The organism is Frigoribacterium sp. PhB24 (assembly GCF_003755185.1).
GTDB lineage: Bacteria > Actinomycetota > Actinomycetes > Actinomycetales > Microbacteriaceae > Frigoribacterium.
Genome location: NZ_RKIC01000009.1, coordinates 402,387 through 460,057, shown reverse-complemented (window position 1 = coordinate 460,057; position 57,671 = coordinate 402,387). Strand labels below are relative to the sequence as shown.

Genomic DNA, 57,671 nt, shown 5'->3' with positions numbered 1-57,671 from the left:
CGACGGGGCTGACCGGGAAGTAGCCGCCCTTGTAGGCCGTCTTGTTGGCGAGGTTGCCGCCCTCTTCGACGCGGCCGGTGTTCCAGGCGCCCTCTTCGGAGTCGACGCTGTAGAAGCTGGCGTTCTGCTTCACCTCGTAGCGGACGTCGTCGAAGATGTAGAACTCCGCCTCGGGCGCGAAGAACGCCGTGTCGGCGATGCCGGTCGACGCGAGGTACTTCTCGGCCTTCTTGGCGACCTGGCGCGGGTCACGGCTGTACAGCTCGCCGTTGCGCGGGTTGAAGATGTCGAAGACGAGGACGAGCGTGCGCTCGACGCGGAACGGGTCGACGTACCCGGTCGTGACGTCGGGGATGAGCTGCATGTCCGACTCGTGGATGGAGGCGAAGCCCCGGATGGAGGACCCGTCGAAGAGCTGTCCGACGGAGAAGAACTCCTCGTCGACCGTGGAGGCGGGGATGTTGAAGTGCTGCTGGACACCGGGAAGATCGGTGAAGCGGATGTCAAGGAACTTGACGTCGGTGTCCTTGATGAACTTCAGCACCTCGGAAGAATCGGTGAACATCTAGATGTCTCTCCAATGGGCTTGGAACGGATCGGATGCGGGACGCAGCCTTCGACGAGGCTACGGAGGGGCCGTTTCGCTGCGGTGTCCCTCGTGTTTCCGGCATGTTACGGCTCGGCCCCTCGGTAGGCTCTGAGCATGCCCGATCGCACCGCGCCTCCTTCACGCCCCGCCTCGGTGGGCGGTCCCGACGACGGTGCGCAACGCTGGCCGGGGGAGAGGCTCGGGTTGCCCGAGAAGGGGCCCCGGTCCGTGGCTCGACTCGGACGGCGCGTCGCAGGGCTCGCCCTCGACTGGGCGATCGCCTACGCCGTGGCCGCGCTCTTCTTCGGCGGAGAAGGTCTCGCCATCACCGGGGTGTTCCTGCTGATGCAGATGCTGTTCCTCGTGCTGTTCGGCGGATCGCTCGGGCACCTCGCCTTGGGCATGCGCCTCGTGCCGATGGCCGGTGGCCGCATCGGCGTCGGACGGCCCGTCCTGCGGTCGGTGCTGCTCGTGCTCGTCATCCCGGCCGTCGTCTGGGACCTCGACCAGCGGGGCCTGCACGACCGCGTCGCTGCAACGCTCCTCGTCCGCGTCTGAGACGCCCCACCGATCCGACGGACGGACGACGGCGCCCCTCCTGCCAGGAGGGGCGCCGTCGTCAGGACACGTCGAGGCGGATGTCGCCAGGGTCAGCGCGGGCGACCCGACCGGACCTTGAAGGGGTCGACGCCCTTGGGGATGGGCAGGCCGTTCTGACCGAGGGACTGGAGGCGGTTGCTGACGGCGAGCACCTCGTTGCGGTTGATCGACGACTTGAGCTTGTTCATGCGGGCCGCGAGCTTGTGAAGGGGCACGGCGTCGGTGTCGGGACCGACGTTGAGGACGTGGACCGGGACGTTCGGCAGGATGCGGGTCACCTTCCGACGCTCTTCGTCGACGAGTCGACGGGTCTGACCTGCGCCGCCCTCGGCGATCAACACCACACCCGGCTTGCCGACCGCGCGGTACACCGCGGCCTGGCTGCGGCCCTGGACGGCGACGGGCATCTCGGCGGCGCGCCACGCACGCCGCAGTCCGCTCTTCATGACGGCGCCGACGGCACCGGGCTGTCCCTCGATCTGTGAGTACGCCGCGCGCTCGGCCTTGCGGCCCAGAACGATCAGCAGCAGCAGGAACCCGAGCATGACGCCGACGACGATGTACAGCACCAGGGCGAGCACGTTACCGCCCGTGAGCAGCAGCGCCGCCGCCACGCCGAGCAGGACGGGCACGAAGAACGCCAGCAGCATCATCGGCAGCGCCGTCTTGTCGATGCGGCGGGTCATCTGGAAGACCTGCCACATCTGCTTGAAACGGCCGGGTTCCTTCGGCGGTTTCGGGGACGTGTTCTCGGGGGACGTGCGACGAGCCATGTGCACCAGGATACGGGGTAAGCGGTCCGGACGAGTCCTCCCCAGGTACTCGAGTCCGTCGACGATCGACAGAGGTCGCCGACGCGACGACGTCGCCGACCACGGGACGGCACCATCGCCCCATGACGAGCGAGACGATCGGCCCCTACCGCGTGCTCTCCCGACGCCTCGACGGTGACGTGGAGCGCGTCCTCGCCGAGGCGCCCGGTGGCTCGCGCGTCGTGCTCAGGAGGCGCGGCTCGGGGTCGGCCCGACGACGCTCCGTCGCCGAGGCGGTCGCCTTCGCCCACGCGGACCACCCGCACGTCGCTGCCCTCGTCGACGTGCTCACGGGTGATTCGGGCGAGCTCGTGCTGGCCTTCGAGGACGTCGGCGGCGAGCCGCTCGCCTCGTGGCTCGCAGCCAGGGGACGTCCCGAGCCGGGCGAGGTCATCACCCTCGTCGTGCCGGTGGTGGGCGCGATCCAGCATCTGGCTCGCCGCGGGGTGGCGATCAGCGCCCTCGAGGTCGATGACGTCGAGATCGACGAACGCGGGGCGCCCGTCTTGGTCGGCCTGCCTTCGGCAGCGACGATGCCTGACGCCGAGTACGCGTCGGTGCCCGTGGCAGCGGCATTCGCCGGGGCGATGATCGGCCGGGCGATCGGGCCCGGCTCACCGGGCTCGAGGCCGCCCCTGGACTCGTCGAGCTTCGAGTCCCTGGTGGAGTCGCTCTTCGACCTCGGTGAGGCCGTCCCGCTGTCGAGTGTCGACGCGACCGGCGAGGACGTCGACGCCCTCCTCCGGGGCGCCCGCCGAGGAGCGGCGCAGGCGGGCCAGGCGGACGAGCCGGTCGTGACGGGCTGGCTCGCGCTCCTGCCCGAATGGGAGGTGCTCGATCGGGTGCTCGCGCGCGTGCCCGACCTGCGGCCGCGACGGGTGCTCGCCGGACTCGGAGCCGTCAGGGGGCGCTACCGACTGCTCGCGGCCGGGGCCGTCGTGGTCGTCGGCGCGACCGTCGCCCTCGGACCGACCTCGGGGATTCGCGATGATGGGCCGGCCGAGACGGGGATGCCGACAGCCATGTCGACGATGGGCGGGCTCTCGGCACAGGACAGGCCGGCAGACGATGCATCGGGCGCCGCGACGTCGCCACCTGGGAGGCCGGGCGGAACGGCCACGGCGGCGACAGCCGACGAGATCGAGGTGGCCGTCACCGGCGATGACGCCCGGACGGCAGCGGTGGTGCTCCTCGCGTCGAGGCTGGAATGTCTGCGGGATGCCACTCCGAGCTGTCTCGGCGCCGTCGACCAACCGGGTTCGCCGATCGCGCTCCGGGACGCCGCCGTGCTCGACGACCCCTCCCTCGCCGGATCGGCAGCGGTCGAGCTCGAGTTGGCGGGTGAGGCGTCCCGAACCGGCGGGACGGTCGTGCTCGAGGCGACGGGGCCCCACGGCGAACCGGCCTTGGTCCTCGTGATGAGGACCGAGGCCGGTTGGCGGCTTCGCGAGGTGTTCGTCGAGTCGTGAGCCCGTGCAGGACTCACCCGACGGTCGTCAGATGCCGAGCTTGGACGTGAAGTCCCCGCCCTCGAGACGATCCTTCACCGCGACCAGGAAGCGTGCGGCGTCGGCACCGTCGACGATGCGGTGGTCGTACGACAGGGCCAGGTAGACCATCGACCTGATCGCGATGGACTCCGAACCGTCGGCCTTGATGACCACCGGACGCTTGACGACGATGCCGGTGCCGAGGATGGCGACCTGCGGAAGGAAGACCACCGGCGTGTCGAACAGGGCGCCGCGCGAGCCCGTGTTCGTGACGGTGAACGTGCCACCGGCCAATTCGTCGGGCTTCAGCTTGTTGTCCCGCGTGCGCTGCGCGAGGTCGGCGATCTCGCCGGCGATGCCCGCGAGATCGAGGTCGGAGGCGTTCTTGATGACCGGGGTCAGCAGGCCACGCTCGGTGTCGACCGCCATGGCCACGTGCTCGTGGTCGGGGTAGACGATCGAATCGCCGTCGACCGTGGCGTTGAGCTTCGGGTGCGCCTTGAGTGCCTCGGCGGCTGCCAGGGTGAAGAAGGGGAGGAACGACAACTTGTTGCCGGTCTTCTCCAGGAAGGCACCCTTGTGGGCATCACGGAACGCAGCGACCTTGGTGACGTCGACCTCGACCACGCTGGTGAGCTGGGCCATGGCCTGCATCGACTGGACGGCACGTTCGGCGACGACCTTGCGAAGGCGCGACATCGGGACGGTGGTGCCGCGCAACGGCGACACCTCGATCGGTGCGGGACCGGACGAAGCCGGTGCCGTGGTCGATGCGGACGCGGCGGCCTCGGCCGCGGCGAGGACGTCCTCCTTGCGGATGCGGCCGCCGACTCCGCTGCCCGACAGGGTGGAGATGTCGACACCCTTCTCGTTCGCCAACTTGCGGACGAGAGGGGTGACGTACCCGACCGGGGCACCGCTGCTGGGTGCCGGCGCGGCGGGGGCGGACGACTCGGCCGACCCCGTCGCGGGCGAGGACGTGGGAGCCGACGGAGCAGGTTGCTCGCTGCTGGGCTGGGTGGCCTCGGGCTGCGTCGCGGCGGGCTGCTGACCGGCAGCGTCCTGCTCCGCGGCGGGCGCCGGGTCCACCGCGGGGGCGGGTTCGGGCGCGCTGGCCGACGAGTCCTCGCCGGGGGCGGGGGCGGCGGACGAGGCCACCTCGGGCTCGGCGGCCTCGGGCTCGGCGGGTGCCTCAGGAGCCTGCTCGGGCTCAGCCGCGGCTTCGGGCTCGGCGGCGGGTGCCTCGGAGGCACTGCCGTCCCCGATTCGGACCAGGGCGGTGCCGACCTCGACGGTCTCGTCCTCGGGGACGAGGATCTCCTCGATCACGCCGGCGACGGGGGAAGGGATCTCGGTGTCGACCTTGTCGGTCGAGACCTCGAGCAGCGGCTCGTCGACCTCGACGCGGTCACCGACGTTCTTCAACCAGCGGGTGACCGTACCCTCGGTGACACTCTCACCGAGTGCCGGGAGGTTGACGGATTCGCTCATCTGTGGGGCTCCTTTGACGACATTGTGTGTCTGTGGTTGCTGTGGTGGTGATGCGGGCCCCTGCTGGGCAGGAGCGATGGTGCTCGGGATCTACATCGCGTGGAGGGGCTTGCCGGCGAGGGCCAGCATGGCTTCTCCGAGTGCTTCGTTCTGGGTGGGGTGCGCGTGGATCAGGGGAGCGACGTCTTCGGGATAGGCCTCCCAGTTGACGGCGAGCTGTGCCTCGCCGATCAGCTCGCCGACGCGGGCGCCGATCATGTGCACGCCGACGACGGGACCGTCGACCACCCGGACGACCTTGACCGAGCCGCTCGTCCCGATGATGTGGCTCTTGCCGTTGCCGGCGAGGTTGTAGTCGTAGCTGGTGACCTTGTCGGCGCCGTACTGGTCCGCTGCCTTGACCTCGGTCAGGCCGACCGATGCGACCTCGGGGTCGGAGTAGGTGACCTTCGGGATGTTCACGTCGGAGATCACCTGGGGCTTCAGGCCCGCGATCTCCTCGGCGACGAAGATGCCGTGCTGGAAGCTGCGGTGCGCGAGCTGCAGGCCGGGGACGATGTCGCCCAGGGCGTAGACGCCGGGGACGTTCGTCGCGAGGCGCTCGTTCGTCAGCACGAAGCCGCGGTCCATCGTGACCCCGACTTCTTCGTAGCCGAGACCTGCGGTCGACGGGCCCCGGCCGACGGCGACGAGCATGAGATCGGCTTCGAAGGTCTTGCCGTCCTCGAGGGTGACGACGACGCCGTCGTCGTTCTGCTCGACACCCTGGAAGCGGACGCCGAGCGAGAACGCGATTCCTCGCTTGCGGAAAGCCCTCTCGAACTGCTTCGAGATCGACTCTTCTTCGTTGGGGACGAGGTGGGGGAGCGCTTCCACGATGGTCACGTCCACGCCGAAGCTCTTCCAGACGCTGGCGAACTCGACGCCGATGACTCCGCCGCCGAGGATGACGACCTTGTCGGGCACGTGATCGAGGGCGAGGGCGTGCTCGCTGGTGATGACCTTGCCGCCGATCTCGAGCCCAGGGAGGCTGCGTGAGTACGACCCCGTGGCGAGGACGACGTTCTTCGCCTTGAGCGTGGTGTCGCCGACTTGGACGGTCGAGGGCGAGGTGAGCTTCCCCTCGCCTTCGACGGTCGTGATGCCTCGGGCCTTCACGAGCCCTTGGAGACCCTTGTACTTGCTGGCGACGATGCCTTCGCGGTAAGAGGTCACGGCGGCGATGTCGATGCCATGGAAGTCGGTGTTGACGCCGTACTTCGCGGATTCGCGCGACACGTCGGCCACTTCGGCCGAGTGCAGCAGCGCCTTGGTGGGGATGCAGCCTCGGTGGAGGCACGTGCCCCCGACCTTGTCCTTCTCGACGAGTGCGACGCTCAGTCCCAGCTCGCTCGCTCGTAGCGCCGCGGCGTATCCGCCGCTCCCGCCACCGAGCACGACCAGGTCAAAATTCTGTTCCGACACCCAGCAACTCCCTCGTGCGTCCGCGGTGCCCCGACGCCGAGGCGGGGTCGTCGCGGTGGCGACGGCGCCCGACCCCGAACCGACCGCATCGTCCGGCGGCGTCGTGGTGACGCACGCCGGGGGATGCTCTCGGGGGACCGATCTCAGCGGGTTTCTCCCGCCCCCTCGACCCTACTACGCAGCGGAAAACTTGTCGGCCAGCTCGATCAGGGTGCGGACCGTGACGCCCGTCGAACCCTTGGCCGTGTAGCCGAAGCCGCCGCCCTTGTTGTTCGAGGGGCCGGCGATGTCGAGGTGTGCCCAGGGGATGGGGGTCGACGTGCCCTCGCGCGTCCCCACGAACTCGTTGAGGAACACCCCGGCGAGCAGCATGCCGGCGGCCGTGTTGCCTGGTGTGGCGTTCACCAGGTCGGCCACGTCGGAGTTGAGCCGGGCGCGGAGTTCGGCAGCCAGGGGCATGCGCCAGAACGTCTCACCCGTCGTGTCGGCCAGAGACACGATCTCGGTCGCGAGGTCGTCGTTGCCCATGACTCCGACGTAGCGCGTGCCGAGGGCGACGACCTGAGCGCCCGTGAGCGTCGCGACGTCGACGATGGCGTCGGGCTGTTCGTCGCTCGCCGCGACGAGACCGTCGGCCATGACCAGCCGGCCCTCGGCGTCTGTGTTGGTCACCTCGACGGTCGTGCCGCCCTTGATCGTGAGTACGTCGTCGGGACGGATGGCGGTGCCGCTCGGCATGTTCTCGGCGATGCACAGCCAGGCGGTCAGCCGGACCGGCAACCGCAGCTTCGCGACGGCCACCGTCACGGCGAGGACCGTGGCGGCTCCCGTCATGTCGTCCTTCATGCCGAGCATGCTCGCGGCGGGCTTGAGCGAGAGTCCGCCGGTGTCGTAGGTGATGCCCTTGCCGACCAGGGCCAGGTGCTTGGTGGCCCCGGCGGGGGCGTACTCGACCTTGACCAGTCGCGGAGCGCGGCTGGAGCCCTGGCCGACGCCGAGGATGCCCCCGTACCCGCCGTCGCGGAGGCCGTCCTCGTCGAGGACGGTCACCGAGAGGGCATCGTCCGAGGCGTGTGTCACGGCGAAGTCGGCGAGTGCCTGCGGGTACATCTGTTGCGGGGGAGTCGTGGCCAGGTCGCGGACGGTGTGCACCGCTTCGGCGACGACGGCCGCGCGTACGAGGACGGAGTCGGACGGGCCCGTCGACGTCGCGAGGGCGATGTCCCGAGCGTGACGACGGGTGTCGGACGCCGACGCGTGGCGGAACGAGTCGAACTCGTAGGACGCGATCGCGGCGCCTTCGAGGGCGGCCAGGGCCTGGTCGTCGTCCGCGACGGGCAGCGCCAGGACGACCCGGTCGACGGCCGTGAGCTGGCGGACGGCCGAGCCCGCCGCGTAACGGAGGCTCTCGGTCGTGATCGAGTCACCCAGGCCGACCAATGCCACGAGGGCGGCGGCGACGCCGTGGCCGGGGACCTTGACCAGCTCGTCACGGGCACCGGTCACGCCCAGGGCGGCGAAGGACTCGGCGAGTCCGTCGACCTCGAGGGTCGGCTCGGGGCCGTCGGCCCCCTTCACGACACCGACGACGAGCACGTCGGCCTCGGCGGCGGTCGGATCGGACGAGAGGACGGAGAGGGTGGCGACGGTCATCGGCCCATCGTATCGACCGTGCTGTTCGCTCTCGGCACGTGGTCACCGGCCCTCTCGTCGACGCCCGATGCCTAGCATGGACGATATGCACGACCCCGCAGCTCTCTACGACATCGCCCCCGACGCCGACGGCGTGCCCGAAGGCCTGCCGCTCGTCGCCGGTTTGACCGGGTTCGCCGACGCGGGTTCGGCGGTGAGTCAGCTGGCGGAGTACGTCCTCGACACGCTCGGCCACACCCTCGTGGCGTCCTTCGACGCCGACGAGCTCCTCGACTACCGGGCTCGTCGTCCCACCTTCACATTCGACCAGGACCACATCTCCGAGATCGAACCCTCGACCCTCTCCCTGTATCTCGTCCGAGACGACCTCGGTCAACAGTTCCTGCTCCTCGCGGGCTTCGAACCCGACTTCCAGTGGCAGCGTTTCACCGCGGCCGTCGTGCAACTCGTCGAGCGCTACCGCGTGTCGACCACGACCTGGGTGCATTCGATCCCCATGCCCGTGCCGCACACGCGCCCGATCGGGGTCACGGTCAGCGGCAACCGCTCAGACCTGGTCGAGGCGATGTCCGTGTGGAAGCCCGTCACGCAGGCCCCGGCGAACGCGCTGCACCTCGTCGAGCACCGTCTCGGCGAGACGGGGCACCCCACCACGGGGTTCGTCCTGTTGGTGCCGCACTACCTGGCCGACACGGAGTTCCCCGACGCCGCCGTCGCGGCCCTCTCGAGCATCAGCGCCGCGACCGGGCTGATCTTCCCGACCGACCGCCTTCGCGAAGAAGGTCGCGACTTCATGGTGAAGGTCGACGAGCAGGTCGCCGGCAACCACGAGCTCTCACGCCTCGTCGCCACGCTCGAAGAGCGCCACGACACCTACATGCAGGGCAATCCCCTTCCGTCCCCGCTGACCGATCAGGACGGCCAGGTGCCCTCGGCCGACGCCTTGGCCGCCGAGTTGGAGAAGTTCCTGGCCACGCGGCGGGTCGACGGCGAGGGTGACGTCCCCTCCTGACCGAGTCCGCGCCTCCCGGGCCCGTTCCGGTCCTGGACGGCGGGAGGTGCGGGCCGGTAGCCGGCCCTCGATCGGCTAGTGTCGCGTGGTGAACTCCGCACGCGCCTGGATCGTCTGGGGAGCCGCCGTCTTCGCGTACGTCGTCGCCGTCCTGCAGCGCTCGTCGCTCGGAGTCTCGGGTGTCGAGGCGCAGCACCTCTTCGGCGTCTCGGCGTCGACCCTGTCGACGCTCGCCGTCGTCCAGCTCGTCGTCTACGCCGGCCTACAGATCCCGGTCGGCGTGTTGCTCGACCGGGTGGGACCCAAGAGGCTGATCGTCGCCGGAGCCGTCCTGCTGGCCGCAGGTCAACTCGTCGTGGCTTTCTCTCCACCGACCATCGGCGTCGCCGTCGTGGGTCGCGTGCTCGTCGGCGCCGGCGACGCGATGACCTTCATCTCGGTGATCCGGCTGCTGCCGTCGTGGTTCCGTGGTCCGATCCTGCCGCAGGTGTCGCAGTGGACCGGCAACGTCGGACAACTCGGCCAGGTGCTGTCGGCCGTGCCGCTCTCCATCGTCCTCCACGGGGCGGGGTGGGGTCCCGCCTTCTTGAGCGCAGCCTCCCTGTCGGTCGTCGCCGCCGTCGTGGTGGTGTCGGTCGTGAAAGAATCACCGACCGGTCGCGTGCGATCCGGGGGAGGCGTCAGTTGGGCCGACGCGGGTCGACAGCTCGGACAGAGCGTGCGTCGTCCGGGGACGCGGTTGGGGTTCTGGTCGCACTTCGTGACCCAATCGTCGGGCACCGTGTTCAGTCTGCTGTGGGGCGTCCCCTTGCTCGTGGGCGGTCTCGGCTTCTCGACCGGCGAGGCCTCGGGCATGCTCTCGCTGCTGGTCCTGTCGGGAGTCGTCGCAGGGCCGGTGCTCGGGCTGCTGGTCGCTCGGTACCCGATGCGACGGTCCAACCTCGTGCTCGGCATCGTCACGGTGCTTGCCGTGGTCTGGACGATGTTGCTGGCGTGGCCCGGGACTCCGCCGCACTGGCTGGCCTACGTGCTCGTCGTCGTCCTCGGGGTGGGCGGACCGGGTTCGCTGATCGGCTTCGACTTCGCGCGGACCTTCAATCCGCTGCGCAGCCTCGGTGTGGCCAACGGCGTGGTCAACGTCGGTGGCTTCCTGGCGAGCTTCGTCATGATGTTCCTGATCGGTGTCGTCCTCGACCGGCTCGACGCGGTCCGCATCGCCTCGGGACAGCCGAGCGACCTCTTCGCGTTCGAGTCGTTCCGCATCGCGCTCCTCGTCCAGTACGTGGTGGTCGGCGGTGGTGTGGTGGCCTTGCTCGTCGAGCGCCGGCGGACACGCCGGGGTCTGCGCCTCGAAGAGGGAATAGAGGTGGCTCCCCTCTGGGTTGCCCTGAACAGGAGATGGCAGGCCGCACGCCGTCGCACCCGGCGGGGGCCGATCGCCTGAAGCGGCCCGCGTCGTCCGGCTCCCTGTGGACGTGCAATAATGGGATACGGACCCGTTCATGTCCATCGATCGAGTTCACGAGTCGGCACAGCCGTCGCGCAATCGATCGAGGACTTGACATGGGTCCTCGTACTGCCCGAATTCGGCCGACGCCCAGTGCCGGTCGACGTCCCCACCGGCGCACGTGAACGCGACGATCGCGTCAGGTCCGGAACGTACCGAGAACTGAAAGGTGTTCGCATGGCTACACGCAGCAAAGCGACCACGGCCCCTGACGAGGCCGTGACCGACGACACGGCCGTCGAGGCCGAGACCACGGCCCCCGCCGCCAAGAAGGCACCGGCCAAGAGAGCTCCCGCCAAGAAGGCGACGACCAAGGCTCCGGCCAAGACGGCAGCCGCCAAGAAGGCCGCCGCGGCCGAACCGGCTGACGACGAGGTCGACAGCGAGGCCGCCGTCGACCCGGCCGCCGCCGCCGACGACGCCGACGGCGAGGGCACGAAGGCCGCCCCCGAGGTCCTCCCGACGGGCGCGCTCGTCATCTCGCAGGACGACGACGACGAGATGCCCGTCTACTCGACGACCATCACGGGGGCGACGGCCGACCCGGTCAAGGACTACCTGAAGCAGATCGGCAAGGTCGCCCTGCTGAACGCGGCCGAAGAGGTCGAGCTCGCCATGCGCATCGAAGCGGGTCTCTTCGCCGACGACAAGCTCGCCAACAGCACCGGTCTGAGCCGTGAACTCGAGCGCGAGCTGCGCTGGGTGTCCCGCGACGGTCAACGGGCCAAGAGCCACCTGCTCGGTGCCAACCTCCGACTCGTCGTCAGCCTCGCCAAGCGTTACACCGGCCGTGGCATGCAGTTCCTCGACCTGATCCAAGAGGGCAACCTGGGGCTGATCAGGGCCGTCGAGAAATTCGACTACACCAAGGGCTTCAAATTCTCGACCTACGCCACGTGGTGGATCCGTCAGGCCATCACGCGTGCCATGGCCGACCAGGCCCGGACCATCCGCATCCCGGTGCACATGGTCGAGGTCATCAACAAGCTCGCCCGCGTCCAGCGCCAGATGCTGCAGGACCTCGGTCGCGAGCCCACGCCCGAAGAGCTCTCGCGTGAACTCGACATGACGCCCGAGAAGGTCGTCGAGGTCCAGAAGTACGGTCGCGAGCCCATCTCGCTGCACACGCCCCTGGGTGAAGACGGTGACAGCGAGTTCGGTGACCTCATCGAGGACACCGAGGCGGTCGTGCCGGCCGACGCCGTCGGCTTCACGATGCTGCAGAAGCAGCTCGAGTCGCTGCTCGACAGCCTCTCCGAGCGCGAGGCCGGCGTCATCCGCATGCGCTTCGGGCTCGGTGACGGCATGCCGAAGACCCTCGACCAGATCGGCGACACGTTCGGCGTGACGCGCGAGCGCATCCGCCAGATCGAGTCCAAGACGATGGCCAAGCTCCGCCACCCGTCGCGATCGCAGTCGCTCCGCGACTACCTCGAGTAAGCCCGTGCGCTACCTGGTCCCCGTGCTGGCCGGCCGCCTCGTCCGGGCGGTCGCCCGGCTCCGGGGTGGTGGGTCCGCGTACCCGGGGCAGACAGTCCTGAAGCTCGCTCCCGATTTCCTCACGCACGTCTCGTCCCAGTTCGAGCGCGGTGTCGTGTTCGTGCTGGGGTCGAACGGCAAGTCGACGACCACGATGATGCTCACCGAGACGCTTCGCGCCCACGGACTCAAGGTGTTCACGAACCCGACGGGCGCCAATCTGCCCCAGGGCATCGCGTCGGCCTTCCTCCGCGAGGTGACTCCATTCGGCCGCGTCCGCGACGACATCGGGGTGATCGAGGTCGACGAGGCGTTCGCCGTCGAGTTGACGAAGTCCCTGCACCCCTCGACCGTCCTCATGCTGAACGTGCAGGTCGACCAGCTGTACCGGTTCTTCGAGACCGAGCGGGTCGGCACGATGATGACCGACACGGCTGCCGAGGCCACTGTCGCGGTCGTGACGAACCGCGACGACCAGCACCTCGGCCCGTACCAAGCCGTCGGCCGCCAGACCGTGAGCCGCTTCGGCGCCTCGCCCGAGGTCGTCTCGGCGTCACCCAACGGTCTTCAGAACGCTCACGACTTCAGCCGTGAGGCCGACGCCTCGTTGACCGCCGAGACCGAGGTGACCGCCCTCACGGGCACGGGTGCCACCATCACGGTCTCGGGCACGCCGATCGACGTCCGGCTTCCGGCGCGCGGTCTGCACTACGCGGTCGACGCCGCGGCAGCGCTCCAGACAGCCTCTGTGGTCCTGGGGCACCCGGTCGATCCTGCGGCCGTGCGTCGAGCTTTCGAGAGCATGAAGCCGGCCTACGGTCGCGGAGAGCGCATGTCCCTGGGTGCCGACGAAGCCGAGTTCATCATGTTCAAGAACGCGGCGAGCCTCCAGCTGAACCTCGATGCGCTCCCGCAGGGCGTCGAGCAGGTCATGTTGGCCATCGACGAGGGCACGCCCGACATCTCGTGGATCTACGACATCGACTTCTCGCACCTGGACCACGTCGACGTCCTGGCGGGCGCGAAGGCCTGGCAGTTGGCCTTGCGACTCGAGCACGAGGGCATCCCCGTTCACGTGATCGAAGAGGACATCTCGAAAGCGATTCGCCTCATGCGGGCGCTCCCGTCCCCGAGCGACAACACGAAGCATTTCGTGACGAACTACGAGCAGATGATGCTGGCCCGCCGCATCCTCGGCCACCCCGACCTGGAGAAGACCGCGTGAGCGACGACGTCCTCCGAATCGTTCATCTCTACCCGGAAGAGCTCGGCGTGAGCGGCGATCGGGGCAACGTGACGTCGCTGGCCGTCCGTGCGCACCGGGCCGGGGTCGAGAGCACCGTCCTCGAATACCGCGTAGGTGATGAGACGCCGACCGTCGCGGACGTGGTCGTGGTGGGGCACGGTCCCCTGTCCGGCGTCCGGGCCGTCGCCGCAGACGCTCGTCGCCTCGCGCCGGCTCTCGAGTCGTTCGCCGCCTCGGGTGTCCCGGTCGTGGCGGTGGGAGGCGGCCTCGAGCTCCTGAGCCGCGGTGTCGAGGACGTCGACGGCGAGTCCGTCGAGGGAGTCGGTTTCTTCGACGCCCTCGTCCGCCGCGGAGCTCCTCGCCGGACGAACTACCTGCAGGTGACGACCGATTACCAGGGTGACGAGATCACCCTGTTCGGCTTCGAGGACCATGCCGCACACCTCGAACTCGGCGCGGGTGCCGAACCGTTCGGGGCCGTGGTCTACGGAGGCGGTAACGGCGACGGCCGAGAGGGAGTACGGCGCGGGGTCTCGTTCGGCACACAACTCAAGGGTCCGGTCCTGCCGCTCAATCCCGCTCTGACCGACCGGGTGCTCCGGGTCGCGCTGAGCCGGCGGATGATCTCGTACTCGCCGGGCGAAGGGCATGTGAAGCTCGACGAGTACGCGGCCGCCTCACAGAAGGTGATAGCCGACAACCTCGAGCGTTCGTTCAAGGCCATGTGACGACTTCGAAGCCGGTCACACGACGAAGGCCCCGCATCGATCGGATGCGGGGCCTTCGTCGTGTCGTCGCCCTGGGCTGTGGTCCGGGGCGACCCGGTGCCTCAGTGGGCGAGGAGCTTGGAGCTCTCGTCGAGCCATTCGATGGCGGTTGGCTGCAGCTTCTCCTTGAACTTCGCGCCGTGGTGGGCGCAGAAGAGGAGTTCGCCGGTGGCCATGGTCGCGCGGATGTACGCCTGGGCTCCGCAGCTGTCGCAGCGGTCCGCGGCGCTCAACTGATAGCGGGAGCCGAGCTCGTCGACGGCGGTCTGGTCGGTGGCCATCTGAGTCATGTGATGCTCCTCCTGACGGTGGTGCGGTGGGTGAACACTCATCAAAACACGCCGAGGTCGGCATTGCGTGACATCGGTCCCTGATTTCGCTCATCGCGTAGCGAAGATCGGACCTTCGAGTGTCGAAGCCGCCGTGTCGGCGGCCCTCGATAGTCTGTAACCCGGCGACCGCCTCCCCGCATTCCCGTCGTCGTATGACGACTGCGGGCTTTCCTGGAGAACCATGCCCCCCACCTCGTCCGCACCGGCTTCCGACTACTCGGCCCGACACCTCTCGGTGCTCGAGGGCCTCGAGGCCGTTCGCAAACGTCCCGGCATGTACATCGGATCGACCGACTCCCGTGGTCTCATGCACTGCCTCTGGGAGATCATCGACAATTCGGTGGACGAGGCCCTCGGCGGGCACGGCGACACGATCGACGTCGTGCTGCATGCCGACGACAGCGTCGAGGTGCGAGACAGCGGGCGCGGTGTTCCCGTCGACATCGAACCCAAGACGGGACTCAGCGGCGTCGAGGTGGTCTTCACGAAGCTCCACGCGGGTGGCAAGTTCGGTGGCGGCTCCTACACGTCGTCGGGCGGCCTCCACGGCGTCGGTGCCTCCGTCGTCAACGCGTTGTCCGAGCGACTCGATGTCGAGGTCGACCGGGGCGGCAAGACCTACGCCATGTCGTTCCGTCGCGGGGAGCCCGGCACCTTCGACGACGACGGCGAGCCCACCCCCGATTCGCCCTTCACCCCGTTCGTCTCCGGCAGTGTGCTCCGCGAGGTGGGAAAGACCAAACGGGGTGTCACCGGCACCCGAGTGCGGTACTGGGCCGATCGGCAGATCTTCACCAGGGGGGCCTCGTTCCAGAACGACGAGCTGTCGGCCAGGGCTCGGCAGACGGCGTTCCTCATCCCGGGGCTCACGTTGACGCTGCGAGACGAGCGCTCCGGCTCCTTGACCGACGGCGGCTTCCCGCTCGAGAGCACCTTCCGGTTCGACGGGGGCATCAGCGAGTACGTCGAGTTCCTCGCCCCCGACACCGCGGTCACCGACACGTGGCGCCTCACCGGGTCAGGCAGCTACACCGAGACGGTGCCGGTCCTCACCGACGGCGGCGCCATGATCGCCACCGAACTCGAGCGCGAGTGCGAGGTCGACATCGCTCTGCGCTGGGGCGGGGGGTACGAGACCGTGTTCCGCAGCTATGTGAACATCATCGCCACTCCCAAGGGTGGCTCCCACCAGGCGGGCTTCGAGACCGGCCTGCTGAAGTTCGTGCGCCAGCAGGTCGAGGCCAACGCCCGCCGACTCAAGGTCGGCAACGACAAGATCGAGAAGGACGATGTCCTCGCCGGTCTCACCGCCGTGCTGACCGTCCGCCTGCCCGAGCCGCAGTTCGAGGGGCAGACGAAAGAGATCCTGGGCACGCCCGCCGTGCGCGCGATCGTGGCCAACGTCGTGGCCACCGAGTTCGCCAAGCTGTTCTCCTCGTCCCGACGAGAGGACAAGGCCCAGACCGCCCTCGTGCTCGACAAGGTCGTGGCCGAGATGAAGACCCGCATCGCCGCGAGGGCGCACAAAGAGACGCAGCGTCGAAAGAACGCCCTCGAGAACTCGACCCTTCCCGCCAAGCTCGTCGACTGCCGGTCGAACGACGTGGCGAACAGCGAACTGTTCATCGTCGAGGGCGACTCCGCGCTCGGGACGGCCAAGGTCGCCCGCAACAGCGAGTTCCAGGCGCTCCTGCCGATCCGCGGCAAGATCCTCAACGTCCAGAAGGCCTCGGTCAGTGACATGCTGTCGAATCTCGAGTGCGCCTCCATCATCCAGGTGTTGGGGGCCGGGTCGGGTCGGTCCTTCGATCTCGAGGCCGCCCGTTACGGCAAGGTCATCATCATGAGCGACGCCGACGTGGACGGTGCCCACATCCGGACGCTCCTGCTCACCCTGTTCTTCCGGTACATGCGACCGATGATCGAGGCGGGTCGCGTCTTCGCCGCGGTTCCACCGCTGCACCGCGTGGTCGTGATGCACCCCGGGAGCAAGCCCAACGAGACCATCTACACGTATTCCGAGAAAGAGTTGCACGGTGTCCTGGCGGGACTCAAGCGCACCAACAAGAAGTTCCAGGACCCCATCCAGCGCTACAAGGGTCTTGGCGAGATGGACGCGGAGCAACTCCGCACCACGACGATGGAACGTCAGAACCGCATGTTGAGGCGGGTCAAGGTCGACGACGCCGAGAACGCGACCCGCGTGTTCGAACTGCTGATGGGCAACGACGTCGCTCCACGGAAGGAATTCATCATCGAGGGTGCCGGCCTCAGCCGGGACCGTATCGACGTCTGAGCACGCACCGCTTCGAGCTCGACGACGGCGCCCCACCCTGGTCCCAGGGTGGGGCGCCGTCGTCGATGGCCGAGACGATCACACGATGGGGTCCGCACCGGCCTCGAGACCTGTCGCGGAGTCCGTGATGTGCGCCACGGACGCCCCGATGGACCCGATGAGGGCGTCGAGGGGCGCGCCCGAGCCGTCACGACGAGCGAGGTCGATCGGCAAGGTGCGAACGGATCCGTCGGGACCGACCGCCTGGGCCGGAACCGGCCCGACCCAGGCCAGCGACAAGCCGTCCTCGCCTTTCAACAAAGAGTGCGACCGCACCCCGCCGGTCGCGCGGCCCTTGCCCGGGTACTCGTCGAACGCGCTCAGCTTCGCGCGTCCGGGGTCGGTACCCGCGATGGTGGAGCTGCTCGACGACACGGTGGCCACGACGGCCTCGCGGCCCGCGGGCACGGCTCCGAAGAAGAGGACGGCGGCGTCGCCGGGAAGGTTGATGCCGGCGACCCCGCCGCCGACGGGCCCCTGCGGACGGACCGACGAGGCCGGGAACCTGAGGAGCTGCGCGCCCGAGCTGACGAAGACCAACTCGTCGTCGTCGGCCCCTTGGGCGACACCGACCACCTCATCGCCCTTCTTGAGCGTGATCACCGGGAAATCGGGTCGTGCGGGGTACTGTCCCGTCGCGACCCGCTTGACGACCCCGCGGGCCGTGCCGAGGGCGATGGTGCGATCGGCGGTCAGGGAGACGAGTCCCAACACGCGCTCTTTCTTGTCGACCAGGCCCAGGTAGTCCCGGATGGGTACGCCGGCACCCAGCTGTACGGAGGTGGGGGGCACCGAGGGGAGGTCGACCGGGGTGAGTCGCACGAGGCGACCGTGGTTCGTCACGGCACCGATCTCGGTGCGCGTGGTCGTGTCGATCGACGAGAGGACGGCGTCGTGCTTCGTGCGCCGGGCCGGGGGAGTGGGAACAGCCGAGTCGGGGTCGAGGTGATCCACCCGCAGGACGCGGCCCGTCGTGGAGAGGAACACTCGGGTCGGGGTGTCGGCGATCTCGAGGGTGGGAACGGACTTGTTGCCGCGGCCCGTCGTCGCGACGCTCGCTTTGGCCTCGGTCAGCAGCGTCCGCCGCGGTGTGCCGAACTGTTCGGCGATGTCACCCAGCTCGCTCGAGACGAGGGCACGGAGGCGGACGGGGTCGGCCAGCAGATCCTTCAGGTCGGCGATGGCCGCGAGTAGCTCGTCCCGTTCGGCCTCGAGCTCGATACGACTGAACTTGGTCAGCCGCCGCAATTGCAGGTCGAGGATGTACTCGGCTTGGATCTCACTGAGGTCGAACACCTCGCGCAGGCGGGCGCGGGCGGCGGCCGTGTCGTCGCTCGTCCGGATGACCTGGATGACCTCGTCGATGTCGACGATGGCGACGAGCAGGCCCTCGACGAGGTGGAGGCGGTCCTCTCTCTTCGCGAGTCGGTAGCGGCTGCGACGCGTGACGACGGAGAGTCGGTGCGCGACGTAGACCTCGAGCATCTCCTTCAGCCCGAGCGTCCGTGGTTGGCCCTCGACCAGGGCGACGTTGTTGATGCTGAAGCCATCCTCGAGTGGCGTGTACCGGTACAGCTGTTCGAGCACCGCCTCAGGGCTGAACCCGGTCTTGATGCCGATGACGAGACGGAGGCCGTGCTTGTGGTCCGTCAGGTCGGTGACGTCCGTGATGCCGGTCAGCTTCTTCGCCTGCACTCCGTCCTTGATCTTCTCGATCACCTTCTCGGGCCCCACGAGGTAGGGCAGCTCGGTGACCACGAGGCCGTTCTTCCGTGCCGTGATGCTCTCCACGCTGACACGGGCCCGGGTCTTGAAGCTGCCTCGACCCGTGGCGTAGGCGTCGCGCACGCCGGCGAGTCCGGCGATCGTGCCGCCGGTGGGCAGGTCGGGTCCGGGCACGAACGCCATGAGGTCGTCGAGGCTCGCGTCGGGATGGTCGATCAGGTGGCGGGCGGCGCCGACGACCTCGACGAGGTTGTGCGGCGCCATGTTCGTCGCCATGCCCACCGCGATGCCGCTCGCGCCGTTCACCAGCAGGTTCGGGAAGGCCGCGGGGAGGACCTCGGGCTGCATCAACTGGTTGTCGTAGTTGGGGACGAAGTCGACGACGTCCTCGCCGAGTCCCTGGGTCATCGCCAGCGACGCCTCGGCGAGGCGAGCCTCGGTGTAGCGGGGCGCGGCCGGCCCGTCGTCGAGCGAGCCGAAGTTGCCGTGCCCGTCGATGAGCGGCACGCGCATGGTGAACGGTTGGGCCTGACGCACCATGGCGTCGTAGATCGCGGTGTCGCCGTGGGGGTGCAACTTGCCCATGACCTCGCCGACGACCCGCGCGCTCTTCACGTGGCCCCGGTCGGGCCGCAGGCCCATCTCGGACATCTGGTAGAGGATGCGGCGCTGGACCGGCTTGAGGCCGTCGCGAGCGTCGGGCAGGGCCCGCGAGTAGATGACCGAGTAGGCGTATTCGAGGAAGGACCCCTGCATCTCGAGGGAGACGTCGATGTCTTCGATGCGTTCGCCGTGGTCGGGGCTGCTCGTGTTCTCGGTGGTGGTCATGCACTTCTCACGGATCGGGACGGACGGGGCACGCGATCGTCGCTGTGCCAGACTGGGGCCGGTGTCCTCCATCGTACCGGCGCGCCCCCGAGGGGCCGTGAGCCTGGCCGACGTGGTGCCCTCCTGTCTCGCGTCCCTGCGGGGCGAGGCGAACGCGCTCCACCTGCCGCCCGCCCGTGCTGCCGTCGTGGTCCTGGTGGACGGCCTCGGCCAAGCGGCCCTCGGTGCCCGTCGCGGTCACGCCCGGACGTTGTCGGGGGTCAAGGGCAGCCTGTGGTCCGGGTGGCCGACGACCACCGCGGCGGCGCTCACCACGTTGACGACCGGCGCGCTCCCGGGCGAGCACGGTCTCGTCGGGTACTCCGCCTACGATGCCGAGAACGATCGGGTCGTCAAGCAGCTCTCGGGCTGGGACGAGCACATGCGGCCCGACGAATGGCAGCGTCGTCCCACGTTGTTCGAGACGGCGCCCGACGTGTGGTCCCACGCCGTGGGCCCCAAGCGCTACCGGTCGTCCGGTCTCACGGAGGCCATCCTGCGCGGTGCCGTCTACGACGTGGCCGAGAGCGTGGGGGACCGGTTCGCGACCGCGGCGAGACTCGTCGACTCGACCGGCGCCTCCTTGGTCTATCTGTACGTCCCCGAACTCGACATGATCGCCCACCGGGCCGGGTGGGAGTCCGACGAATGGATCGACGCCCTCGAGGGCGTCGACGCCGAGGTGCGCAAGCTCGAGTCCGCCGTCGCACCGGACGTCGGGGTGATCGTCACGGCCGACCACGGGATCATCGACGTGGCCGAGCGTCGAAGGATCGTGTTCGGGGGTATCGCGGCCCTGGTCGACGGGGTGAGGCACGTGGCAGGAGAACCGCGGTGCCTGCAGCTGCACGTCGAGCCCGATGCGGACGAGACCAGACGGAGCGCGCTGCTCGACGCCTGGCGGTCGACCGAAGGCGACCGGGCGTGGGTGCTGACGCGAGCCGAGGCGATCGACGCCGGATGGTTCGGGGCCGTCGACCCCGTGGTGCTTCCCCGCATCGGCGACGTGATCGTCGCAGCTCGACGGGGAGTCGCCTACTACGACGGACGAGACCGCGGTGGTGAACCCGGCACGATGACGGGCCACCACGGATCGTGGTCCGACGACGAGACGATGGTGCCCCTCCGGACGTTCGGCGCCTACCGCCGGTGACCGTCGCCTGCCGGGGCGGCAGTCGAGGTCGTGGTCCGAACCGCGGATCAGGCGGGATCGTCGTCCGAACGCGCGCCGAACACGATCTCGTCCCAACTGGGCATCGACGTGCGGCCGCGGGCCTTCTTGGTCGTCTGGGCCGCGCTGGGCATCTCGCGTCGGCCGGCCCGTCCGCGGCTGCCGCGGATGCCCGTGGGCTGAACCGGAACGGCGTCCGTGGCCGAGCCGCCACGGGTCGACCGGTCGGGTAGGACCGGAGTGGATTCGGTGGCCCCTTCGGGTAGGTCGAAGTCGTCCAGCGGCACGTCGATCACACGGATCGTTCCGGTGACCGGATGGTCGGGCCGCCCGTCGTCGTCCGAGAAACGGGCCGCCTCGCGTTCTCCACGACGGCGCCGCAGCGCCTCGAGGAGGTCCGCGGTCTGGTCGTGCCCGTCGGCGTCGTCGGGTGCGCGGTTCGCGGCGGCGAAGGAGGCGGTGCCCCGGGCACCGGGACGCAACCGGTCGGTCGCGGTCTCGGCGGGGAGCTCGACCTCCTCGACCTCATCCACCAGGAAGGCGCCGCTGTCGAACCTACCCGAGGTGTCCTCCTGACGTGGCTCGCGGACCACGGCCCGGAGGCGCGGGACGAGCGGACCGACTTCCTCACCGTGCTGGGAGAGTCGGTGGGCGTCCCCGCCCAGGGGAGCCAGGACGGACTTCTTCGGGTCGAACCGCCACGTCGCGTTGCGTTCGACCTCGTGCGTGACGAAGGCCAGGTGGACCACCCAGCCGTGCTCGGCGTCCTTGTAGGCGGTCCATTCGCGCTGCGAGGTCTCGGCGCCATCGAGTCGTTCGTCGATGATGGCGCCGAAGGTCGTCGCCTGGACCCCTGGAGCCGCGTCGTCGGCCACCGACACGGTGACGGCGCGGGCGCTCTCGAGGACGAAGGCGCGTTCGGCGAGCACCGGACCCTCGAACCGGTGCACGTAGTCGAGATCGGCACCGGTCAGCTCGGCCACCTGCTTCGAGGTCTTGCCCGCCCGGACGAGGGCCTGGATCTCACGAGGCGGTGCCTTGCGTTCGACCGGCGCGTCACCGGGGCTGGCCGCCCGGAGCTGTGAGTGGAGAGTGTGCGTGACGGGAAGGCGGTACTCGCCACCGGCGTCGGTGGAGACGAGCAGAGCTCCGCTCTGGACGCCGATGACCCTGAGATCCTGCATTTTCCACGCCTTTCACCGTCGTGATCCGGTGCCAAGAGTCGCACGTCGACCCCCGTTATCTCGGGAATACGACGGGCGTGCCGTCAGTTCTTCCGAGGCGGCTGAAAGGCCGTGGGAACGGGTTTGCTATTCGACAACGAGTGATGCAAACTGCACCCGCCGAATCGGGCACACGAACGACCGAAGAACTGGATGGGCATGGCCACCGACTACGACGCACCTCGCAAGAACGACGACGACGGCTCGGAGTCGATCGAGGGGCTCAAAGAGAGGGTCCCCGACAAGATGACCGGCGTCGTCGACGACGACGCCGACAACCCGGGCTCGTTCGAGCTCGCCGGGCAGGACCTCTCGGACCTCGACCTCGACGTCGTCGTCCTCCCCCCGCAGGTCGACGAGTTCACCTGTGTGGAGTGCTTCTTGGTGAAGCACCGGTCGCAGCTCGATCACGAGACCAAGCTGGGTGCTATCTGCCGGGAGTGCGCAGCCTGAGCGCGTCGAGCCGCCGGACGACCTCGTCGGGACGACGGGTCGACACCAACCAATAGGGCGCGGGGTCGTCGAGGTCCGTCAACGAGATCTTGACCACCGGCCGCACCCAGCCTCTGAAGAGGGTCCAAGCTCGCGCGTCGAGTCTGGGCCCTCTTTCTCGTGTCGCCTCGGCACCGGTGAACCCCTCGGCTCCACCTATCTCGTGAGGGTACAGACGCGCCCTGCCGGCGGTGAAGCCCTCGTCGTCGATCGTCAGCACGGGCGACGTCAGGACGAGCAGGACGACGGCCGCCGCGTAGAACACGACGGCCATGATCACGCCCACCGTCGAGTTGATCGGCAGGAAGACCAGAAGCGTCGCGGGGACGAGCAACGCGCAGGCCACGAATACGGAGAGCGGCGGGAGCAGGCGCTCACGGTAGGGGTTCATGACGTCCATTCGACCAGACTTCTGCACTACCCTCGACACGTGACCCAGACCCTCGACGTCCTCATCGCCGCCGAGACGGCCTCGGTGCCCGTCTACTCCCACCCGGGCGACGCCGGCGCCGACCTGCTCTCGACCGACGACCTGGTGTTGCGGCCGGGGCACCGTGCCCTCGTGGGCACGGGTGTCGCCATCGCCCTGCCCGACGGTTTCGCCGCCTTCGTCATGCCGCGAAGCGGCCTGGCCGCGAAACACGGCATCACCGTCGTGAACGCGCCGGGAACCGTCGACGCGGGCTACCGCGGCGAGATCAAGGTCTCGCTGCTGAACACCGACCTCGAGACCGAGCACCACGTCGCCGTCGGCGACAAGATCGCCCAACTCGTCATCATGCCGGTCGTCCGCGCGACCTTCGTCCCCGTGACGACGCTCCCCGAGAGCGTCCGTGGGGTCGGCGGGCACGGGTCCACCGGATACGCACACAACCCAGGAGGCACCGCGTGAGGAAGTCCAAACGCCGCGAGCAAGAACTGGCCGAGGTCGAGATCGACGTCGAATCGGCCGACGTCGCAGATGTCGAGATCGACATCGAGTCCCTCGACGACGCCGAGGTCGAGGTGTTCGACGACTCGAAGTCGGCACCCGAGGATCGCGCCGACGTCGGCCCCCTGGACGAGACCGAGGCCAACCCCGTCCGGCCCTACGTCGATCTCGGCGGTGTCAAGATCCTGCCGCGCGAGGGGCTCCACCTCCGTCTCGAGGTCGAGGAGGGGAGCAAGCGCGTCGTCGCCGTCGGTCTCGACTTCGCCAAGTCGACGCTGCAGGTGCAACCGTTCGCGGCGCCGCGCACGACAGGTCTCTGGAACGAGATCCGGGGCCAGATCAGTGAGCAGATCGAGAAGCAGGGCGGCACGACGGCCGAGGTCGAGGGGCCGTTCGGGCCGGAGGTCCGCGCCGAGATCCCCGTCATGGGCGGCGACCCCGGAACGACCAGGCGTGCGCGTTTCATCGGCGTCGACGGCCCCCGGTGGTTCCTCCGCGGTGTCATCGCGGGGGACGCCGCGCTCGAGGGCGAGGCCGCCGAGAAGATCGAAGACCTGTTCCGTAGCATCGTCGTGGTGCGTGGGACGACCCCCATGCCTCCGCGCGAGCTCATCCCGCTCGCCATGCCGAAGACCGGCCCGACCGACGCCCCGGGCACCACGCCCTCGGTCGTCTGAATCGACGTGTCCGCGCCCGACCAGCCGCCCGACCAGCGGCCCGATCCGGCTGATCCGTCCCCGCTCGACGATCCCCGGGTGTCACTGGCGGCCCAGTTGCAAGCGGCCGCCCGGCGCGCAGGCATCGGCCAGGTCGCGCCCGGCGAGGTGCCCACGGCGGCAGCGCTCCTGACCGCGATCGGCGGAGTGCGCGGTCTCGTGGAGTCGATCGTCCCGGGGCTCGGCTTCGTCGTCGTCTACACCATCACCCGCGACGTCGTCCCGTCGGTCCTCATCCCATTGGTGCTGGCCGTCGCCTTCGTGGTGGCCCGGGCCGTCCAGCGCGGCCCGGTCGCCCAGGCTCTCGCGGGCGTCTTCGGCATCGCGTTGTCCGCGGGCATCGCCTTGCTCTCCGGCCGAGCCGAGAACAACTTCGTGCCCGGCCTGCTGATCAACGCGGCGTCTCTGTCGGCCATGGTCGTGAGCATCGCCGTGCGCTGGCCCCTGATCGGTATCGTCGTCGGCCTCCTGACCAACGACGGCACGGGGTGGCGGGCCGATCGGGCGAAGCGGCGGGTGCTCGTCCTGGCCACGTGGTTGTGGGCCGGCCTCTTCGCCGCCCGTCTCGTCGTCCAGGTGCCCCTCTGGATGGCGGGAGACGTCGCGCTCCTCGGCACGCTCAAGCTCGTGATGGGTCTGCCCCTCTATGCCGGTCTGCTGTGGATCACGTGGCTGCTCGTCCGGACGGTCTACCGGGGACGCGACGAGGCGGACGACGCGCGGGTCCCTTCGGCCTGACCCGCGCCTCCTGGTGCTATGTTTTATCTCGACATCGAGATAAATCGCTGGGATCGGCCCCGGGGACACCCCGCGGACTTAGGCTGACCTCGCTGGTGGGCGTCGCGCGCACCGGCCAAGATGAGGGCGTAGTCAGCAAGGGAGACGGCACGTGTCTGCAATCAACAGTTTCGGCTCGAAGAACACCCTCACGGTCGGGTCCACCGACTACGAGGTCTACCGCATCGACGCGGTCGACGGTTCTTCGAAGCTTCCGTTCAGCCTCAAGGTCCTGCTCGAGAACCTCCTCCGAACCGAGGACGGTGCGAACGTCACGGGTGACCAAATCCGGGCACTCGGCTCGTGGCAGCCCACCGCCGAGCCCGACACCGAGATCCAGTTCACGCCGGCGCGCGTGGTCATGCAGGACTTCACGGGGGTGCCCTGCATCGTCGATCTCGCCACCATGCGCGAGGCCGTCGCCGAACTGGGTGGCGACCCCACCAAGATCAACCCGCTGGCGCCTGCCGAGCTCGTCATCGACCACTCGGTCATCGCGGATCTCTTCGGCACCGCCAACGCCCTCGAACGCAACGTCGAGATCGAGTACGAGCGCAACGGCGAGCGGTACCAGTTCCTCCGCTGGGGCCAGACGGCCTTCGACGACTTCAAGGTCGTCCCGCCGGGCACGGGCATCGTCCACCAGGTCAACATCGAGTACCTCGCGCGTGTGACCTACAGCCGTGAGGTCGGTGGAGTGCTCCAGGCCTATCCCGACACCCTCGTCGGCACCGACTCGCACACGACGATGGTCAACGGCCTGGGCGTGCTCGGCTGGGGCGTGGGGGGCATCGAGGCCGAGGCCGCCATGCTCGGCCAGCCCGTGTCGATGTTGATCCCGAAGGTCGTGGGGTTCAAGCTCTCGGGGTCCATCCCGACGGGGGTCACGGCCACCGACGTCGTGCTCACCATCACGCAGCAGCTGCGTCGCCATGGCGTCGTGGGCAAGTTCGTCGAGTTCTACGGCGAAGGCGTCGCCGAGGTTCCCCTGGCCAACCGCGCCACCATCGGCAACATGAGTCCCGAGTTCGGTTCGACGGCGGCGATCTTCCCGATCGACGACGTCACGCTCGACTACCTGCGCCTCACCGGACGCTCGGACGAGCAGATCGCTCTCGTCGAGCAATACAGCAAGCTGCAAGGACTGTGGCACGACCCCTCGGTCGAGCCCGTCTTCAGCGAGTACCTCGAACTCGACCTCGCGACGGTGGTGCCCTCGATCGCGGGTCCCAAACGTCCGCAAGATCGCATCGAGCTCACCGAGGCCAAGTCGCAGTTCGAGGTCGACCTCGAGAACTACGCCAGCACGGACCACTCCCACGTCGACGCGGCCGTCGAGGGTACGTTTCCTGCCTCCGACCCGATCGGCTTCACCGCCGAGGACGACGACGACGCCCAGCCACACTCGATCTCGCACACGTCGCACGCCCCGGCCAAGGTGTCCAAGCCCACGGCCGTCGAGCTCGGTGACGGCTCGACGTTCACGCTGGACCACGGAGCCGTCGCCATCGCGGCCATCACGTCGTGCACGAACACGTCCAACCCCTCGGTCATGCTGGCTGCGGGTCTCCTGGCTCGCAACGCCAGCAAGAAGGGCCTGAAGGCCAAACCGTGGGTCAAGACCACCCTCGCGCCCGGATCGAAGGTCGTCACCGACTACTACGAGAAGGCCGGTTTGACCACCTACCTCGAGGACCTCGGCTTCTACACCGTCGGCTATGGCTGCACGACGTGCATCGGCAACTCCGGGCCGCTGCTCGACGAGATCTCGGCGGCCGTACAGGACAACGACCTCGCCGTCACGGCCGTGCTGTCGGGCAACCGTAACTTCGAGGGCCGGATCAACCCCGACGTCAAGATGAACTACCTGGCCAGCCCACCCCTGGTCATCGCGTACGCCCTCGCCGGTTCGATGAACTTCGACTTCGAGAACGACGCACTCGGTACGTCTGACGACGGCACCGACATCTACCTCCGGGACATCTGGCCCGACGCGGCCGAGGTGCAGCAGACGATCGACTCGTCCATCGACACCGGCATGTTCACCCACGAGTACGCGGGTGTGTTCGACGGAGACGAGCGCTGGCGTTCGCTGCCCACACCCACCGGTGCCACTTTCGAGTGGGACGCAGAGTCGACGTACGTCCGCAAACCCCCGTATTTCGAGGGCATGACGATCGAGACGACCCCGGTCGCCGACATTCGGGGCGCTCGTGTGCTCGCCAAGCTGGGCGACTCCGTCACGACCGACCACATCAGCCCTGCCGGGTCGATCAAGGTCGACAGCCCGGCCGGCCACTACCTCGACGAGCACGGCGTCGACCGCAAGGACTTCAACTCGTACGGGTCCCGCCGAGGCAACCACGAGGTCATGATCCGCGGCACGTTCGCGAACATCCGGCTCAAGAACCAGCTGTTGGACGGCGTCGAGGGTGGTTACACGCGAGACTTCACGCAGGCCGAGGGGCCCGAGTCGTTCATCTACGACGCCAGCGCTCGGTACCAAGAGCAAGGAACGCCGCTCGTGATCCTCGGCGGCAAGGAGTACGGCTCCGGTTCGTCCCGGGACTGGGCCGCGAAGGGCACGAGCCTGCTCGGGGTCAAGGCGGTCATCACCGAGAGCTTCGAGCGCATCCACCGGTCGAACCTGATCGGGATGGGCGTGGTTCCGCTGCAGTTCCCGGCGGGTGAGAGCTGGGAATCGCTCGGACTCGACGGCACCGAGCAGATCGACATCGCCGGGATCGAGCAGCTGAACGAGGGCACGACACCCAAGACGGTCCACGTGACCGCCCGCCCGACCGCTCACTCGCCCGAGGGCAAGCAGCCGGTCGAATTCGATGCCGTCGTTCGCATCGACACGCCCGGCGAGGCGGACTACTACCGCAACGGCGGCATCCTGCAGTACGTCCTGCGCAGCCTGGTCTGATCGACCGACCCCGCACCGACCGGACCCCCGGACGACGACCCGCGTCGTCCGGGGGTCGCACGGCGTTCTCGCCGGGCTCGTGCTTAGACTGGCGGGATGCCCGACAGGGCCGAGAGGGAAGGCCAGCATGAGCCTGTTGCAGACCATCACGGGGCCTCGTGACCTCGACCGCCTGACGAATGAACAGATGGTCGAACTGGCCGCGGACATCCGTCGGTTCCTCGTGACGGAGGTGTCCAAGACCGGGGGCCACCTCGGCCCGAACCTGGGCGTCGTCGAGCTGACCCTGGCGATGCACCGGGTCTTCCACTCCCCACACGACGCCTTCGTCTTCGACACGGGTCACCAGTCGTACGTGCACAAGTTGCTCACCGGTCGCCAGGACTTCTCGGGTCTGCGCCTGAGAGGCGGCCTCGCCGGCTACCCGCAGCGGTCCGAGTCCGAGCACGACATCGTCGAGAGCTCCCATGCCTCGAGTTCGCTCTCGTGGGCAGACGGGATCTCGCGAGCCTTCCAACTCACCGGCCGAGACGACCGTCACGTGGTCGCCGTCGTGGGGGACGGTGCGCTCACCGGCGGCATGACCTGGGAGGCCCTGAACAACATCAGTGACGACAACGACCGTCGCCTCACCATCGTCGTCAACGACAACGGCCGGTCGTACGCCCCGACCATCGGGGGAATGGCCCGCTTCCTCAACACGGTCCGTACCCGCCAGGCCTACCGCGAGCTCCACGTCGGCAGCCGGGCGATGTTCGACCGACTCGGACATCCTGGTCGCGCCGTCTACCGCGGTGTCCGAGGTGGACTGCACGGTTTCCTGAGCCGATTCACCAACAACGAGGCGCTCTACTCGAACCTGGACATCAAGTACATCGGGCCGGTCGACGGGCACGATCAGGTCGCCATGGAAGAAGCCCTCCTCCAGGCGAAGAACTACGGCGCCCCCGTCATCGTGCACGCGATCACCGAGAAGGGCCGAGGCTTCGATCCGGCTCGCGCCGACGTCGCCGACCAGTTCCACGCCGTCGGACAGATCGACCCCGAGACGGGGGAGCCCCTCGAGGCGGCCACCTCGCCGTCATGGACGTCCGTGTTCGCAGACGAGATCGTCGACATCGCCGAGCACGACGAGAAGGTCGTCGGCATCACGGCGGCGATGCTGCGACCCGTGGGACTGCACAAGCTCGCCGAACGGTTCCCGAAGCGGGTCTTCGACGTCGGCATCGCCGAGCAACACGCCGTGACGAGCGCTGCCGGTCTGGCGTTCGGCGGTCTGCATCCGGTCGTCGCTCTGTACGCGACCTTCGTGAACCGTGCCTTCGACCAGGTGCTGATGGACGTGGCCCTGCACCGCGCAGGCGTCACCTTCGTCCTCGATCGCGCCGGTGTCACCGGCCCGGACGGTCCGAGCCACCACGGAATGTGGGATCTCGCGCTGCTGCAGATCGTGCCGCACATCCGTCTTGCCGCACCGCGTGACGCGACGCGCCTCCGAGAAGAACTGCGGGAGGCCGTCGCCGTCGACGACGCCCCGACCGTCATCCGTTTCTCGAAAGGTGCCGTCGGCATCGAGCACGAGGCCGTCGAACGCCTCGAGGACGGCGTCGAGGTGCTGCGTCGCGCCGAGCGCGACGACGTCCTCATCGTCTGTGTCGGCCCCATGGCCGGGATCGGGCTCGAGGTCGCCGAGCGTCTCGAGGCTCAAGGCATCGGCGCGACGGTCGTCGACCCGCGGTGGGTCGTTCCGGTGCCCGGCAGCATCATCGAGCTGGCCGCGGCGCACCGCCTCGTCATCACGATCGAGGACGGCGTCCGGGTGGGCGGGATCGGCACCCGTGTCCGGCAGGACCTCCGGGGCGCGGGCGTCGACACGGCGGTGACCGAACTCGGCCTTCCCGACGAGTTCCTCGAGCACGGGTCCCGGGCCCAGATCCTCGAAGAGGCCGGCCTCACCCCGCAGCACATTGCCCGCGACGTGGTCGGCCAGGTGCTGGGAAGCCGCATCCCCGTGGCGAGGCCTCTGGACGACATCACCACCGCGTCGAGGCACGAGGATGCGCGCCGCGAGTGACGCCGGCCGCGGAGGCACAGTCGGGTGCTGACCTCGAAGGCCCCGTCTCGACCTGAGACGGGGCCTTCGAGGTGGCGTGGACTACTCGACGCCGCGGATGGCCGGCTCGTGGAAATCGCGTCCCCGGACGCGTCGCGAGGCACCGACCCGGTCGAGGTACGGAGTGACCCCGCCCATCTGGAACGGGTAGCCGGCCCCGAGGATCAAGCAGAGATCGATGTCCTCGGCAGCGGCCACGACGTCGTCGTCGAGCATGCGCCCGACCTCGTCGGCCAGACCGTCCTCGATGCGGATGCGCAGCTCGTCGTCGGTGAGGGCCGTACCCGGTCCGGCGGCGAGGGCCACCGCCTTTTTGTCGAAACCCTTGCGACGGCCTTTGGAATCGCGCTCGAATATGGTGCCGTGCTCGGCCAGACGGTGCAGGCCCTCGCTGGCGTGGAACCGCTCCGGAAAGGCGGCATGGTGGGTGTCGAGAACGTGCGCACCGACGGTCAGCCCCACGAGTTCGAGCAGTTCGAACGGCGTCATGGGCAGACCGAACGGGGCGGTCGCACGATCGACTACCTCGAAGGGAGTCCCCGTCTCGACAGCGTGCATGGCCTCGCCCAGCAACTTGGCCAAGAGGCGGTTGACGACGAAACCGGGGGTATCGGCCGTGATGACGGCGTTCTTCCGAAGGGCCTTCGCCGTCACCATGGCCGTGCTCAGGGTCGCGTCGTCCGTCGCCGGCGTCCTGACGACCTCGACGAGAGGCATCACGGCCACGGGATTGAAGAAGTGGAATCCGACCAGCCGTTCAGGATGCGCGAGTCGGGCCCCGATCTGCTCGACGCTGAGCGACGAGGTGTTCGTCGCCAACACCGTGGTGTCCGAGACGACGGCCTCGACGTTCGCGAACACGTCTTGCTTGACGGCCAGCTCCTCGAAGACGGCCTCGATGACCCAGTCGGCGTCCGCGAAGTCCGCGAGGTCGGTCGTGCCGGTGATGAGCGCCTTGAGCCGGTTCGACTCGTCATGCGAGATCCGGCCCTTGCCCGCGAGATCGTCGATCTCGCCTCTGATGCGGCCGACGGCCGTGTCGACCCGGGCCTGGTCGAGGTCGGTGATGACGACCGGAACGCGCAGACGGCGTACGAAGAGCAGCGCGAATTGGCTCGCCATGAGGCCGGCTCCGACGATGCCGACCTTTCCGACCTTGCGGGCGAGGTCGGGCGAGGGCGCACCGGCCGGCTTCTTCGCCCGCTTCTGGACGAGGTCGAAGGCGTACATGCTCGCGTGGAACTGGTCGCCCGCCACGAGGTCCGCCAGAGCTTCGTCCTCTGCCGCGAACCCCGTCGCGCGGTCGCTGTTCTTCGCGGCCTTGAGCAGATCGAGGGCAGCGTAGGGCGATTTCGCGACGGTCCCGATCTTCGACTCGAGCGACTTGCGCGCCATCGAGATCGCGACGTCCCACTTGACCGCCCGCTCGAGCTTCCCCGGGACGTTGGGTCGCTTGACGGCGACTCGACCGGTCAGCACGCCGTCTGCCCAACGGATGCTGTCCTCGAGGAAGGAAGCGGGGCCGAACATGACGTCGACGATCCCGAGTTCGAGCGCCTGAGCCGGCTTGAGGGTGCGGTTGTTCTTCAACGGGTTCTCGATGACGACCTTGAGCGCGTTCTCGATGCCGATCAGGTTCGGGAGCAACCACGCACCACCCCAGCCGGGGATGATGCCGAGGAAGACCTCGGGCAAGGCGATCGCCGCGGCCGACGAGTCGATCGTCCGGTAGTCGGCGTGCAGACCGATCTCCACGCCGCCGCCGAGCGCGAGCCCGTTGACGAAGACGAAGGTCGGCACGCCGGCGTCGTGCAGTTTGCCGAGCACGGCGTGGCCGAGTCGCGCCAGTTCACGGGCGACGTCGCGGCTGGGGATCGCGCTGACCTTGCTGAGGTCGGCTCCGGCCGCGAGGAAGTACGGCTTTCCGGTGACGGCGATGGCCGCGATCTCACCCGAGGAGGCGCGGGCACGGACGGCATCGAGGGTCGCTCCGAACTCGTGGAGCGTCGCCGGCCCCAACGTGCTCGGCCGGGTGTGGTCGCGCCCGTTGTCCAGCGTGATCAGGGCGAGCACGCCGCCGGAGGGCAGCGGCACGTCGCGGACGTAGGAGTGCGTGACGATCTCGTCGGCCGAGAGCTCGGTCAGTTGTTCGGTCGCCGTGCTCATGCGCGAGCCGCCTTTCGCGAATAGTGGGGATTCTCCCAGATGACGCTGCCGCCCTGGCCGAGACCGATGCACATGGCCGTCAACCCGTACCGCACCTCGGGGTGCTGCTCGAACTGGCGGGCCAGTTGGATCATCAGCCGGACTCCCGAGGACGCGAGTGGATGACCCACGGCGATGGCGCCTCCCCACGGGTTCACACGAGGATCGTCGTCGTCGATGCCGAAATGGTCGAGCAGCGACAACACCTGCACGGCGAACGCCTCGTTCAACTCGAAGAGGCCGATGTCGTCGATCGAGAGACCGGCCTTGCGGAGGGCCTTCTCGGTGGACGGCACGGGCCCGATGCCCATGATCTCGGGCTCGACTCCCGCGTAGGCGAAGCTGATAAGGCGCATCTTGGGAGCGAGGCCGAGTTCTTTCGCGGCCGCCCCGGACGCCATCAGGCTGACCGTCGCCCCGTCGTTGAGGCCGGACGAGTTGCCTGCGGTGACGCGGCCGTGCGGCCGGAAGGGCGTGCGAAGACCGGCCAGCCCCTCCAAGGTCGTCTCGGGTCGGGGTGCCTCGTCACGGGTGGCGAGCCCCCACCCCTCGGCGGTCTTGATCGCGACGGGGATCAGGTCGGGCTGGATCTGGCCGGCTTCGTAGGCGGCCGCGAGCTTCTGCTGCGACCGCATGGCGTAACGATCGGAGCGCTCTTTGGTCAACTGCGGGAACCGGTCGTGGATGCGCTCGGCGGTGTTGCCCATGTTGAGGGCTTCGCCGCTGACGAGCTTCTCGGCGACGAACCGGGGGTTCGGGTCGGCGTTGAACCCCATCGGGTGGCGTCCCATGTGCTCGACCCCACCGGCGAGGGCGACGTCGTAGGCGCCGAAGGCGATGCCGCCGGCGACGGTCGTGACGCTGGTCATGGCACCGGCGCACATGCGGTCGATGGCGTAGCCGGGCACGGACCGGGGCAGGCCGGCGAGCAGCGCTGTCGTGCGTCCCAGGGTGAGCCCCTGGTCGCCCTGCTGCGTCGTCGCCGCGACGGCGACGTCGTCGATGCGCTCTGGCGGCAGGGACGGATTGCGTTCGAGCAATCCCTTCATCGCCTTGACGACCAGGTCGTCGGCGCGGGTCTGCCAGTACATGCCTTTGTCGCCGGCCCGCCCGAACGGGGTGCGTACCCCGTCGACGAACACGACATCGTTGCTCTCGGCCACAGTGCCTCCAGTGTCAGGATCTGTTCCTGATCTTAGGGACGCCGCCAGGAGCCCGAGAATCGTTCGAGCAATCCTACGAAGCGCCGTCGCCCGGCGCCTCGGGCTCTTGGTGAGCGTCGACAAAGGCGACGGCGACGGCGTCGGCGACGGCGTCGACCTGCCAGGCCCGGGCGCCGAGGTCGACCATCGCGGCTGCGATGGTCGACGTGTCGAAAGGGATCGGCGGGTCCCAGGCCAACCGACGCAGGGTCTCGGGGGTGAGCAGGTTCTCGACCGGCAGATCGAGCCCGGCGGCGATCTCGGCCACCTTCGGTCGCACGGCCTTGTACCGCGCATCGGCCATCGGGTTCTTGTCCGCCCACGAACGCGGCGGCGGCAGGGTGTCGCTCGCGGGCCCGCGATGCGAGGGCAGGTCGGTCGTCTCGCGGCCGCGTTCGATCGCCGCGAACCACCGGTCGAGTTCGCTGCGACTGGCACGACCCACGAATTCCTTGATGCCGGCGAGCGACCGTTTGTCGGTGGGCATCGCCTTCGTGGCGGCGACGAGCGAGGAATCCGGGACGAGACGGCCCGGAGCCGTGTCGATCTCGCGGGCGTAGTCGTCGCGTGCCTGCCAGAGCTCGCGGGCAACGGCCAGCGACCGTGATCCGCGGACGCTGTGCAGCCCGGTCAGCCGCCGCCACGGGTCGACCTTCGCGGGCTTGGCCTCACGACGCAGGGTCGCCTCGAACTCCTGACGCGCGATCTCGAGCTTGCCCGCGTCCGCGAGCACCGCCTCCATGGCGTCGCGCAGGTCGACCAGCAGCTCGACATCGAGAGCGGCGTAGACCAGCCAGCTCTGCGGCAAGGGTCTCGTCGACCAGTCGGCAGCGCTGTGCTCCTTGGCGAGGTGGACGCCCAGCAGCTGCTCGACGACGGCTCCGAGCCCCACCTTCGGGAGACCGGCGAGACGCGCGCCCAGTTCGGTGTCGAAGATGCGGCTCGGGTCGAGGCCCACCTCGCGCAGGCACGCGAGGTCCTGGCTGGCGGCGTGGAGAACCCACTCCTCGTCGCCGATCACCTCTTGAAGTTCGGCGAAGGAACCGATGGCGGGCGGGTCGAGCAGGAACACCCCTGAACCTCGCCGGAACACCTGGATGAGGTAGGCCCGCTGCGAGTAGCGATAACCGGAGGCACGTTCGGCGTCGATCGAGACCGGCCCGGTCCCGGCACGGATCGCCTCGACGGCGGCCAGATAGCCCGGGCGGTCGTCGATCACCGTGACCTCGTCGTGCACCGAATCGGCGGTCTCGGCGACGGGTCGCACGGTGACCCGGGGTCCCGTGTCGCGGGGGCCTGAGCCGTCGGGTGCTGCCTCGTCTGGTCTCGCTGTGGTCATGTCTCCGCTGTTCTTTCCGGGGGCGCTGTTCTGTTCCGGTGGTTCAGTCTCGTCCGACCCGTCGCGACGCGAGGAGCGTGACGCCCTCGACGGTCGGGGGCAGGCCGGCGAGCGTGCAGACCAATTCGCTCCACGCCTCGATGTGCGGGGCCAGGTCGGTGGTGGTGGGGCTCCAGGACGCCCGGAGTTCGAGCTGGGCCCCGTCGCCGTGGCTGGCCAGCTCACCGTATCCGGTCGAGAGGATCTTCGTGGCGGTGCCCGACGCCTGGGCGTACGAGGCTCCGCGGGCGTCGAGGCTGTCGACGAGCCAGGACCACGCGACGTCGGCCACGAACGGATCGAGCGCGATCTCGGTCTCGAGCGGGGCCTGCGCGAAGCTGACGACCCGGAACGGACCACCCCAGGCCTCGGGTTCGTCGTCGTCGTAGAGAAGCACGAAGCGGCCCGTGCCGAGATCGGGGTCGGGCCGGCCGGACGAGCCGACGACGTCCCCTGCGAGGGCCAGGGCATGGGGGGCGAGGCCGCTGGGCGCGGGGATCTCGGTCACGGCGAGGGAGTCCCGGGCGGCGGCGCGGTGGACGGACTCGACGGCCGCGGCGAACGCGGGCGGACGGGGCGGCGTCGGGGGGATCTCGGACACGTTGGAAGACTAGGGTCGATCCCGAGGGCAGCCCCCACGGCACGCCGCGCCCGGCTCAGCGGATACACAGGTCGCCCTCACCCCCACCTCTGACCGCCCGAGGAGGCGCCGTGACCCGCCCCGCATCCACCCGACGAGGCGGCGTCGGTCCGCTCGCGGTCGTCTCGATCTCGGTCGGGGGCACCGTGCTCGTGTGCACCGCAGCCATCGTCTCTGGAATCGTGGCGATCGCCCGCAAGATCGTGACGCCCGCTCGGGGCCGACGTGACGACGTGCGGATCGAGTCCTACGACGCCCCCGCGGGGACGATCACCCTGAGCTCGACACCGGACACACGCCTTCCCGGCCGCTACAGCTTCTGGTTCGGGCGGGGCACGGGCCACGCCAGGGTCGGTGGCGTCGTCCGTGATGACGGTCGGCACGTCGAGCGCCGGGTCGAGGCCGTCGAAGGCGCCGATCTGACCAAGGCCCACCGCGGCCGCATCGGCGGGTGGCTGTTCCCCACCCCGGGCGACGCCGGGCTGGTGGCGGACGAGGTCGTGGTCCCCACGGACGTCGGTCCGGCACCGGCATGGCTCGTCCCCGCCGACGCCGGGCTCGTCGGGCCGTGGATGATCGGCGTGCACGGGCGGGGTGTCACCCGGGCCGAGACGATCCGGGCGGCCCCCGTCTTCCACCGCGAGGGCCTCACCTCGCTGCTGGTGTCGTACCGCAACGACGGCGAGGCACCCCGTTCTTCGGACGGCCGCTACGCCCTGGGCGACTCCGAGTGGCGAGACGTCGAGTCGGCGATCCGGTACGCCCTGGACCACGGGGCGACGTCGGTCGTGTTGATGGGGTGGTCCATGGGCGGCGCGCTCGTGTTGCAGGCCGCTACCCGTTCCGCCCTGCGCGGGGCCGTCTCGGGCCTCGTGCTCGAATCGCCCGTCGTCGACTGGCGGACGACACTCGCGTACCAGGGGGCGGCCATGCGGGTGCCGACGGTGGTCCAGGGCCTGGTGTTGCGCCTCCTGGGTTCACCCCGGCTCTGCCGCGTGGCCGGCATCGCCGAGCGCATCGACTTCGACCGGCTCGACCTCGTCTCGCGAGCGGGTGACCTCGACGTGCCGGTGCTGTTGCTGCACAGCGACGACGACGGTTTCGTACCGTCGACGGCGTCGCATGCGTTGGCCGAGGCGCGGCCCGACCTCGTCACCTTCGAGGTGTTCGACGTCGCACGGCACACCAAACTCTGGAACCTCGACCCCGAGCGGTTCGAGGATGCCGTCGCCGACTGGCTCGACCGTCAGCGGCTCGCGGGACCGCCCTCGACCGACCAGCGCGCGTAGAGCGTGCTCTGCTCGTCGACGAGCAGCTGGCCGAGCACGAGCGACGCCGGGTCGAAGCGCTCCCGACCGAAGACGGGCAGCCCGCTGCCGATGACGACCGGCGAGGTCGACAGGCAGAGTTCGTCCACGAGACCGTCGCGCAAGAACTGACCGGCGAGCGAGGGGCCGCCCTCGCAGACGAGAGAACGGAGGCGCTGCTCTCGGAGGCAGCGCAGGATCGCGGCGGGTCCCAGCCGTCCGTCGTCGTCGGGCGCCGTCAACACGGTGGCGACCGCCCAGATCGCCTCGCCGAGGGTCTCGCGGACGCGTGTCCGGGCGGAGGCGGGGCAGACCACGACCACCCGTTCGGCCTCGTCGGGGTCCATGCGATGGCCCGAGAGGTCGCCCGAGGACGTGACGACGACGAGGCGCGAGGACTTCGGCACCCGGTAGCCCTCGGCCCGCACGCTGGCCGCACCGACGAGGACGCCGTCGGCGAGCGAGCGGATGGCCGCGAGGATCGTGCGGTCGGTGGCGTTGCTCAGCGACTCGGAGGTGCCGTCGGAACCCGCGGCGTCTCCACTCACCGCGGCGATCAGGTTGAGTCGCAGCCAGGTCTCGCGGGGTGGGGCGTACAGCTCGCGGATGCGGGCGGTCGTCGAGTCCTCGTCGATGTCGAGCTCCAGCCCGACGTCGCCCGGTCGCTCGAGGGCATGCAGCACCCGGAGCGTCACGCGCCGGCGGTCCGCTCGCGGATCTGACGCTTCGCCCGACCGAGCAGGGCGGTCATTCCCCGGATGCGCAGCGGGCTCACGGCCTCGGAGAGACCGATCGTCTGCGGGTAGTCGTCGGGGACGTCGTCGAGCACCTGGTCGACCGTGAGGCCCTCGAGACCCTGGGCGAGGATCGACGCGAAACCGCGGGTCGTCGGCGCCTCGCGCGGTGCCGTGGCATGCAGGTGCACGCGACCGTCGGTCACCTCGACGAAGAGGAACACGGGGGACTGGCACTCGACCACCCGTTCGAGCAGGTCGGGATGGTCCGCGTAGCGGGCCGGCAGCTCGGGCAGTTCGTTCGAGAACTCGAGCAGCAACTGCAGACGGTTTCGCACGTCGAGGGCGAGGAACTCCTCGCGGATCTCGACGAGGGCCTCGGGCAGGTCGGCGTCGGTCACCGGGCCGGCACCTCGCCCGGTTCGGTGCCCTGGACGATCGGCACCCGGACGGCACTGCCCCACTCGGTCCACGACCCGTCGTAGTTGCGAACGTCCTCGAATCCCATGAGGTGGGTCAGGACGAACCAGGTGTGGCTCGACCGTTCGCCGATGCGGCAGTAGGCGACGACCTGGTCGCCGTCGGACAGACCGGCGCCGTCCCGGTAGATCGCGTCGAGCTCGGCCAGCGGTCGGAAGGTGCCGTCGTCGGCCGCGGCCTTGCCCCACGGCACGTTCTGCGCGCTCGGGATGTGACCGGCGCGCAGGGCTCCCTCGTCGGGGTAGGCCGGAGCCGTGGTGCGCTGTCCTGAGAACTCCTCGGGCGAACGCACGTCGATCAACGGCTTTCCGAGGTGGGCCAGCACGTCGTCCTTGTACGCGCGGATGACGCTGTCGTCGCGCTCGACGACGGGGTAGTCGGTGGCCGGGACCGCGGGGGCGTCGGTCGTGTAGTCGCGCCCCTCGGCCTCCCACTTGGCACGACCTCCGTCGAGGAGGCGGACGTCCTCGTGCCCGAAGAGCGAGAACACCCAGAGCGCGTAGGCGGCCCACCAGTTGTTCTTGTCGCCGTAGATGACGACGGTGCTGTCGCGCGAGATCCCGCTGCGACCCATCAGCGCGGCGAAGCCCTCGCCGTCGACGTAGTCGCGCTGCACCGGGTCGTTGAGGTCGAGGTGCCAGTCGATCTTGACGGCGCCGGCGATGTGGCCGGTCTCGTACAGCAGGACGTCCTCGTCGGACTCGACGACGACGAGCCCGGGGGTGCCGAGGTGCTGCTGCAACCACTCGGTGCTGACGAGACGCTCGGGGTGGGCGTACTCGCCGAAGCGGGCGGACGTGTCGTGCTCGACGGCCATGGTGTCTCCTTGTGCGGGTGTCGGGGTGGAGCCGACGTCGGGCGACGGGTGGTGCCCGGCGGCGTAGGATCGCCTCTGGTCGGCCCCGTCGAGGTTACGCATGCCGCGTGACCGTCGCCCGGGAACCGTACGACTCTGACACAGATCCCCGCCCACCCCACCGCGAGGCCGCGCCCATGCCCCCCGAATCCGTCAGCACCCTCGTGTCCCTGACCGACCGCACCCCGACCATCACGGGGGCCGAGATCGTGACGCAACTCGTGCCTCCTCGTCAGTTCGCCGAGGCCTCGCTCGAGAACTACCGGCCCGATCCGGACTTCGCCTCGCAGGCCGAGGCCGTCGCCGCCGTGACCGAATTCGGAGGCGCGGGTGCCGACGCGCCGCGGAGGGGCCTGTTCCGCAAGAAGCCGGCCGCCCCGGCCGTGCGGCCGGGCCTCTATCTCGACGGCGGCTTCGGTGTGGGCAAGACCCACCTGCTCGCCGCCCTCTGGAACAGGACGCCCGGTCGCCGCTACTTCGGCACGTTCATCGAGTACACCGCTTTGGTCGGCGCGGTGGGTTACGCCGGTGCGGCATCGCAGCTCAAGGGCGCCACCCTCGTCTGCATCGACGAGTTCGAGCTCGACGACCCGGGCGACACGATGATGATGACCCGACTGCTCGGCGACCTGGCCGACGACGGCACCCGCATCGCCGCCACCTCGAACACACCGCCCAACGCCCTCGGCGAGGGCCGGTTCGCCGCGGCCGACTTCCTCCGCGAGATCCAGGGGCTGAGCGACAAGTTCCTCACGCTGCGCATCGACGGCAACGACTACCGCCGACGTGAGGTCGAGGCGCGGGCGCACGTCGCCGACGACGTCGACGGTGCCACGCGAGCCCTCGGCGGCACCGTGTCGCTCGACGACTTCGATGGGGTCGTCCGCCACCTCGCCACGGTCCACCCCAGCAAGTACGTCAAGCTCGTCGACGATCTCGACGCCGTGGGACTGCGTGACGTCCACGTGCTGACCAGCCAGGTCGACGCACTGCGCCTCGTGGCGTTCGTGGACCGCCTCTACGACGCTCAGATCCGGGTCGTCGCCTCGGGTACGCCCCTCGACCAGGTCTTCTCGGACGAGATGCTCGCCGGCGGCTACCGCAAGAAGTACCTGCGCGCCGTCTCGCGCCTGGTGGCCCTCACCTCGCTCTGACCACCTCCACGCCTCGCCGGGGGTGATCCGGTAACACGTTGTTTACCTGCGCCCGAATCGTGTTACATCGGGGAAACAATCCCGCACACGCCCGGAAACCTCACCCCGCGACACTGGGGGCCGCACCGGACGAGAGCGATCGTCACCACAGCCCGCCAACCCGCGCGGTCGACCTCGACGTCGGTGCCTCCCTGGCTCAGAAACTCGAGAGGTGACCCACCCATGGACCAAGGCAACACCGCCTTCATGTTGATCTGTGCGGCACTCGTGCTGCTCATGACCCCCGGCCTGGCCTTCTTCTACGGCGGCCTCGTCAAGGCCAAGAGCGTCATCAGCATGATGATGCTGAGTTTCGGGGCCATGGGCCTCATCGGCGTGCTGTGGGTGCTCTTCGGCTACGCGATCGCCTTCGGCAATCCGACCTCGATCCCCGGTGGCAGCGAGAGCTTCGTGGGCATCCAGGGCTGGTTCGGCCTCGACGTCGCGAACCTCGGCCTCGGCGCCGCCTTCGAGGACAGCCTGAACCCGACCGGTGACTACCCGACGATCGCCTTCGCCGCGTTCCAGGCCACCTTCGCCATCATCACGGTCGCGCTCATCTCGGGTGCCATCGCCGACCGTGCCAAGTTCGGCGCATGGATGATCTTCGCCGGCGTCTGGGCCACGGTCGTCTACTTCCCGGTCGCCAGCTGGGTCTTCAACTTCACGAGCGACGCCGACGGCAACACGGTCGGTGGCTGGATCGCCGCCATGGGCGTCATCGACTTCGCCGGCGGGACGGCCGTCCACATCAACGCGGGTGCCGCTGCCCTGGCCCTGGCTCTCGTCCTCGGCAAGCGCGTCGGGTTCGCGAAGGGTGCCGACAAGCCGCACAACCCGCCCTTCGTCCTGCTGGGCGCCGGACTGCTGTGGTTCGGGTGGTTCGGCTTCAACGCCGGCTCCGAACTCGCGGCCGACGGCGTCGCCGCCCTGGCGTTCCTCAACACCATCGCCGCCCCCGCCGCCGCCGTGCTCGGCTGGCTCGTCGTCGAGAAGGTGAAGGACGGCAAGGCCACCTCGGTCGGCGCCGCCTCGGGTGCCGTCGCGGGCCTGGTCGCGATCACCCCGGCCTGTGCCGCCCTCACCCCGGGCTGGGCCGTCGTCCTCGGCGTCCTCGCGGGTGCCGTCTGCGCCCTCGCGATCGACCTCAAGTTCACGCTCGGCTTCGACGACTCGCTCGACGTCGTGGGCATCCACCTCGTCGGCGGCTTGATCGGCACGCTGTACCTCGGCATCTTCGCCAACGAGACCGGCCTGATCTTCTCGGGTTCCTTCACGCAGCTCGGTGTGCAGGCGCTCTCGGCCGTCGCGGTGCTGCTCTACTCGTTCGTCCTGGCCTTCGTCATCGGCACCGTGATCGAGAAGACCATCGGATTCCGCGTCAAGAACGAGGACGAGGTGGCCGGCATCGACCTCGCCCTGCACGGCGAAGAGGGCTACGTCCTCGAGAACTCGCGCGCCTGACCCACTCCGCGCGACGAACGGCCCCGGTCCTCGGACCGGGGCCGTTCGTCGCGCGGGCGGGGGCGTCGGCAGAGCGCAGGAGGCGCGGTGCGCGACCTCCTCGCACCGCGCCTCCTGCGGTGGGTCGCGTCGCCCGACCCGGCCACGCCCTCGCCTACCCGCTCTCAGACCACCGAGAACCACACCGTGGTCTCGCCCGGCACCTCGGTGACCCCGCCGAGCGTGTCGTCCAGCGGCTCGCTGGACGCCAGGACGCGCGCGCCGGTCGGCAGGTCGACCGGACCACCACCGAAGTTCGTCAGCGAGTGCCAGCCGTCGTGACGGGCGAAGTGCACGACGTCGTCCGGGGCGCCGTCCGCCCAGCGGAGTGTCTCGCCGCGCTGCAGCTCGCGGCGGAGGGCGAGGGCGCGGCGGTAGATCGACAGGGTCGACTCGTCCTCGTCGTCCTGCACCGAGACGGCGAGGTCCTCGAACCATTCGGGCTGCGGCAGGTGCGGGGCGTGGTCGCCGAAGCCCAGGGCAGGCTCGGTGGTGTCCCAAGGCAGGGGCACGCGGCTGCCGTCGCGGCCCTTCCGTCGGTGGCCGGTGCGGGTCCAGACGGGGTCCTGCACGTCGTCGGGCTGCAGGTCGGCCACCTCGAACAGGCCGAGTTCCTCGCCCTGGTAGACGTAGGCCGAGCCCGGGAGGGCGAGCATGAGCAACGTCGCGGCACGGGCCCGACGCAGGCCCGCGTCGGGGTTCAGGGTCGGCCGACGGCCGTCGCTCAGGACGAAGGCGTCGAGGTCCTGCCCCTTCGGCAGGCCGTAGCGCGTGGCGTGACGGACGACGTCGTGGTTCGAGAGCACCCAGGTGCTCGTCGCGCCGCTGACGGCAGCCTGCTCGAGGGTGGCAGCGATGATCGTCCGGAACTGGTCGGCGTCGAAGTCGGCCCGGGTCAGCGCGAAGTTGAAGGCCTGGCCGAGCTCGGTGGGGCGGGCGTAGAGCGGCACGCGTTCGGGCTGCACCCAGGCCTCGGCGACCGCGGTACGGGGTGGGTCGTACTCGTCGAAGACCCGGCGCCAGCCCTCGAAGATGGTGTGGACCTCGTCGCGGTCGTAGAGCGGGTCGCTGCCGTCCACCGGCAGCACGTGGCGCTCGGCGGCGTCGCGCAGGGGCTCGGTCAGGTCCTTCGCGAGCCCGTGCGCGACATCGACCCGGAAACCGTCGACGCCTCGGTCCGACCAGAACCGCAGGGTGGTCTCGAAGTCGGCGCGCACCTCGGGGTTGCTCCAGTCGAGGTCGGGTTGCTCGGGTGCGAAGAGATGCAGGTACCACTGCTCGGGGGTTCCGTCCGGACGGTGCAGACGGGTCCAGGCGCCCCCTCCGAAGTTCGACACCCAGGTCGACGGGGGAGTGTCTCCACCGTCGCCGAGGCCGTCCCGGAAGACGTAGCGGGCACGGACGGCGCTCCCGGGCTCGGACGCCACCGCGTCGCGGAACCACTCGTGCTCGCTCGAGGTGTGGTTCGGGACGATGTCGACGACGACCTTGATCCCGGCCGCGTGCAGGGCGGTGACCATCTCGTCGAAATCGTCGAGGGTGCCCAGTCGCGGGTCGACGTCGCGGTAGTCGGCGACGTCGTAGCCGCCGTCGGCGAGGGGCGACGGGTAGAACGGGCTCAGCCAGACGGCGTCGACCCCGAGTCGCCGGAGGTACGGAACGCGCGAGGTCACGCCGGGCAGGTCGCCGATGCCGTCGGCGTTCGCGTCGGCGAAGCTGCGCGGATAGACCTGGTAGACGACCGCCTGGCGCCACCAGTCCGCGTCGGGGACGGTCGTCGGGTGGATCGTGGATTCACGGGAGGCGGGGGAGTCGGTCATGGGGCGAGGATGCCACGTCTCGGGCGCCGGCGGCGTCGAGAGCTCGGACGGCCCCGCCGGGCCGAAGCCTCTGCCCGGGAACGACGGAAGGCCCTGCGGATGCAGGGCCTTCAGGAGAGCGTCGTGGGCGATACCGGGCTCGAACCGATGACCTCTTCCGTGTGAAGGAAGCGCGCTACCAACTGCGCCAATCGCCCGTGTGGGACTCGACGATGCTAGTGCATGGCGGGGCTCTGACGCCATTCGGCCGATCGTCGAGGCCCCCGTCATGGCCTGGCCCGTGAGCGCTCAAGACACGAACTTCCCTCGATTTGGTTTCTGCCCCGGGGTGTGGGTATTGTTCTTTTGCACGCAGAAATGCAAAGCGAAATGCGGATGTGGCGCAGCGGTAGCGCATCACCTTGCCAAGGTGAGGGTCGCGAGTTCGAATCTCGTCATCCGCTCGAGTGTAATGCTCACCAGAGGGTGGTCCACCGACTGGTGGCCTCTCTCTGGGGGGCTACTCGTATGGTGGAGTGGCCGAGAGGCGAGGCACCGGCCTGCAAAGCCGTTCACGCGGGTTCAAATCCCGTCTCCACCTCCATTCGATCATGACCTAGGTCTAGAGTCGATGTTGCAATTGAATAGTCGGTCTGACGTGATAGATGTCGGACCGTAGAGACATGAGCGATTGGCGCAGCGGTAGCGCGCTTCCCTGACACGGAAGAGGTCGCTGGTTCGATCCCAGTATCGCTCACATACAGAAAGCCCCGGCCTCGGCCGGGGCTTTCGTCATGTCCGGGCCGAGCCCGTGGGTCCTGCCGAGATGTCACGACATGCCGCTCGCCTCGATACGTGAGTGGCAGGTCGCGACACCTCGCGGCCTTGCCCTAGGGGGTGCCGGTCCCCGGGCCGAGGCCGACTCCGTTCCCTTGGCCGTTGCCCTTGCCGTTCCCGTTGTTGCCGGGCCCGCTGTTCCCGCCCGAGGAGCCGACGCCGGGCACCTCGACGGTCGGAGGCGTCACGGGGTCGACCGTGGGCTGCATCGTCGGCTCGACCGGTGCCTCCTGGGACGGGCTGACCTCGTCCGAGGGTGCCGGATCCGCCGGTGACTCGTCAGTGGAGTCCTCCGTCGGCGACGGTGACTCGTCGTCCGACGACTCGGAGGGTGTCATCGAGGGGTCCGACTCGACACTCGGACTCGTGCTCTCGGTCGGGCCGACCACGTCACCGTCGCGGGTGGCGGCCCACCCGATGCCTGCCGCCAGCAGCCCGGCGACGACGATGGCCGCCAGCACGAGTGGCCAGCGCCGACGCTTCCGAGTACCCTCGTGCGGCTCGACGTCGACCGCGAGACCCGTGGCGTCCGCCCCCGAGGCCGCCCCCGCCCCGAGCACCTGCGTGCGAGCGTCGTCCCGGGGCAGGACGCGGGTGGGCGTGTCGCCACCGGGCAGAGCCGCCGTGGCGACGTCGGGAGCGGCCATGACGCGCGTGACGGCGTCGGTCGACCCGGCACCCTGGATCGCCAGCGCGCGGGCGGCCCGTGCGACCTCGGCGGCGCCGGGACGGTCCTCCGGTGCGCGCGAGGTCATGCGCGTCAGCAGCTCAGCCCACCCCACCCCGATCGAGGCCGGGATCTCGGGGTCGCGGGTGAGACGGGCCATGACCGACTCGACGACCGAACCCGTGAACACGCGCCGACCGGTCAGTGCCTCGACCAGGACCAGTCCGAGCGAGTAGACGTCGGACGCCGGGGCCGGCGGACGCCCCTCGGCCTGTTCCGGGCTGACGAAGGCGGCCGTGCCCATCAAGGTGCCCGTGGCCGTCACCCGCGTCGAGTCGATCAGGTAGGCGATGCCGAAGTCGGCGAGCTTGGCCCTCCGGGGGTCGCCCTCGTGGTGGGGCGCCGCGAGCAGGATGTTCGCGGGCTTGACGTCCCGGTGGACGACGCCCGCGCGGTGGACCGCCGCCAGGCCGTCCGCGACGTCGCCGAGCAGCGCCGCCGCCTGGGCGTGCGACAGCGGCCCGTCGGCGAGCACGGTCTGCAGGGTCGGCCCGTCGACGTACTCCATCACGAGGTAGGCGTCGTCGTCGTGGCCGTCTCCCTCGACACGGGCGTCGTAGAGCGTCACGAGCCCCGGGTGGTTGAGCGATGCCAGGAGGCGCACCTCGCTGACCTGTCGGCTGAGGTCGTGGACGTCGTGCCCGTCCGACGAGAACAGTTTCACGGCGACGTCCCGTCCGAGCTCGAGGTCGTGCGCCCGGTAGACGGCCCCCATGCCGCCACGTCCGACGATGGCGTCGAGCCGGTAGCGGCCGCCGATGGTCGAGCCGAGGCGTGGGTCGGCCTGCTCCCGGGGGCTCATGCGTTCGCCTCCCTCGGCGACTCGGCGAGCACCGGTTCTCGACCACGGGCCGACTCACGACTCGTCGCGAGACGCGCGGCGACCACGTCGAGCACGGTCTCTGCCACGGCGGCCTTCGACCCCTCGACCTCGGACACCACGTCACCGGTGGCGTCGATCACGACGACGGCGGTGTCGTCGCTGCCGAAACCGGTCGTCCAGCCCACCGTGTTGAGCACGAGGAGGTCAGCCCCCTTCCGCCGTTGCTTGGCGCGCCCGAGCGAGAGCAGTCCGTCGCGGTCGCCGGCCGTCTCGGCCGCGAAACCGACGACCACCTGCCCGGCCGGACGGCGGGCGACGAGTCCGGCCAGGACGTCGGGGGTGCGCACGAGACGCACGGTCAACTCGTCGCCCGAGTCGTCCTTGCGGATCTTGCCGTCAGCCACCGAGAGAGGTCGGTAGTCGGCGACCGCGGCCGCCATGATGACGACGTCGGCGGTAGGAGCGTGCTCGGCCATGGCGGTCTCGAGCTCGAGGGCCGTGCCGACCTCGACGACGTCGACCGCGGCGTCGGTCTCGAGCGTCTGCCGGACGGCACCGTCGAGAGCGGCGGCGACGACGGTGACGCGGGCCCCGCGTCCGGCCGCAGCCAGGGCGAGCGCCGCGCCCTGCTTTCCGCTCGAACGGTTGCCGACGAACCGCACGGGGTCGAGGGGCTCGCGGGTACCACCGGCGGAGACGACCAGCCGCAGCCCGTCCAGGTCGCCGACCCGCGCCTCCTGACCCCGAGCACCGGGGACGACGGCGGGGGAGGCGCCGACCGGGTCGACCACGCGGGCGAGGGCCACGGCGACGATCTCGTCGGGCTCGCTCAGCCGGCCCGGCCCCACGTCGCCACCGGTCAGCGGACCGTCGTCGGGGCCGACGACGGTCACGCCGCGGGACGTCAGCAGCTCGACGTTCGCGACCGTGGCCGGGTTCCGCCACATCTCGGTGTGCATCGCCGGCGCGACGACGAGAGGTGCCGTGCTCGCGAGGATCGTCGTGCCGAGCAGGTCGTCGGACAGCCCGTGAGCGATCTTCGCCAGGGTGTGCGCGGTGGCCGGTGCCACGACGATCAGGTCGGCTCGCTGCCCCAGGGCCACGTGCCGGACCTCGGCGACGTCGTCGAAGACCGACTCGTGCACGGGGTTGCGACTCGTGGCCTCCCAGGTCGGCGCACCGACGAAGCGCAGCGCGGCAGCGGTGGGGACGACGTGCACGTCGTGTCCGCGCAGCACGAGGCCGCGGACGATCCCGACGGCCTTGTACGCCGCGATGCCGCCGGAGACGCCGACGACGACGGACAGGCGACGCGGGGCGTCGGCGGGGGAGGAGCGGGGGTGGTCGTGCGTCACGGTGGGCCTCGTCGATCGATCCGTCGGTCGGCCGACCCGGTGCCGGGTCGGTAGCGTTGCCCCCCACGATGCCGCATCCCGCGGCCGAGCGTCGGCCCCCGACCCGACGAGACCCCACCCTGAGGACCCCATGTGCACCGTCGTCGTCGCCGTTCAGCCGGGCGCGCCCTGGCCCGTCGTCCTCCTCGGGCTGCGGGACGAGTCGCCCGACCGCCCCTGGGACGAGCCGGGCCCCTGGTGGCCCGACCTCGGCGAGCGGGTGACCGGAGTGCACGACCGGGAGGCGGGCGGCGCCTGGTTGGCGACCGCCCGCGAGCCGAGCCGCGCGAGCGTCGTGCTGAACCGGCACGAGACTCCCGCACGGCCGCCTGGCGGATGGACCACCCGCGGAGCGCTGCCCTTGCGAGCAGCCGCCGACGGCTCCCTGCCGAAGGGACCGCAGACGACCCGCACCTTCAACCTGCTCACCGCGGACCCGGGAGGCGCGGTGCATTCCGTGTGGGACGGCACCGCCACCGAGACGACCCGCCTCGCCCCCGGGGTGCACCTGTTGACGCACGCCGCACCCGACGACCGGTCCGTGCCCCGTGTCGACCGGTGGCTCCCTCGGTTCCGCGACGTCGAGCCTCCCTCCGGTCCTCTGCCGGCGGCGGCCGGGGGCGAGGGCAGCTGGACGCCGTGGCTCGACCTGCTGCGTGAGAGCAGCGCCCTGCCGACGGACGACGACGACGCGCTCGTGCGGGCCGACCTCGTCGACGGGCACCTCTTCCACTCGCTGTCGCTCAGCACCGTCGCCGTCTCGGCCGACGACGTGGCCCACCGACACGTGCGTCTCGACGGCGCGCCCTCGGTCGCGGAGGCGATCGCACGACGCTGACGGAGACGTGCCGACACCCGACCGCTGGGCTGCGACGTCATGTGGAGTCATCGGGAATCACGCTCGCCCCTGCGGCGTTAGTGTCGGGAGGCTCGTCCGACCCCCGACCCCCGACCCCCGACCCCCGAGCCGCAGCAAAGGAACCCTCGTGAAGATCACCGCCGTCCGCACCGTCCGTCGTCTCGCCTCCGTCGGTGTCGCCGCCGCCGCCGTCGTGGCCCTGGCCGCCTGCGCGCCCGCCTCCACCGACGGGGTCGTCCAGTCGACGGGCAACGCCACCGCGGACACGAGCGACGCGCAGAGCCTGTCCGACATCCAGCAGTCCGGCGAGCTCGTCATCGGCACCGAGGGCACCTACCAGCCCTTCACGTACCACGAGGGCGGCTCCGGTGCCCTGACCGGCTACGACGTCGACGTCGCCACCGCCGTCGCCGAGAAGCTCGGCGTCACCCCCACGTTCGAGGAGACCCAGTTCGACGCCCTGCTCGCCGGGCTCTCGGCCGGGCGCTTCAACATCGTCGCGAACCAGATCTCCATCACCGACGAGCGTGAGGTGACCTACGACTTCTCGACGCCGTACACCGTGAGCCGAGGCGTCGTCATCACGTCGGCCGACAACACCGACATCACGTCGCTCGCCGACCTCGAGGGCAAGACGACGGCCCAGTCGCAGTCGAGCAACTTCTACACGACCGCCAAGGACGCCGGCGCCGACGTGCAGGTCGTCGACGGCTGGGCCCAGTCGGTCGCGCTGCTCGAGCAGGGCCGCATCGACGCGACGGTCAACGACGAGCTGACCTTCCTCGACTACGTCAAGACCAACCCCGACCAGGCCGCCGGCATCAAGATCGCGGCGACCACCGACGACGTCTCGCGTTCCGCCCTGGTCACCACCAAGGGCAGTGACGACCTCGTGAAGGCCCTCGACGACGCTCTCGCCGAGCTCAAGGCCGACGGCACCCTGTCGACGATCAGCGAGAAGTACTTCGGCCAGGACGTCAGCGAGTAGGCATGCAGTCTTCCCTCGACCTCTTCTGGCGGTCCCTGTGGCCGATCGTGTCGGGGGCCCTGGTCGCGTCCATCCCGCTCGCGTTCATCTCGATGGCGATCGGCCTCGTCATCGCCGTCGTCATCGCGCTGATGCGACTGTCCGGGCAGGCGTGGCTCGCGGGTCTCGCCCGGGTGTACGTCTCGCTGATCCGCGGCACGCCCCTGCTGGTGCAGCTGTTCGTCGTCTTCTACGGCCTGCCCTCGGTCGGCGTGAGGCTCGACCCGTGGCCGAGCGCCATCATCGCGTTCTCGCTGAACGTGGGCGGGTACGCCGCCGAGGTGATCCGGGCCGCGATCCTCTCGGTGCCGAAGGGCCAGTGGGAGGCCGCCCACACGATCGGCATGTCACGCGGGCTGGCGCTGCGGCGGATCATCCTGCCGCAGGCGGCCCGCGTGTCGGTGCCACCGCTGTCGAACACCTTCATCAGCCTGATGAAGGACACCTCGCTCGCCAGCGTCATCCTCGTGGTCGAGCTGTTCCGTCAGGCGCAGCAGATCGCCGTGGTCTCGAACCAGTTCCTGGTGGTCTACCTCGAGGCCGCCCTGGTCTACTGGGTGATCTGCCTGGTCCTGTCGTTCGGGCAGGACGCCCTCGAGAAGAGATTGGACCGCCACGTTGCCCGCTGACGTCACCCCGCCCCGGACCGCCGGTGCGGCCGACGCACCCGTGCTGACCGTCCGCGGCCTGCACAAGTCGTTCGGTGAGAACGAGGTGCTCCGCGGCATCGACCTCGAGGTCCGGCGCGGACGCGTCGTCGCCATCATCGGCCCGTCGGGCTCGGGCAAGACCACCGTGCTGCGTTCGCTCAACTCCCTCGAGGTGCCCGACGGCGGAGTCGTCACGCTCTCCGACGGCCGGTCGATCGACTTCGGGGGCACGGTCGGCAAGCGCGACCTGCTCGCGCTGCGCGACAGGTCGTCGATGGTCTTCCAGCACTTCAACCTGTTCCCGCACCTCACGGTGCTCCAGAACGTCGTCGAGGGGCCGGTCCGCGTCCAGGGCCGCGATCCGAAGGAGGCGCGAGCCGAGGCCGAGGCGCTCCTCGCGAGGGTGGGACTCGCCGAGAAGGCCGACGCCTACCCCTCCGAACTCTCGGGCGGACAGCAGCAGCGCGTGGGCATCGTCCGCGCGCTCGCGCTGCGGCCCGAGCTGCTGCTCTTCGACGAGCCGACCTCCGCACTCGACCCCGAGCTGGTGGGTGACGTCCTCACGGTCGTGAAAGAGCTCGCCGACGAGGGCTGGACGATGATCGTCGTCACCCACGAGCTCGAGTTCGCCCGCCGGGTGGCCGACGAGCTGCTCTTCATGGACGCCGGGGTCGTCGTCGAGCGCGGCCGACCCGCCGACGTGCTGACGAGGCCGCGAGAAGCCCGCACGCAGCAGTTCCTCCAGCGGGTGCTCAAGCCGCTCGACGACTGACGGGCCAGCCGCGCACGAGACGACCCGCGCCTCCTCGGCCACCGGACCAGGAGGCGCGGGTCGCCGTCGCGGCGGACGCCTAGCCGAACAAGCGGTGCGACGCGATGCGCGCGCCCTCGCCGAGCGAGGCGAGCTTGGCCACGGCGATCTGTGGGTGTATCCGGCCGCCCAGGCCGCAGTCGGTGGACGCGACGACGTTCTCGGGCCCGACCAGCGAGGCGAACCGTTCGATTCGGTCGGCAACGAGCTCAGGGTGTTCGACGACGTTGGTGGCGTGACTGACGACGCCCGGCACGATCTTCTTGCCGGCGGGCAGCTCGACGTCGCGCCAGAGCTTCCACTCGTGGTCGTGACGGACGTTCGCCGCCTCGAACGAGTACGAGCCGGCGTCGATCTCGAGCATGAGGTCGACGATGTGACGGAACTCGACGTCGGTCGTGTGCGGTCCGTGCCACGAGCCCCAACAGAGGTGGAAGCGCACCTGTTCGGGCGGCAGGCCGCGCAGGGCGTGGTTGAGCGCCTCGACCCGGATGCGTGTGAAGGCGCGGTAGTCCTCGACGCTCGGCTCGGGGTTGATCTGGTCCCAGTTCTCGGCGATCGACGGGTCGTCGATCTGCACGGTGAGGCCCGCCTCGACGATCGCCGTGTACTCCTCGCGCAGCACCTCGGCCCAGGCCCAGATGTGCTCTTCGTCGGTGGCGTAGAAGTCGTTCGCGATGCGGGCGCCGCTGCCCGGCGACAACGACGTGATGAAACCCGATGTCGAGCCGCTCGCCTCGAGACCCGCCGTCAGGTTGGCGATGTCCGAGGCGATCGCGGCCTGGCCGACGTAGGCCAACGCGCCCGTCGTGCTCGGGAACGACGTCGCGCCCGAGCCCGTGCCGATGCCCGAGGTCGGGTCGGTGTAGGCGGCGTTGAACGTCTGCCAGTCGCGGCGGTCGGGGAACGACGTCAGCCGCACGTCGCCGGGGGAGGACCGCACGGCCGGCTGGCTGAAGATGTCCGACCCGGTCAGCGAGAGCCCGCTGACTCGCTGGAACGAGTACGACCACCAGGCCCCGTAGTCGACGGCGCTCGTCATGGCCTTGCCGTACTCGCCGTCGCCGACGATCGTGATGCCGAGGTCGTTCTGACGCCGCACGAGATCGACGACGGCATCGGTCAGCAGGTTGTCGAACTCGGGAGTGCGCTCGAGGGTGAAGCCGTCCTCGCCGAGGGCGCGCGCGTCGTTCGCCGCGATCAGCTCGGGTGTGCGCGGCAGGCTTCCCGCGTGGGTGGTCTGGATGCGGCCGGATGTGGTCGTCATGGGTGCTCCGTTCGTCGCCACCACTCTGGCCCTCGACCCCTGCCGTGGGCGACGTCCGCGACACGGGGCGTCACAGCGACGCGGTCGGGAACACCGGGCGGGCGGCGACCGTTGCGTCCTGTGTCGGTCGACGCCGGGCCCCTCGGGGTGCCTCGCTACGATCGACGAGAAGGGACATCGTGACCACCACCTCCTCCGAACCATCCACCGCCCGTCCGGGTTTGTCCGACGACGACGCCCGCCGTCTGCGCACCGACTTCCCGCTGCTCCGGCAGGACGTCAACGGTGAGCCGCTGGCCTACCTCGACTCGGGGGCGACGGCACAGCGACCGACCGCCGTGCTCGACGCGGAACGCCGGTTCCTCGAGACGACCAATTCTGCCGTGCATCGCGGGGCGCACACGCTCGCAGCCCTGTCGACCGAGGCCTACGAAGAGGCCCGCGAGACGGTCGCCCGCTTCGTCGGTGCCGACGTCGACGAGATCGTCTGGACCTCGAACGCGACCGATGCCCTCAACGTCGTGGCGTACGGTGTCGCGAACGCCACGCACGGCCGGGGTGGTGAGGCCGCGCGACGCTTCGCCCTGGCACCCGGCGACGAGATCGTCGTGACCGAGGCCGAACATCACGCCAACCTCGTGCCGTGGCACGAACTCGCGGCGACGACCGGGGCGGTGCTGCGCTTCGTGCCCGTCGCGGACGACGGCACCTGGACCGCGGCCGACGCGGCGTCCGTGATCGGACCCCGTACGCGCCTCCTCGCATTCGCCCACGTCTCGAACGTGACCGGCTTCGTCGCGCCCGTCGCCGAGCTGGTGGGGCTGGCGCACGCAGTCGACGCCCTCGTGGTGCTCGACGCCTGCCAGTCCGTTCCGCACCGGCCGGTCGACCTGCACGCCCTCGACGTCGACTTCGCCGCGTTCTCGGGCCACAAGATGCTGGGGCCCACGGGCATCGGCGTGCTCTACGGTCGTGCCGAGCTGCTGAACGCGCTGCCGCCCTTCCGCACCGGGGGCTCGATGATCACGACGGTCACGATGGACGGCGCCGAATACCTGCCCGCCCCCCAGCGCTTCGAGGCCGGCACGCAGCCCGTGTCGCAGGCCGTCGCCCTGGCCGAGGCCGTGCGCTACCTCGAGTCCGTCGGCATGGACCGCGTACGGGAGCACGAGGAGGCCCTCGCCGATCGACTCGTCCGCGGGCTGAGCACGCTCGAGGGCGTGACGGTCGTCGGACCATCCGCCGGGGTGCCGCGATCGGGACTCGCCAGCTTCGTCGTCGACGGGGTGCACGCCCACGACGTCGGCCAGTTCCTCGACGCCCGGGGCATCGCCGTGCGCGTCGGTCACCACTGTGCGCAACCTCTGCACCGGCGACTCGGTGTGACGGCCACGACACGGGCCAGCACGTACCTGTACTCGTCGAGCGACGAGGTCGACCGGCTCGTCGCGGGGGTCGCCGAGGTCCGCGGCTACTTCGGAGTCGCGGGCCCACCGTCGCCCGACGAGAAGACCGAGGAGGCGCGGTGAGCGCCGCCCTCGACGGCCTGTACCAGCAGGTCATCCTCGATCACGCCAAGGCGCGGCACGGCGACGGCGAGCTGCCGTCGGCCGACGCGCAGCACTACGAGCGCAACCCGACCTGCGGCGACGAGATCACCGTCCGAGTCGCCCTCGAGCCCGGCACGGACCGCATCGCCGACCTGCGCTGGCAGGGCGCGGGCTGCAGCATCTCGATGGCCTCGGCCTCGGTGCTTGCGCAGCTCGCTCCGGGCCGCTCCTTGCCCGAACTCGACGCCCTCGTCGCGGAGTTCCGGGACATGATGCGGTCCCGAGGCGCCGGGGAACCCGACGACGAGGTGCTCGGCGACGCCGTCGTGTTCCACGGGGTCTCGAAGTTCGTCATGCGGGTCAAGTGCGGCATGCTCGCCTGGGTCGCGGCCGAGGCGTGTTCGAGCGAGTTGCGAGCGGCCTGAGCCGACCGTGGCCGCGTCGCCGGTCGGCGGGGTCCCCGGCCGGTCGTCGGCCCACGACTAAAGTGGTTCCCGCCCCTCGACGATAGGAACCACCGCCGTGTCCGACCAGACCGACCTCGACCCGAACGCCCTCCCAGCCCCCGGCCTCTCGGCCGTCGAGGCCACCGAGACGACGACCGGCTTCGAGTTGTTCACCGACAAGACGGTCGTGGCCGTCCGCGTGGCCGGCGAGCTGCGCGACCTGGCCACCGAGCTGCAGGCGGGTGACGTGGCCGAGCCCGTCACGATCGACTCGCCCGACGGACTCTCGATCCTGCGGCACTCGGCGGCCCACGTCATGGCTCAGGCCGTGCAGCAGATCAACCCCGAGGCCAAGCTCGGCATCGGGCCGCCCGTCACCGACGGCTTCTACTACGACTTCGACGTCGCCGAGCCCTTCACGCCCGACGATCTCAAGGCGATCGAGAAGGGCATGGAGCGCATCATCCGTCAGGGCCAGCGCTTCCGTCGCCGCGTCGTGACCGACGACGAGGCCCGCGACCTGCTCGCCCACGAACCGTTCAAGCTCGAGCTGATCGGTCTCAAGGGTGGTTCGGCCGACGAGCTCGGCGCGGACGGCGAGTCGGTCGAGGTCGGCGGGGCCGAGCTCACGGTCTACGACAACCTCGACCCGAAGACCGGCGAGGTCATCTGGTTCGACCTCTGCCGAGGTCCCCACGTGCCCAGCACGCGCCTCCTCGGCAACGCCACGAAACTCATGCGTGTGGCGGCCGCCTACTGGCGTGGCTCCGAGAAGAACCCGCAGCTGCAGCGGATCTACGGCACGGCCTGGCCCACCAAAGACGACCTGCGCGCCTACCAGGCCCGGCTCGAGGAGGCGGCCAAGCGTGACCACCGCAAGCTCGGCGCCGAGCTCGACCTCTTCTCGTTCCCCGACGAGATCGGCTCGGGTCTGGCCATCTTCCATCCCAAGGGCGGCATCATCCGTCGTCAGATGGAGGACTACTCGCGCGAGCGGCACGAGAAGGCCGGATACGAGTTCGTCTACACGCCGCACATCACCAAGGCGAACCTGTTCGAGACCTCGGGCCACCTGGGTTGGTACAAGGACGGCATGTTCCCGGCGATGCACCTGGACGAGGCTCGCAACGACGAGGGCGAGGTCACCCGCCAGGGCGCCGACTACTACCTCAAGCCGATGAACTGCCCGATGCACATCCTGGCCTACCGGTCGTCCGCCAAGTCCTACCGAGACCTGCCTCAGCGCCTGTTCGAGTTCGGAACGGTGTACCGCAACGAGAAGTCCGGCGTCATCCACGGCCTCACCCGCGTGCGGGGCATGACGCAGGACGACGCGCACATCTTCACGACACGCGACGACATGGCCGCCGAGCTCAAGGGCACGCTCGACTTCGTGCTCAGCCTGCTGCGCGACTACGGCCTCGACGACTTCTACCTCGAACTGTCCACGAAGGACCCCGAGAAGTACGTCGGTGACGACGACACCTGGGACGAGGCGACGGCGACCCTGCGGCAGGTCGCGGAAGAGACCGGTCTCGAGCTCGTACCCGATCCCGCCGGCGCGGCGTTCTACGGCCCCAAGATCTCGGTCCAGGCACGCGACGCGATCGGTCGGACCTGGCAGATGTCGACCGTCCAGCTCGACTTCAACCTGCCGGAGCGCTTCGACCTCGAGTACACGGCGGCCGATGGCTCCCGGCAGCGACCGGTCATGATCCACCGGGCCCTGTTCGGCTCGATCGAGCGCTTCTTCGGCGTTCTCACCGAGCACTACGCGGGGGCGTTCCCGGTCTGGCTGGCCCCGGTGCAGGTCGTGGCGATCCCCGTCGCAGACGAGTACGGCGACTACCTCGACGGCGTCGTGGCTCGCCTCCGGGAGGTCGGGGTCCGCGCCCAGGTCGACCACAGCGACGACAGGATGCCGAAGAAGATCCGCACGCACACCAAGGCCAAGGTGCCGTTCCAGCTGATCGCCGGCGAAGACGACCGGGCGGCCGGCGCGGTCAGCTTCCGCTACCGCGACGGTTCGCAGGAGAACGGCGTGCCGCTCGACGAGGCCGTCGCCAAGATCGTCACGGCGATCGAGACCAAGGCCCAGGTCTGACCGTGGGCGCCGACGGGCCCGTGGCCGAGTCCTCCGCCGACTTCGCCGCGGTCCCCGACGCGTTCCAGCGACTCTGGACGCCGCACCGCGCCGTCTACGTCGAGGCCGGACAGGGCGCCCACGACGATTCCTGCCCCTTCTGCAGTGCGCCGTCGAGGTCCGACGACGAGGCGCTCATCGTGGCACGGGGACAGCATGCCTACGTGCTGCTGAACCTCTACCCGTACAACCCGGGGCACCTGTTGGTCTGCCCTTACCGACACGTATCGACCTACGACCTCGCCACCCTCGACGAGGTCGCCGAGATCGCCTCCCTGACGCAGATCGCCATGCGGGTCCTGACCCGGGTGTCACACGCTCAGGGCTTCAACATCGGCATGAACCAGGGGCAGGTCGGCGGGGCCGGGATCGCCGCCCACCTGCATCAGCACGTCGTCCCGCGTTACGGCGGTGACTCGAATTTCTTCCCGATCATCGCGCAGACCAAGGCCGTCACGCAGCTGCTCGGCGACGTCCGCCTCGCGGTCGCCGAGGCCTGGCCGACCGGCCGCGCCGATCAGGCCCCGACGGCGTCGCCCGCGGAGTGATCGGGCCTAAGATAGGGCCATCATGAGCGACACGACACCTGCCTCCAGCCCGTCCTCCACCACCGGTTCGAGCCGCGTCAAACGCGGTCTCGCCGAGATGCTCAAGGGCGGCGTCATCATGGACGTCGTCAACGTCGAGCAGGCGAAGATCGCCGAGGACGCCGGCGCCGTCGCGGTCATGGCTCTCGAGCGCGTTCCCGCCGACATTCGGTCCCAGGGTGGCGTGGCCCGCATGAGCGACCCCGACATGATCGACGAGATCGTCGCAGCGGTCTCGATTCCCGTCATGGCGAAGGCTCGCATCGGTCACTTCGTCGAGGCGCAGATCCTGCAGACCCTGGGCGTCGACTACATCGACGAGTCCGAGGTGCTGAGTCCCGCCGATTACGTGAACCACATCGACAAATGGAACTTCACCGTCCCGTTCGTGTGCGGTGCCACCAACCTGGGCGAGGCCCTCCGTCGGATCACCGAGGGCGCGGCCATGATCCGTTCCAAGGGCGAGGCCGGCACGGGCGACGTGTCCGAGGCCACCAAGCACATCCGCACGATCTCGAAAGAGGTCGCTCAACTGCGCGGCCTCAAGGCCGACGAGCTGTACGTGGCCGCCAAAGAGTTGCAGGCTCCCTTCGAGCTCGTCAAAGAGATCGCCGAGACCGGCAAGCTGCCCGTCGTCCTCTTCACCGCCGGTGGCGTCGCGACACCCGCCGACGCGGCCCTCATGATGCAGCTCGGTGCCGACGGCGTGTTCGTCGGCTCGGGCATCTTCAAGTCGGGCAACCCGGCGGAACGCGCCAAGGCGATCGTCAAGGCCACCACGTTCTTCGACGACCCCCAGGTGGTGGCGGACGCCTCCCGCGGTCTCGGTGAGGCCATGGTCGGCATCAACGTCCCCGACCTCCCCGCACCGCACCGCCTCGCCGAGCGTGGCTGGTGACCCGGCGGCCCGTCCGTCGATGAACACCGTTCGAACCCCACGCGTGGGTGTCCTCGCGCTGCAGGGCGACTTCCGTGAGCACCTGACCGTCCTCACCTCGCTCGGGGCCGACGCGGTTCCCGTCCGGCGTCCGTCAGAGCTCGACGAGATCGACGGGCTCGTGCTCCCGGGCGGCGAGTCGAGCGTCATGGACAAGCTCGCACGCGCTTTCGACCTCGACGGCCCCCTTCGTCACGCCATCGGGTCGGGGTTGCCCGTCTACGGCACGTGCGCCGGGCTGATCATGCTGGCCGACCGCATCGTCGACGGCATCCCCGGTCAGCGCAGCCTCGGTGGACTCGACGTGTCGGTCCAACGCAACGCCTTCGGCTCGCAGACCGATTCGTTCGAGACAGACGTCGAGGTCCCGGTCCTCGAGGGCCCACCCGTGCACGCCGTGTTCATCCGGGCTCCCGTGGTCGACCAGGTCGGCCCGGCCGCCACGGCCATCGGCGTCCTCGAGGACGGCCGGGTGGTCGCCGTCGAACAGGGCCCCTTGATGGGCACGTCGTTCCATCCCGAGGTCACTGACGACCTCAGGTTCCACGCGCGCTTCCTCGACAAAGCCCGAGCGCGGGCGTCACGGTAGACTCGT

At 69.6% G+C, this 57,671-nt stretch carries 48 protein-coding genes and 4 tRNA genes (1 of these 52 only partly in view); 31 read left to right on the top strand and 21 right to left on the bottom strand.

Annotated elements, in window-relative coordinates:
- Nucleotides 1-565 carry the 5' portion of a type I glutamate--ammonia ligase gene (gene glnA / locus EDF50_RS02715; protein ID WP_123517913.1) on the bottom strand. 860 nt of this gene lie to the left of the window's left edge, so the window shows 565 of its 1,425 coding nt (coding positions 1-565); it begins with the start codon at nucleotides 563-565; the stop codon falls past the left edge of the window.
- A 138-nt stretch (nucleotides 566-703) separates the two neighbouring features.
- Here glnA and EDF50_RS02710 point away from each other — a divergent pair, with 138 nt between their 5' ends.
- Nucleotides 704-1,147, top strand: a complete 444-nt coding sequence (locus tag EDF50_RS02710; RefSeq protein WP_123517912.1) for an RDD family protein — start codon at nucleotides 704-706, stop codon at nucleotides 1,145-1,147.
- Between the two features lie 92 nt (nucleotides 1,148-1,239).
- Here EDF50_RS02710 and EDF50_RS02705 read toward each other — a convergent pair whose 3' ends face one another.
- On the bottom strand, nucleotides 1,240-1,962 hold the full coding sequence (locus EDF50_RS02705; RefSeq protein WP_123517910.1) for a DUF4191 domain-containing protein: 723 nt from the start codon (nucleotides 1,960-1,962) through the stop codon (nucleotides 1,240-1,242).
- A 122-nt stretch (nucleotides 1,963-2,084) separates the two neighbouring features.
- Here EDF50_RS02705 and EDF50_RS02700 point away from each other — a divergent pair, with 122 nt between their 5' ends.
- Complete coding sequence (locus tag EDF50_RS02700; protein WP_123517908.1) at nucleotides 2,085-3,470, top strand: hypothetical protein; 1,386 nt, start codon at nucleotides 2,085-2,087, stop codon at nucleotides 3,468-3,470.
- A 27-nt stretch (nucleotides 3,471-3,497) separates the two neighbouring features.
- Here the strand turns inward: EDF50_RS02700 and sucB are convergent, their stop codons facing one another.
- The 3 genes from sucB to EDF50_RS02685 form a co-directional block, all read right to left on the bottom strand.
- Entirely contained in the window at nucleotides 3,498-4,982 is a 1,485-nt protein-coding gene (gene sucB / locus EDF50_RS02695) for a 2-oxoglutarate dehydrogenase, E2 component, dihydrolipoamide succinyltransferase (RefSeq protein ID WP_123517907.1), read from the bottom strand.
- Nucleotides 4,983-5,072: 90 nt separating this feature from the next.
- Nucleotides 5,073-6,446 carry a dihydrolipoyl dehydrogenase gene (gene lpdA, locus EDF50_RS02690; RefSeq protein ID WP_123517905.1) on the bottom strand — a complete coding sequence of 458 codons (1,374 nt, stop codon included), beginning with the start codon at nucleotides 6,444-6,446 and terminating at the stop codon, nucleotides 5,073-5,075.
- Between the two features lie 174 nt (nucleotides 6,447-6,620).
- Nucleotides 6,621-8,099, bottom strand: a complete 1,479-nt coding sequence (locus EDF50_RS02685; RefSeq protein WP_123517903.1) for a leucyl aminopeptidase — start codon at nucleotides 8,097-8,099, stop codon at nucleotides 6,621-6,623.
- Between the two features lie 85 nt (nucleotides 8,100-8,184).
- On the opposite strand from EDF50_RS02685, the gene EDF50_RS02680 reads away from it, so the two are divergent.
- From EDF50_RS02680 to EDF50_RS02660, 5 genes are all read left to right on the top strand, one after another.
- Entirely contained in the window at nucleotides 8,185-9,111 is a 927-nt protein-coding gene (locus tag EDF50_RS02680; protein WP_123517901.1) for a proteasome assembly chaperone family protein, read from the top strand.
- Nucleotides 9,112-9,199: 88 nt separating this feature from the next.
- Nucleotides 9,200-10,555: a nitrate/nitrite transporter gene (locus EDF50_RS02675; RefSeq protein WP_123518407.1), complete on the top strand. Its 1,356-nt coding sequence runs from the start codon at nucleotides 9,200-9,202 to the stop codon at nucleotides 10,553-10,555.
- Between the two features lie 240 nt (nucleotides 10,556-10,795).
- Nucleotides 10,796-12,058, top strand: a complete 1,263-nt coding sequence (locus tag EDF50_RS02670) for an RNA polymerase sigma factor (protein WP_123518406.1) — start codon at nucleotides 10,796-10,798, stop codon at nucleotides 12,056-12,058.
- A 4-nt stretch (nucleotides 12,059-12,062) separates the two neighbouring features.
- Nucleotides 12,063-13,322 (top strand): MurT ligase domain-containing protein, encoded by a 1,260-nt coding sequence (locus EDF50_RS02665; RefSeq protein WP_123517900.1) that lies wholly within the window; start codon nucleotides 12,063-12,065, stop codon nucleotides 13,320-13,322.
- A complete protein-coding gene (locus tag EDF50_RS02660) occupies nucleotides 13,319-14,071 on the top strand; it encodes a cobyric acid synthase (protein ID WP_123517898.1) in 753 nt (250 codons plus the stop codon). Before EDF50_RS02665 ends, EDF50_RS02660 begins: the two co-directional genes overlap by 4 nt.
- A 101-nt stretch (nucleotides 14,072-14,172) precedes the next feature.
- On the opposite strand, the gene EDF50_RS02655 is transcribed toward EDF50_RS02660, so the two are convergent.
- Nucleotides 14,173-14,400 carry a hypothetical protein gene (locus tag EDF50_RS02655; protein ID WP_043592677.1) on the bottom strand — a complete coding sequence of 76 codons (228 nt, stop codon included), beginning with the start codon at nucleotides 14,398-14,400 and terminating at the stop codon, nucleotides 14,173-14,175.
- 223 nt (nucleotides 14,401-14,623) lie between these two features.
- Here EDF50_RS02655 and EDF50_RS02650 point away from each other — a divergent pair, with 223 nt between their 5' ends.
- A complete protein-coding gene (locus EDF50_RS02650; RefSeq protein ID WP_123517897.1) occupies nucleotides 14,624-16,738 on the top strand; it encodes a type IIA DNA topoisomerase subunit B in 2,115 nt (704 codons plus the stop codon).
- A gap of 78 nt (nucleotides 16,739-16,816) precedes the next feature.
- Here EDF50_RS02650 and EDF50_RS02645 read toward each other — a convergent pair whose 3' ends face one another.
- On the bottom strand, nucleotides 16,817-19,330 hold the full coding sequence (locus tag EDF50_RS02645; protein ID WP_123517895.1) for a DNA topoisomerase (ATP-hydrolyzing) subunit A: 2,514 nt from the start codon (nucleotides 19,328-19,330) through the stop codon (nucleotides 16,817-16,819).
- Between the two features lie 61 nt (nucleotides 19,331-19,391).
- On the opposite strand from EDF50_RS02645, the gene EDF50_RS02640 reads away from it, so the two are divergent.
- Nucleotides 19,392-20,522, top strand: a complete 1,131-nt coding sequence (locus EDF50_RS02640; protein WP_123517893.1) for an alkaline phosphatase family protein — start codon at nucleotides 19,392-19,394, stop codon at nucleotides 20,520-20,522.
- A gap of 47 nt (nucleotides 20,523-20,569) precedes the next feature.
- On the opposite strand, the gene sepH is transcribed toward EDF50_RS02640, so the two are convergent.
- Nucleotides 20,570-21,724: a septation protein SepH gene (sepH, locus tag EDF50_RS02635; protein WP_123517891.1), complete on the bottom strand. Its 1,155-nt coding sequence runs from the start codon at nucleotides 21,722-21,724 to the stop codon at nucleotides 20,570-20,572.
- Between the two features lie 198 nt (nucleotides 21,725-21,922).
- Between sepH and EDF50_RS02630 the strand changes: the two genes are divergently transcribed.
- Complete coding sequence (locus EDF50_RS02630; RefSeq protein ID WP_043592858.1) at nucleotides 21,923-22,216, top strand: DUF4193 domain-containing protein; 294 nt, start codon at nucleotides 21,923-21,925, stop codon at nucleotides 22,214-22,216.
- Here EDF50_RS02630 and EDF50_RS02625 read toward each other — a convergent pair.
- A complete protein-coding gene (locus tag EDF50_RS02625; RefSeq protein WP_123518405.1) occupies nucleotides 22,191-22,646 on the bottom strand; it encodes a DUF3093 domain-containing protein in 456 nt (151 codons plus the stop codon). The two genes, EDF50_RS02630 and EDF50_RS02625, sit on opposite strands and share 26 nt — an antisense overlap.
- A gap of 39 nt (nucleotides 22,647-22,685) precedes the next feature.
- Here EDF50_RS02625 and dut point away from each other — a divergent pair, with 39 nt between their 5' ends.
- The 5 genes from dut to dxs all read left to right on the top strand — a co-directional run bounded on the left by dut (nucleotide 22,686) and on the right by dxs (nucleotide 29,682).
- Nucleotides 22,686-23,147, top strand: a complete 462-nt coding sequence (gene dut, locus EDF50_RS02620; protein ID WP_123517889.1) for a dUTP diphosphatase — start codon at nucleotides 22,686-22,688, stop codon at nucleotides 23,145-23,147.
- A gap of 77 nt (nucleotides 23,148-23,224) precedes the next feature.
- Nucleotides 23,225-23,863 carry a DUF3710 domain-containing protein gene (locus EDF50_RS02615; protein ID WP_199738608.1) on the top strand — a complete coding sequence of 213 codons (639 nt, stop codon included), beginning with the start codon at nucleotides 23,225-23,227 and terminating at the stop codon, nucleotides 23,861-23,863.
- A gap of 78 nt (nucleotides 23,864-23,941) precedes the next feature.
- A complete protein-coding gene (locus EDF50_RS02610; RefSeq protein WP_158612609.1) occupies nucleotides 23,942-24,640 on the top strand; it encodes a DUF3159 domain-containing protein in 699 nt (232 codons plus the stop codon).
- Nucleotides 24,641-24,791: 151 nt separating this feature from the next.
- Complete coding sequence (gene acnA, locus EDF50_RS02605; protein ID WP_123517886.1) at nucleotides 24,792-27,608, top strand: aconitate hydratase AcnA; 2,817 nt, start codon at nucleotides 24,792-24,794, stop codon at nucleotides 27,606-27,608.
- Nucleotides 27,609-27,735: 127 nt separating this feature from the next.
- Nucleotides 27,736-29,682 (top strand): 1-deoxy-D-xylulose-5-phosphate synthase, encoded by a 1,947-nt coding sequence (gene dxs / locus EDF50_RS02600; RefSeq protein ID WP_123517884.1) that lies wholly within the window; start codon nucleotides 27,736-27,738, stop codon nucleotides 29,680-29,682.
- 81 nt (nucleotides 29,683-29,763) lie between these two features.
- On the opposite strand, the gene EDF50_RS02595 is transcribed toward dxs, so the two are convergent.
- The 4 genes from EDF50_RS02595 to EDF50_RS02580 form a co-directional block, all read right to left on the bottom strand.
- Nucleotides 29,764-31,887: a 3-hydroxyacyl-CoA dehydrogenase NAD-binding domain-containing protein gene (locus EDF50_RS02595; RefSeq protein ID WP_123517882.1), complete on the bottom strand. Its 2,124-nt coding sequence runs from the start codon at nucleotides 31,885-31,887 to the stop codon at nucleotides 29,764-29,766.
- Nucleotides 31,884-33,089 (bottom strand): thiolase family protein, encoded by a 1,206-nt coding sequence (locus EDF50_RS02590; protein ID WP_123517880.1) that lies wholly within the window; start codon nucleotides 33,087-33,089, stop codon nucleotides 31,884-31,886. Before EDF50_RS02590 ends, EDF50_RS02595 begins: the two co-directional genes overlap by 4 nt.
- A 73-nt stretch (nucleotides 33,090-33,162) precedes the next feature.
- Entirely contained in the window at nucleotides 33,163-34,467 is a 1,305-nt protein-coding gene (locus EDF50_RS02585) for an HRDC domain-containing protein (RefSeq protein ID WP_123517878.1), read from the bottom strand.
- A 43-nt stretch (nucleotides 34,468-34,510) separates the two neighbouring features.
- Nucleotides 34,511-35,098 (bottom strand): DUF3000 domain-containing protein, encoded by a 588-nt coding sequence (locus tag EDF50_RS02580; protein ID WP_123518403.1) that lies wholly within the window; start codon nucleotides 35,096-35,098, stop codon nucleotides 34,511-34,513.
- Nucleotides 35,099-35,217: 119 nt separating this feature from the next.
- Here EDF50_RS02580 and EDF50_RS02575 point away from each other — a divergent pair, with 119 nt between their 5' ends.
- Nucleotides 35,218-36,435 (top strand): S9 family peptidase, encoded by a 1,218-nt coding sequence (locus EDF50_RS02575; protein WP_233570272.1) that lies wholly within the window; start codon nucleotides 35,218-35,220, stop codon nucleotides 36,433-36,435.
- On the opposite strand, the gene EDF50_RS02570 is transcribed toward EDF50_RS02575, so the two are convergent.
- The 3 genes from EDF50_RS02570 to EDF50_RS02560 are packed head-to-tail and all read right to left on the bottom strand — an operon-like array spanning nucleotide 36,393 to nucleotide 38,484.
- Nucleotides 36,393-37,148: a dihydrofolate reductase family protein gene (locus EDF50_RS02570; protein ID WP_123517877.1), complete on the bottom strand. Its 756-nt coding sequence runs from the start codon at nucleotides 37,146-37,148 to the stop codon at nucleotides 36,393-36,395. The two genes, EDF50_RS02575 and EDF50_RS02570, sit on opposite strands and share 43 nt — an antisense overlap.
- On the bottom strand, nucleotides 37,145-37,588 hold the full coding sequence (locus EDF50_RS02565) for a SufE family protein (RefSeq protein WP_123517875.1): 444 nt from the start codon (nucleotides 37,586-37,588) through the stop codon (nucleotides 37,145-37,147). Before EDF50_RS02565 ends, EDF50_RS02570 begins: the two co-directional genes overlap by 4 nt.
- Nucleotides 37,585-38,484, bottom strand: coding sequence for a sulfurtransferase (locus EDF50_RS02560; protein ID WP_123518401.1), 900 nt, complete (start codon nucleotides 38,482-38,484; stop codon nucleotides 37,585-37,587). Before EDF50_RS02560 ends, EDF50_RS02565 begins: the two co-directional genes overlap by 4 nt.
- 176 nt (nucleotides 38,485-38,660) lie before the next feature.
- On the opposite strand from EDF50_RS02560, the gene zapE reads away from it, so the two are divergent.
- Complete coding sequence (gene zapE / locus EDF50_RS02555) at nucleotides 38,661-39,677, top strand: cell division protein ZapE (RefSeq protein ID WP_123517874.1); 1,017 nt, start codon at nucleotides 38,661-38,663, stop codon at nucleotides 39,675-39,677.
- A gap of 222 nt (nucleotides 39,678-39,899) precedes the next feature.
- The gene (locus tag EDF50_RS02550) at nucleotides 39,900-41,180 is read left to right on the top strand and encodes an ammonium transporter (protein ID WP_123517872.1); all 1,281 of its coding nucleotides are present in this window, start codon (nucleotides 39,900-39,902) and stop codon (nucleotides 41,178-41,180) included.
- A gap of 164 nt (nucleotides 41,181-41,344) precedes the next feature.
- Here the strand turns inward: EDF50_RS02550 and EDF50_RS02545 are convergent, their stop codons facing one another.
- Together EDF50_RS02545 and EDF50_RS02540 are read right to left on the bottom strand one after the other, a co-directional pair.
- A complete protein-coding gene (locus tag EDF50_RS02545; RefSeq protein WP_123517870.1) occupies nucleotides 41,345-43,039 on the bottom strand; it encodes a glycoside hydrolase family 13 protein in 1,695 nt (564 codons plus the stop codon).
- A 124-nt stretch (nucleotides 43,040-43,163) separates the two neighbouring features.
- A tRNA-Val gene (locus EDF50_RS02540) sits at nucleotides 43,164-43,236 on the bottom strand.
- 174 nt (nucleotides 43,237-43,410) lie between these two features.
- On the opposite strand from EDF50_RS02540, the gene EDF50_RS02535 reads away from it, so the two are divergent.
- The 3 genes from EDF50_RS02535 to EDF50_RS02525 all read left to right on the top strand — a co-directional run bounded on the left by EDF50_RS02535 (nucleotide 43,411) and on the right by EDF50_RS02525 (nucleotide 43,775).
- Nucleotides 43,411-43,482, top strand: a tRNA-Gly gene (locus EDF50_RS02535).
- A 66-nt stretch (nucleotides 43,483-43,548) separates the two neighbouring features.
- A tRNA-Cys gene (locus EDF50_RS02530) sits at nucleotides 43,549-43,622 on the top strand.
- Between the two features lie 81 nt (nucleotides 43,623-43,703).
- Nucleotides 43,704-43,775: transfer RNA gene (locus EDF50_RS02525), tRNA-Val, on the top strand.
- Between the two features lie 133 nt (nucleotides 43,776-43,908).
- On the opposite strand, the gene EDF50_RS02520 is transcribed toward EDF50_RS02525, so the two are convergent.
- Nucleotides 43,909-45,384: a serine/threonine-protein kinase gene (locus tag EDF50_RS02520; RefSeq protein WP_123517869.1), complete on the bottom strand. Its 1,476-nt coding sequence runs from the start codon at nucleotides 45,382-45,384 to the stop codon at nucleotides 43,909-43,911.
- Complete coding sequence (coaBC, locus tag EDF50_RS02515) at nucleotides 45,381-46,712, bottom strand: bifunctional phosphopantothenoylcysteine decarboxylase/phosphopantothenate--cysteine ligase CoaBC (protein WP_123518400.1); 1,332 nt, start codon at nucleotides 46,710-46,712, stop codon at nucleotides 45,381-45,383. Before coaBC ends, EDF50_RS02520 begins: the two co-directional genes overlap by 4 nt.
- Before the next feature lie 178 nt (nucleotides 46,713-46,890).
- Here coaBC and EDF50_RS02510 point away from each other — a divergent pair, with 178 nt between their 5' ends.
- From EDF50_RS02510 to EDF50_RS02495, 4 genes are all read left to right on the top strand, one after another.
- Nucleotides 46,891-47,637: an NRDE family protein gene (locus EDF50_RS02510; protein ID WP_158612608.1), complete on the top strand. Its 747-nt coding sequence runs from the start codon at nucleotides 46,891-46,893 to the stop codon at nucleotides 47,635-47,637.
- A gap of 154 nt (nucleotides 47,638-47,791) precedes the next feature.
- Nucleotides 47,792-48,646 (top strand): amino acid ABC transporter substrate-binding protein, encoded by an 855-nt coding sequence (locus EDF50_RS02505; RefSeq protein WP_123518399.1) that lies wholly within the window; start codon nucleotides 47,792-47,794, stop codon nucleotides 48,644-48,646.
- 2 nt (nucleotides 48,647-48,648) lie between these two features.
- Nucleotides 48,649-49,314, top strand: coding sequence for an amino acid ABC transporter permease (locus tag EDF50_RS02500; RefSeq protein WP_123517865.1), 666 nt, complete (start codon nucleotides 48,649-48,651; stop codon nucleotides 49,312-49,314).
- Complete coding sequence (locus tag EDF50_RS02495) at nucleotides 49,304-50,107, top strand: amino acid ABC transporter ATP-binding protein (RefSeq protein WP_123517864.1); 804 nt, start codon at nucleotides 49,304-49,306, stop codon at nucleotides 50,105-50,107. Before EDF50_RS02500 ends, EDF50_RS02495 begins: the two co-directional genes overlap by 11 nt.
- Before the next feature lie 79 nt (nucleotides 50,108-50,186).
- On the opposite strand, the gene EDF50_RS02490 is transcribed toward EDF50_RS02495, so the two are convergent.
- Nucleotides 50,187-51,413 (bottom strand): cobalamin-independent methionine synthase II family protein, encoded by a 1,227-nt coding sequence (locus EDF50_RS02490; RefSeq protein WP_123517862.1) that lies wholly within the window; start codon nucleotides 51,411-51,413, stop codon nucleotides 50,187-50,189.
- 179 nt (nucleotides 51,414-51,592) lie between these two features.
- Here EDF50_RS02490 and EDF50_RS02485 point away from each other — a divergent pair, with 179 nt between their 5' ends.
- The 6 genes from EDF50_RS02485 to pdxT all read left to right on the top strand — a co-directional run bounded on the left by EDF50_RS02485 (nucleotide 51,593) and on the right by pdxT (nucleotide 57,665).
- A complete protein-coding gene (locus EDF50_RS02485; protein ID WP_370453954.1) occupies nucleotides 51,593-52,942 on the top strand; it encodes an aminotransferase class V-fold PLP-dependent enzyme in 1,350 nt (449 codons plus the stop codon).
- Nucleotides 52,939-53,388 (top strand): Fe-S cluster assembly sulfur transfer protein SufU, encoded by a 450-nt coding sequence (sufU, locus tag EDF50_RS02480; protein ID WP_123517861.1) that lies wholly within the window; start codon nucleotides 52,939-52,941, stop codon nucleotides 53,386-53,388. The genes EDF50_RS02485 and sufU overlap by 4 nt, the downstream gene beginning before the upstream one ends.
- Nucleotides 53,389-53,575: 187 nt before the next feature.
- Nucleotides 53,576-55,513 (top strand): threonine--tRNA ligase, encoded by a 1,938-nt coding sequence (gene thrS / locus EDF50_RS02475; protein WP_233570319.1) that lies wholly within the window; start codon nucleotides 53,576-53,578, stop codon nucleotides 55,511-55,513.
- Between the two features lie 2 nt (nucleotides 55,514-55,515).
- Nucleotides 55,516-56,100 (top strand): HIT domain-containing protein, encoded by a 585-nt coding sequence (locus EDF50_RS02470; RefSeq protein ID WP_233570270.1) that lies wholly within the window; start codon nucleotides 55,516-55,518, stop codon nucleotides 56,098-56,100.
- 22 nt (nucleotides 56,101-56,122) lie between these two features.
- Nucleotides 56,123-57,037, top strand: coding sequence for a pyridoxal 5'-phosphate synthase lyase subunit PdxS (gene pdxS / locus EDF50_RS02465; protein ID WP_123517856.1), 915 nt, complete (start codon nucleotides 56,123-56,125; stop codon nucleotides 57,035-57,037).
- Between the two features lie 19 nt (nucleotides 57,038-57,056).
- Nucleotides 57,057-57,665 (top strand): pyridoxal 5'-phosphate synthase glutaminase subunit PdxT, encoded by a 609-nt coding sequence (gene pdxT, locus EDF50_RS02460; protein ID WP_123518397.1) that lies wholly within the window; start codon nucleotides 57,057-57,059, stop codon nucleotides 57,663-57,665.
- Nucleotides 57,666-57,671 lie beyond the last annotated feature (6 nt).

Coding starts and splice junctions, on each gene's coding strand:
- EDF50_RS02630 (WP_043592858.1), top strand. CDS start 21,923: ATGGCCACCGACTACGACGCACCTCGCAAGAACGACGACGACGGCTCG.
- EDF50_RS02700 (WP_123517908.1), top strand. CDS start 2,085: ATGACGAGCGAGACGATCGGCCCCTACCGCGTGCTCTCCCGACGCCTC.
- EDF50_RS02670 (WP_123518406.1), top strand. CDS start 10,796: ATGGCTACACGCAGCAAAGCGACCACGGCCCCTGACGAGGCCGTGACC.
- EDF50_RS02680 (WP_123517901.1), top strand. CDS start 8,185: ATGCACGACCCCGCAGCTCTCTACGACATCGCCCCCGACGCCGACGGC.
- EDF50_RS02500 (WP_123517865.1), top strand. CDS start 48,649: ATGCAGTCTTCCCTCGACCTCTTCTGGCGGTCCCTGTGGCCGATCGTG.
- EDF50_RS02595 (WP_123517882.1), bottom strand. CDS start 31,887: ATGAGCACGGCGACCGAACAACTGACCGAGCTCTCGGCCGACGAGATC.
- EDF50_RS02585 (WP_123517878.1), bottom strand. CDS start 34,467: ATGACCACAGCGAGACCAGACGAGGCAGCACCCGACGGCTCAGGCCCC.
- EDF50_RS02520 (WP_123517869.1), bottom strand. CDS start 45,384: ATGAGCCCCCGGGAGCAGGCCGACCCACGCCTCGGCTCGACCATCGGC.
- EDF50_RS02685 (WP_123517903.1), bottom strand. CDS start 8,099: ATGACCGTCGCCACCCTCTCCGTCCTCTCGTCCGATCCGACCGCCGCC.
- EDF50_RS02510 (WP_158612608.1), top strand. CDS start 46,891: ATGTGCACCGTCGTCGTCGCCGTTCAGCCGGGCGCGCCCTGGCCCGTC.
- EDF50_RS02710 (WP_123517912.1), top strand. CDS start 704: ATGCCCGATCGCACCGCGCCTCCTTCACGCCCCGCCTCGGTGGGCGGT.
- pdxS (WP_123517856.1), top strand. CDS start 56,123: ATGAGCGACACGACACCTGCCTCCAGCCCGTCCTCCACCACCGGTTCG.
- EDF50_RS02560 (WP_123518401.1), bottom strand. CDS start 38,484: ATGGCCGTCGAGCACGACACGTCCGCCCGCTTCGGCGAGTACGCCCAC.
- pdxT (WP_123518397.1), top strand. CDS start 57,057: ATGAACACCGTTCGAACCCCACGCGTGGGTGTCCTCGCGCTGCAGGGC.
- zapE (WP_123517874.1), top strand. CDS start 38,661: ATGCCCCCCGAATCCGTCAGCACCCTCGTGTCCCTGACCGACCGCACC.
- EDF50_RS02550 (WP_123517872.1), top strand. CDS start 39,900: ATGGACCAAGGCAACACCGCCTTCATGTTGATCTGTGCGGCACTCGTG.
- EDF50_RS02645 (WP_123517895.1), bottom strand. CDS start 19,330: ATGACCACCACCGAGAACACGAGCAGCCCCGACCACGGCGAACGCATC.
- sucB (WP_123517907.1), bottom strand. CDS start 4,982: ATGAGCGAATCCGTCAACCTCCCGGCACTCGGTGAGAGTGTCACCGAG.
- EDF50_RS02655 (WP_043592677.1), bottom strand. CDS start 14,400: ATGACTCAGATGGCCACCGACCAGACCGCCGTCGACGAGCTCGGCTCC.
- EDF50_RS02490 (WP_123517862.1), bottom strand. CDS start 51,413: ATGACGACCACATCCGGCCGCATCCAGACCACCCACGCGGGAAGCCTG.
- dxs (WP_123517884.1), top strand. CDS start 27,736: ATGAGCCTGTTGCAGACCATCACGGGGCCTCGTGACCTCGACCGCCTG.
- EDF50_RS02625 (WP_123518405.1), bottom strand. CDS start 22,646: ATGAACCCCTACCGTGAGCGCCTGCTCCCGCCGCTCTCCGTATTCGTG.
- EDF50_RS02650 (WP_123517897.1), top strand. CDS start 14,624: ATGCCCCCCACCTCGTCCGCACCGGCTTCCGACTACTCGGCCCGACAC.
- EDF50_RS02705 (WP_123517910.1), bottom strand. CDS start 1,962: ATGGCTCGTCGCACGTCCCCCGAGAACACGTCCCCGAAACCGCCGAAG.
- EDF50_RS02545 (WP_123517870.1), bottom strand. CDS start 43,039: ATGACCGACTCCCCCGCCTCCCGTGAATCCACGATCCACCCGACGACC.
- sepH (WP_123517891.1), bottom strand. CDS start 21,724: ATGCAGGATCTCAGGGTCATCGGCGTCCAGAGCGGAGCTCTGCTCGTC.